This window comes from Citrobacter sp. S39 (assembly GCF_009495675.1).
Taxonomy (GTDB): Bacteria; Pseudomonadota; Gammaproteobacteria; order Enterobacterales; family Enterobacteriaceae; genus Citrobacter; species Citrobacter freundii.
In genome coordinates this window covers 288358-346028 of the sequence record NZ_CP045555.1, presented here as the reverse complement: position 1 = coordinate 346028, position 57671 = coordinate 288358, and the positions used below count along the sequence as shown (strand labels likewise).

At 49.2% G+C, this 57671-nt stretch carries 54 protein-coding genes (2 of these 54 only partly in view); 27 read left to right on the top strand and 27 right to left on the bottom strand.

The features are described from left to right. The 7 genes from GFB57_RS01565 to GFB57_RS01535 form a co-directional block, all read right to left on the bottom strand. Window positions 1–2502: the 5' portion of a DNA methyltransferase gene (locus GFB57_RS01565; protein WP_165458946.1), read on the bottom strand. It extends 315 nt beyond the left edge of the window; the window shows 2502 of its 2817 coding nt (coding positions 1–2502); its start codon is at window positions 2500–2502; its stop codon lies off the left edge, out of view. A gap of 48 nt (window positions 2503–2550) precedes the next feature. Beyond that, the gene (locus GFB57_RS01560; RefSeq protein WP_047715704.1) at window positions 2551–6276 is read right to left on the bottom strand and encodes a DUF6079 family protein; all 3726 of its coding nucleotides are present in this window, start codon (window positions 6274–6276) and stop codon (window positions 2551–2553) included. After that, entirely contained in the window at window positions 6273–6791 is a 519-nt protein-coding gene (brxF, locus tag GFB57_RS01555) for a BREX-3 system P-loop-containing protein BrxF (protein ID WP_265094940.1), read from the bottom strand. Before brxF ends, GFB57_RS01560 begins: the two co-directional genes overlap by 4 nt. 158 nt (window positions 6792–6949) lie before the next feature. Further along, window positions 6950–7597, bottom strand: coding sequence for a hypothetical protein (locus tag GFB57_RS01550; protein WP_028016402.1), 648 nt, complete (start codon window positions 7595–7597; stop codon window positions 6950–6952). Beyond that, on the bottom strand, window positions 7598–8320 hold the full coding sequence (locus tag GFB57_RS01545) for a hypothetical protein (protein ID WP_028016401.1): 723 nt from the start codon (window positions 8318–8320) through the stop codon (window positions 7598–7600). It lies immediately after the preceding gene. Window positions 8321–8624: 304 nt separating this feature from the next. Next, the gene (locus GFB57_RS01540) at window positions 8625–9182 is read right to left on the bottom strand and encodes an inovirus-type Gp2 protein (protein ID WP_165459071.1); all 558 of its coding nucleotides are present in this window, start codon (window positions 9180–9182) and stop codon (window positions 8625–8627) included. Between the two features lie 615 nt (window positions 9183–9797). Beyond that, window positions 9798–10634 (bottom strand): hypothetical protein, encoded by an 837-nt coding sequence (locus tag GFB57_RS01535; protein WP_028016397.1) that lies wholly within the window; start codon window positions 10632–10634, stop codon window positions 9798–9800. Between the two features lie 461 nt (window positions 10635–11095). On the opposite strand from GFB57_RS01535, the gene GFB57_RS25840 reads away from it, so the two are divergent. Both GFB57_RS25840 and GFB57_RS01525 read left to right on the top strand, forming a co-directional pair. After that, window positions 11096–11494, top strand: coding sequence for an AlpA family phage regulatory protein (locus tag GFB57_RS25840; RefSeq protein ID WP_049016523.1), 399 nt, complete (start codon window positions 11096–11098; stop codon window positions 11492–11494). A gap of 101 nt (window positions 11495–11595) precedes the next feature. Next, the gene (locus GFB57_RS01525) at window positions 11596–13227 is read left to right on the top strand and encodes a YfjI family protein (RefSeq protein WP_165459072.1); all 1632 of its coding nucleotides are present in this window, start codon (window positions 11596–11598) and stop codon (window positions 13225–13227) included. A 441-nt stretch (window positions 13228–13668) separates the two neighbouring features. Here GFB57_RS01525 and GFB57_RS01520 read toward each other — a convergent pair whose 3' ends face one another. After that, window positions 13669–14319, bottom strand: coding sequence for an inovirus Gp2 family protein (locus GFB57_RS01520; protein ID WP_233449016.1), 651 nt, complete (start codon window positions 14317–14319; stop codon window positions 13669–13671). A gap of 472 nt (window positions 14320–14791) precedes the next feature. Between GFB57_RS01520 and GFB57_RS01515 the strand changes: the two genes are divergently transcribed. The 10 genes from GFB57_RS01515 to GFB57_RS01470 all read left to right on the top strand — a co-directional run bounded on the left by GFB57_RS01515 (window position 14792) and on the right by GFB57_RS01470 (window position 20858). Further along, window positions 14792–15685, top strand: coding sequence for a GTPase (locus GFB57_RS01515; RefSeq protein WP_165459073.1), 894 nt, complete (start codon window positions 14792–14794; stop codon window positions 15683–15685). 289 nt (window positions 15686–15974) lie between these two features. Beyond that, the gene (locus tag GFB57_RS01510) at window positions 15975–16652 is read left to right on the top strand and encodes a hypothetical protein (RefSeq protein WP_137376005.1); all 678 of its coding nucleotides are present in this window, start codon (window positions 15975–15977) and stop codon (window positions 16650–16652) included. Between the two features lie 101 nt (window positions 16653–16753). Continuing rightward, window positions 16754–17575 (top strand): DUF932 domain-containing protein, encoded by an 822-nt coding sequence (locus GFB57_RS01505; RefSeq protein WP_165459074.1) that lies wholly within the window; start codon window positions 16754–16756, stop codon window positions 17573–17575. Between the two features lie 7 nt (window positions 17576–17582). Then, entirely contained in the window at window positions 17583–17837 is a 255-nt protein-coding gene (locus tag GFB57_RS01500; protein WP_050482906.1) for a DUF905 domain-containing protein, read from the top strand. A gap of 73 nt (window positions 17838–17910) precedes the next feature. Continuing rightward, a complete protein-coding gene (locus GFB57_RS01495; protein ID WP_165459075.1) occupies window positions 17911–18384 on the top strand; it encodes an antirestriction protein in 474 nt (157 codons plus the stop codon). Window positions 18385–18435: 51 nt separating this feature from the next. Next, a complete protein-coding gene (radC, locus tag GFB57_RS01490) occupies window positions 18436–18921 on the top strand; it encodes a DNA repair protein RadC (RefSeq protein ID WP_165459080.1) in 486 nt (161 codons plus the stop codon). 15 nt (window positions 18922–18936) lie between these two features. Beyond that, complete coding sequence (locus tag GFB57_RS01485; RefSeq protein ID WP_165459076.1) at window positions 18937–19158, top strand: DUF987 domain-containing protein; 222 nt, start codon at window positions 18937–18939, stop codon at window positions 19156–19158. A 31-nt stretch (window positions 19159–19189) separates the two neighbouring features. Continuing rightward, a complete protein-coding gene (locus tag GFB57_RS01480; RefSeq protein ID WP_165459077.1) occupies window positions 19190–19555 on the top strand; it encodes a type IV toxin-antitoxin system YeeU family antitoxin in 366 nt (121 codons plus the stop codon). A gap of 32 nt (window positions 19556–19587) precedes the next feature. After that, on the top strand, window positions 19588–19908 hold the full coding sequence (locus tag GFB57_RS01475; protein WP_137376000.1) for a TA system toxin CbtA family protein: 321 nt from the start codon (window positions 19588–19590) through the stop codon (window positions 19906–19908). A gap of 113 nt (window positions 19909–20021) precedes the next feature. Then, on the top strand, window positions 20022–20858 hold the full coding sequence (locus GFB57_RS01470; protein WP_165459078.1) for a DUF4942 domain-containing protein: 837 nt from the start codon (window positions 20022–20024) through the stop codon (window positions 20856–20858). Window positions 20859–21209: 351 nt separating this feature from the next. Here the strand turns inward: GFB57_RS01470 and GFB57_RS01465 are convergent, their stop codons facing one another. From GFB57_RS01465 to GFB57_RS01445, 5 genes are all read right to left on the bottom strand, one after another. Next, on the bottom strand, window positions 21210–22136 hold the full coding sequence (locus tag GFB57_RS01465) for a site-specific integrase (RefSeq protein ID WP_290366926.1): 927 nt from the start codon (window positions 22134–22136) through the stop codon (window positions 21210–21212). Further along, a complete protein-coding gene (mobH, locus tag GFB57_RS01460) occupies window positions 22126–23745 on the bottom strand; it encodes a MobH family relaxase (protein ID WP_200042928.1) in 1620 nt (539 codons plus the stop codon). Before mobH ends, GFB57_RS01465 begins: the two co-directional genes overlap by 11 nt. Window positions 23746–23924: 179 nt before the next feature. Then, window positions 23925–24836 (bottom strand): zincin-like metallopeptidase domain-containing protein, encoded by a 912-nt coding sequence (locus GFB57_RS01455; RefSeq protein WP_200042929.1) that lies wholly within the window; start codon window positions 24834–24836, stop codon window positions 23925–23927. A gap of 85 nt (window positions 24837–24921) precedes the next feature. Next, entirely contained in the window at window positions 24922–25215 is a 294-nt protein-coding gene (locus tag GFB57_RS01450; protein WP_088760283.1) for a hypothetical protein, read from the bottom strand. A 45-nt stretch (window positions 25216–25260) separates the two neighbouring features. Continuing rightward, a protein-coding gene (locus tag GFB57_RS01445) for an IS3 family transposase (RefSeq protein WP_100216202.1) occupies window positions 25261–26429 on the bottom strand; the annotation gives its coding sequence in 2 pieces (ribosomal slippage) (window positions 25261–26180 and window positions 26180–26429; 1170 coding nt in all). 75 nt (window positions 26430–26504) lie between these two features. On the opposite strand from GFB57_RS01445, the gene GFB57_RS01440 reads away from it, so the two are divergent. Beyond that, window positions 26505–26573, top strand: a complete 69-nt coding sequence (locus GFB57_RS01440; protein WP_286506375.1) for a DUF1493 family protein — start codon at window positions 26505–26507, stop codon at window positions 26571–26573. 218 nt (window positions 26574–26791) lie between these two features. On the opposite strand, the gene tssD is transcribed toward GFB57_RS01440, so the two are convergent. From tssD to symE, 4 genes are all read right to left on the bottom strand, one after another. Next, complete coding sequence (gene tssD / locus GFB57_RS01435; RefSeq protein ID WP_003031579.1) at window positions 26792–27271, bottom strand: type VI secretion system tube protein TssD; 480 nt, start codon at window positions 27269–27271, stop codon at window positions 26792–26794. A gap of 2 nt (window positions 27272–27273) precedes the next feature. Continuing rightward, window positions 27274–27621, bottom strand: a complete 348-nt coding sequence (locus tag GFB57_RS01430) for a hypothetical protein (RefSeq protein WP_003031578.1) — start codon at window positions 27619–27621, stop codon at window positions 27274–27276. Window position 27622: 1 nt separating this feature from the next. After that, the gene (locus GFB57_RS01425) at window positions 27623–28297 is read right to left on the bottom strand and encodes a hypothetical protein (protein ID WP_003031576.1); all 675 of its coding nucleotides are present in this window, start codon (window positions 28295–28297) and stop codon (window positions 27623–27625) included. 243 nt (window positions 28298–28540) lie between these two features. Then, window positions 28541–28903 (bottom strand): endoribonuclease SymE, encoded by a 363-nt coding sequence (symE, locus tag GFB57_RS01420; protein ID WP_003031575.1) that lies wholly within the window; start codon window positions 28901–28903, stop codon window positions 28541–28543. 778 nt (window positions 28904–29681) lie between these two features. Here symE and GFB57_RS01415 point away from each other — a divergent pair. The 3 genes from GFB57_RS01415 (at window position 29682) to pdxY (ending at window position 33376) form a co-directional block, all read left to right on the top strand. Further along, window positions 29682–31052, top strand: a complete 1371-nt coding sequence (locus GFB57_RS01415; RefSeq protein ID WP_003031573.1) for a tyrosine phenol-lyase — start codon at window positions 29682–29684, stop codon at window positions 31050–31052. A 189-nt stretch (window positions 31053–31241) separates the two neighbouring features. Further along, window positions 31242–32507, top strand: a complete 1266-nt coding sequence (locus GFB57_RS01410; protein ID WP_003031571.1) for an aromatic amino acid transporter — start codon at window positions 31242–31244, stop codon at window positions 32505–32507. Window positions 32508–32518: 11 nt separating this feature from the next. Continuing rightward, window positions 32519–33376, top strand: a complete 858-nt coding sequence (pdxY, locus tag GFB57_RS01405) for a pyridoxal kinase PdxY (RefSeq protein WP_003031569.1) — start codon at window positions 32519–32521, stop codon at window positions 33374–33376. A 481-nt stretch (window positions 33377–33857) separates the two neighbouring features. On the opposite strand, the gene GFB57_RS01400 is transcribed toward pdxY, so the two are convergent. Further along, window positions 33858–35411 carry an L-lactate permease gene (locus GFB57_RS01400; RefSeq protein WP_003029921.1) on the bottom strand — a complete coding sequence of 518 codons (1554 nt, stop codon included), beginning with the start codon at window positions 35409–35411 and terminating at the stop codon, window positions 33858–33860. 581 nt (window positions 35412–35992) lie between these two features. Here GFB57_RS01400 and GFB57_RS01395 point away from each other — a divergent pair. The 3 genes from GFB57_RS01395 to GFB57_RS01385 are packed head-to-tail and all read left to right on the top strand — an operon-like array spanning window position 35993 to window position 38838. Next, complete coding sequence (locus GFB57_RS01395) at window positions 35993–36712, top strand: (Fe-S)-binding protein (protein ID WP_003033252.1); 720 nt, start codon at window positions 35993–35995, stop codon at window positions 36710–36712. A gap of 10 nt (window positions 36713–36722) precedes the next feature. Next, on the top strand, window positions 36723–38150 hold the full coding sequence (locus GFB57_RS01390; RefSeq protein ID WP_003033254.1) for a LutB/LldF family L-lactate oxidation iron-sulfur protein: 1428 nt from the start codon (window positions 36723–36725) through the stop codon (window positions 38148–38150). Continuing rightward, window positions 38143–38838, top strand: a complete 696-nt coding sequence (locus tag GFB57_RS01385; RefSeq protein ID WP_003033257.1) for a lactate utilization protein C — start codon at window positions 38143–38145, stop codon at window positions 38836–38838. Before GFB57_RS01390 ends, GFB57_RS01385 begins: the two co-directional genes overlap by 8 nt. A 49-nt stretch (window positions 38839–38887) precedes the next feature. Here the strand turns inward: GFB57_RS01385 and gntP are convergent, their stop codons facing one another. Further along, a complete protein-coding gene (gntP, locus tag GFB57_RS01380; protein WP_003033260.1) occupies window positions 38888–40231 on the bottom strand; it encodes a gluconate permease GntP in 1344 nt (447 codons plus the stop codon). Window positions 40232–40490: 259 nt separating this feature from the next. Between gntP and uxuA the strand changes: the two genes are divergently transcribed. The 5 genes from uxuA to GFB57_RS01355 all read left to right on the top strand — a co-directional run bounded on the left by uxuA (window position 40491) and on the right by GFB57_RS01355 (window position 46186). Next, window positions 40491–41675, top strand: a complete 1185-nt coding sequence (gene uxuA, locus GFB57_RS01375; protein WP_003033263.1) for a mannonate dehydratase — start codon at window positions 40491–40493, stop codon at window positions 41673–41675. Between the two features lie 78 nt (window positions 41676–41753). Beyond that, window positions 41754–43229, top strand: a complete 1476-nt coding sequence (locus GFB57_RS01370) for a fructuronate reductase (RefSeq protein WP_003033266.1) — start codon at window positions 41754–41756, stop codon at window positions 43227–43229. A gap of 132 nt (window positions 43230–43361) precedes the next feature. Next, window positions 43362–44135 carry a Uxu operon transcriptional regulator gene (gene uxuR / locus GFB57_RS01365; RefSeq protein WP_003033268.1) on the top strand — a complete coding sequence of 258 codons (774 nt, stop codon included), beginning with the start codon at window positions 43362–43364 and terminating at the stop codon, window positions 44133–44135. Between the two features lie 648 nt (window positions 44136–44783). After that, window positions 44784–44987: a hypothetical protein gene (locus tag GFB57_RS01360; protein ID WP_008322159.1), complete on the top strand. Its 204-nt coding sequence runs from the start codon at window positions 44784–44786 to the stop codon at window positions 44985–44987. Between the two features lie 191 nt (window positions 44988–45178). Then, a complete protein-coding gene (locus GFB57_RS01355) occupies window positions 45179–46186 on the top strand; it encodes a porin (protein WP_008322158.1) in 1008 nt (335 codons plus the stop codon). A 63-nt stretch (window positions 46187–46249) separates the two neighbouring features. Here GFB57_RS01355 and GFB57_RS01350 read toward each other — a convergent pair whose 3' ends face one another. The 5 genes from GFB57_RS01350 to GFB57_RS01330 form a co-directional block, all read right to left on the bottom strand. Then, window positions 46250–46651, bottom strand: a complete 402-nt coding sequence (locus GFB57_RS01350; protein WP_003019205.1) for a hypothetical protein — start codon at window positions 46649–46651, stop codon at window positions 46250–46252. Window positions 46652–46841: 190 nt separating this feature from the next. Beyond that, window positions 46842–48029 (bottom strand): MFS transporter, encoded by a 1188-nt coding sequence (locus GFB57_RS01345; RefSeq protein ID WP_003019203.1) that lies wholly within the window; start codon window positions 48027–48029, stop codon window positions 46842–46844. 97 nt (window positions 48030–48126) lie between these two features. Beyond that, on the bottom strand, window positions 48127–48591 hold the full coding sequence (locus GFB57_RS01340) for a GNAT family N-acetyltransferase (protein ID WP_003019202.1): 465 nt from the start codon (window positions 48589–48591) through the stop codon (window positions 48127–48129). 13 nt (window positions 48592–48604) lie between these two features. Next, window positions 48605–49885, bottom strand: a complete 1281-nt coding sequence (locus GFB57_RS01335) for a DUF445 domain-containing protein (protein WP_003019200.1) — start codon at window positions 49883–49885, stop codon at window positions 48605–48607. 75 nt (window positions 49886–49960) lie between these two features. Then, window positions 49961–50887, bottom strand: coding sequence for a LysR family transcriptional regulator (locus GFB57_RS01330; protein ID WP_003019198.1), 927 nt, complete (start codon window positions 50885–50887; stop codon window positions 49961–49963). Window positions 50888–51106: 219 nt separating this feature from the next. On the opposite strand from GFB57_RS01330, the gene GFB57_RS01325 reads away from it, so the two are divergent. Then, window positions 51107–52339: a dicarboxylate/amino acid:cation symporter gene (locus tag GFB57_RS01325; protein WP_003019196.1), complete on the top strand. Its 1233-nt coding sequence runs from the start codon at window positions 51107–51109 to the stop codon at window positions 52337–52339. Window positions 52340–52369: 30 nt separating this feature from the next. Continuing rightward, window positions 52370–53560: a cystathionine beta-lyase gene (gene metC / locus GFB57_RS01320; RefSeq protein WP_003019195.1), complete on the top strand. Its 1191-nt coding sequence runs from the start codon at window positions 52370–52372 to the stop codon at window positions 53558–53560. A gap of 80 nt (window positions 53561–53640) precedes the next feature. On the opposite strand, the gene mdtM is transcribed toward metC, so the two are convergent. The 3 genes from mdtM to GFB57_RS01305 form a co-directional block, all read right to left on the bottom strand. Next, window positions 53641–54882, bottom strand: coding sequence for a multidrug efflux MFS transporter MdtM (gene mdtM, locus GFB57_RS01315; RefSeq protein WP_003019192.1), 1242 nt, complete (start codon window positions 54880–54882; stop codon window positions 53641–53643). A 325-nt stretch (window positions 54883–55207) separates the two neighbouring features. Next, a complete protein-coding gene (locus GFB57_RS01310) occupies window positions 55208–55858 on the bottom strand; it encodes a LysE family translocator (protein WP_003019190.1) in 651 nt (216 codons plus the stop codon). Window positions 55859–55906: 48 nt separating this feature from the next. Next, window positions 55907–56722, bottom strand: a complete 816-nt coding sequence (locus GFB57_RS01305; RefSeq protein WP_003019187.1) for an AraC family transcriptional regulator — start codon at window positions 56720–56722, stop codon at window positions 55907–55909. 230 nt (window positions 56723–56952) lie between these two features. Here GFB57_RS01305 and GFB57_RS01300 point away from each other — a divergent pair, with 230 nt between their 5' ends. Beyond that, a protein-coding gene (locus GFB57_RS01300; RefSeq protein ID WP_290366925.1) for an Rpn family recombination-promoting nuclease/putative transposase crosses the window boundary here: on the top strand, window positions 56953–57671 show its 5' portion. Its footprint extends 244 nt past the window's final position; the window shows 719 of its 963 coding nt (coding positions 1–719); the start codon lies at window positions 56953–56955; its stop codon lies off the right edge, out of view.

Sequence of the window (57671 nt, the reverse complement as noted above, 5' to 3'; positions counted from 1 at the left end):
GGGATCATCTTTCTCTAGATTGCGCAGCTCTTTCCAGTTGCTGGACAGATAACTATGGATCTGATCTGGAACCTTATCATGGCCGTCATAGCATAAGAAGTTTTGGTTTAACAATTCACGAAGATCTAATACGACCTCATTTTTACTCCAGCTACTTAGCTGTTGCATAAATTGTGGGTTTATATCTGAAAAAATAAGCGGTTTATCTTTTAACTGTTGCCGTAACCAATCAATGGCTGATGCTTCATCTTTAACAAATAAGGAAGCTTGAGTTAATTTCCCAATAGATGATTTTTTTCTATCATATTCAGCTGCTTGCTCGGGTAGAAAATACATACCATCTCGTTCAATGAATTTTGAATTCAAATATAAATGAAACTCTTGTGACGACATAGGTATCGACATATTTTTTTGAACAAACAACGCAACCATTCTATCAAAAAGAATTCTTGGATCTCTCTCTGTGATAAACTCAAGACTATTTCCATTGACTCTTGTTACAGGAATATGATTAAGATGCATTGAAATGAATTTCCATACAGAGTTAGTGTCGCCAGAGTCGGAAATGATGGTATTCTCAAAATCGCCGCTTGGTTTATATGCTGTAATGACAAGATCTTGTTTCACAGCTGTAACACCAATCATGGAATGCATACCTCCCCTTGATTTGTCAAGGGCCGTTACGGTTGCAATAACAAAGCCTGCTTCAGTTAGTGCAGTTTGAAGGCTGTTCCATATACCCGCTTTAGTATTTGAAAACTCGACAGTAATCCATCGACCAGGTTTTAATACCCGATAATATTCTGTGAAAGCATGGCGTATACCATTCTTATAAAAATGAACATCTTTATTCAAAACCTCATTTACGACTATGTCGTCGACGGATTTAGAGAATAATCCAACAATTGATTCTAGAGGTTGATTTAACTCTGAATACTGTATATTACTTCCAAAAGGAGGATCAGTGAAAATATAGTCTACGCTGTTATCAGGGACGGTGATCTTTCTTGCACTTGAGGTTCCAATATAACTAACCTTATCTTTTACGATCACATCACATGCCGATAGTATGTCTTTGAGCTTCTCTCTGAAGAGCTCAAATATATTCATTTCGCAAAAAAGATTCGGGAGATAAAATGTATTTGCCATAGGCCCATTTACACGCCCATTTGGGTTGTGGTCATTAATTACAAATCTATTTCTTTTCGTACCATTTCTATCAGCAAAAGATGTGACGACAAAAAGAAGAGCTTTTTTTATTCTATCATTAAAATGAGAGTTTTCTATATTGAAAATAAGCGAGTATATTGCCTTAAGATTCCGCCATGTATAAAAATGATGAACATGAGTAACATTCCTTCCCTCAAATGCATCTCTTTTATATCTGTCTCCTTTAGGTAGCTCTACTGTATTAATAAATTTTATGACATCATCAAATGATAGTGATGAGCTAGCTAAATGAATATCATTTACTGTTGGTGTTGTTTTTTTCTTTTTCCCATTATTATCATAATAGTTTATTAATACTGGCGTTTGCTTTGGCATTTTTATGGTTTTCTTAAGAATGTAGTCAAAGCTGCTTTCAAATGATCTAGTCAAATTTCGTGTGTTCTGTTGCGCGCCGCAGTTGGGGCAAGGGAAAATTTTCTTTGCCTCTCCAGAACCTAACTCTACCGCTTGTGACCAATAACTGTATTCAAAGCTACAATCACCACAAATGTATACATCACTCCAAACAGAATAATTTATTAACCCTCTGAAAATCCCACTGTCATCAAATGAGGAGTATAGTTCTTTCTCGATATTAGCTACTTTATTTAAAAGTATATTTGCTGCATCACTTAGTTCTGATGCGGCTGGCATGTTATTCAAGTTGTAAGATATAAAAGTTGCAATTGGAGATAGGTCAAATAAAATTGCATTTCGTGATCCTAAAATGTATTCATTCCCATTAGAATCGATAGCTTTATTATTATTAATCTTAAGATTTAACGATTGTATTTCATTTGCGTCACCGCAAGCAGCAGCGGCTACACCAGTCATACCCGTACCACAAAAAGCGTCGAGAACTACATCTCCCGGCTTGGTATAGTGCAACAAATATTTCATGATCGCACGATGTGGAACTTTTGTATGATAAGTATGCGCATTGTAAATAGCATGGCTCTTTACATCTTTCACATCTAATGACAGAGGTTTTATATCATAAGGAGCATCAACGTCAGATCCTGAGCCACAGTGAGAAATTAATTCCTCCAAAAATGGATTTGGACAGGCAGTATAATAAGGAGGATCTGATAGCTCCATTATCCGATTATCACTACCTAGTGGAAAACCATCTATTTTGTGGAACTCAGGGTCTTTGAGTTTTTCAGCTAATAATGCTAAAAAATATTCTCGGCGAGCCTGATCATTCGCGAAAGTTTTTCCTAAACAAGTTACTGGACATGATGTTTGTGTCTGCTGTGAGTTATTGTTCGAAAATAAGCTGTCTTGTTGCATGGTGCTTCCTATTGGGGGTACGACATAAATCGTACCCGCCCGTGTAAATTAATCGATAATGATACGAACTTTATTGATATCTTTACCCTGACAAAGCTTGTCGAGTAGCCGATTAAAGCGCTCAACTATTTCGTCACGACTCTGAGGGAGACCTTGGCCGAGGGCACTAATAAGTTCGTCTGAGTTAATTCGTAGCTCTTCCAACCCTGCGAGCACTAGATTTACCGCTTGCACAAAGGTGGAGTCCAATAATTCGGGCAACTGGCCTTGTTGGATAAAGTCATGAATTAACTGTGCCTGATTGGGTTTGAGCAGGCCGAGGTTAATAAACGGATCATCGAGTAGACTATTCAGGTTACTAAGCCAATCGCTTTGTAAACTGTCTAGCCGTTGTTCTAGGTTATTTAATTGTTCACTGGCCGGAGCCTTGCTGCTCTCTTGACGAGCATTGAATTCTACCGGATTGGCATTCATTGCCAGCTGTTTGGGATCTATGGGCTTAGCCGGTTGTAATTGTGCCGCATCTTTACGCCAATCAGCCAGCTGTTGGGCAGGGAGTAAGGTGATGCCACTCAATATATCCAGTTCTGCAAGACGTTCGTCGCTTAGCAGTTTGGATTTAGTTTTCTCTTCTCTACTGTCAAGACGCGCCCGAATATAGAGTTCAATATAGTACTTCGCATAATCCGTTTTTAGCCCAGACAGAATAGCGATCTGCGTTGCTTTGAAGTTCTCATCACATCGTAATGATGGATCCGCAAAACCTTGTCTTAGCCCATCTCGAGCCAATTTCACTTGTTCTTGCCATATGTGCTGCTCTGGCAGTACCAACTGAGCCTCTTTGAGGTAAGTGCATAATGGGGTCAGATCGTTAACTGCCGCCTTGAGTTGCAAATAATTTCGCCATGCGTGAAGCATTTGCTGGAAACAGGCAATTTCTGAAGCCGTCACCTTGAGGTTTTTCAGCTTACCTGGTTTGTCATAGCGCTGGATTGTTTCCAGAAAGTTTTTCAGCTCGGTCAATTGTGATGACAGCGTTTGCTCTTCACTTTCTTCCAGTACCGATTGTCCCCATAACGGCAAGCGTTCCTTGACACTCTGTTGTCCCTTGACGAGTTCGTTAATCAGCAAGTCTGTGCGCTTTAACATTTCGCGCACTATGCTCTCATCTCCTTGCTGGATCGAGGTGGCTAAACCGTCATTCATGTCCAATAGGGTGAGCAGGGATTTTAATGCGGTGACATTAAAATCTTTGGGCGCTTGGATATGTTTGAAGTCTTTCAGAACATCAAATGCAATGGATTTGAATTTTACGGCATCGCTGGCTGTAAGGGTGTGGCCGACGACTACTAATTCAAGCTCGCCGCTATAAACCAAACATGCGATCAGAACTAGCAGCCATTCCGGTTCTAGTCGGAAGCTTTCTGGTTTAAAATAGAGTCGGGAATTGATGGCCTCCAGCAGTTCTGCCTGATTGACCACTTGGCCTTGTGGCTTGCTTTGCAAAACAGCTAAAACGGCTTGGGCATAGCGTGATTGTAGCGGGGAAATTTTATCGCCATCCAGTAATTCAAGTGCGTCAAGGACGGCATTAGCTCGCTTGGTCGCAGCACCACCGGAGACAACACTTAACGCATCTTTGGCTGCGCTTTCTATGTTTTCATAGGTGATCCACTGACTAAAAGTAGGATACTCGGGTGCTAATGAAACAAAGTGATTAGCCAAGATATGACTGGCAACGGATTCAAAAATATCCTTGAGGCTGCCAATTTGGCTATCGCCCAGCCCAGAAATGTTGCGGACAGAGGTACCTTTAAGCCAGTCCATCATCGGCTTGCTTTGCCCATTGTATTGGGCAATGTAAGCATCTTTGAACTGGCTTTTTAGCCAAGTCTGCATCTCTCTCAGATAACCATCCGCCTTAAGTTTGTAGACATTCTTGGCGTTACCTGTAGCAGAAGCATGCAAATCGATAGCGGCTGCATAGTAGTTCAGGCTGCGATCAAATTCACCATCAGCATTTTGCAGTATAAATAGCACTTCATCGCTGCGGATGTGCTCTTTTTTTTGTTTTGGCGGGTTGTATGGCTGTATAAAGTACATGTAATAATCGAGCGGCGGCTTGGCTGTTTCTCGCTCATTAGGTGAGCCTAAGAACATCCATCCTGGACGATTAACATTGCGATCCAACCATTTTAGTTCGTGCCGCCACATCTGAATATTGGGTTGCTGCATATCAGTTTCTTCCAGGATCTGCAGCATAGCTTCACGATAGGCACCGTTACGACTATCATCCGTAAGCAAGGGAATCTTGTTTTCGATGTAAGCATCAAAATCTTCAGTCTTTTTCAAATCCAAAAAGAACTGATCGTTTGCCTTGTTCTTTGAAAAGAACTGGCCATTGACGGTTTTTCGAATCTTAGTCAATACAGCAACAATCTGAGTTTCCAGATTTTTACTCTTTTCTCCAGGCAGTTGCTCGATACCAGGCAGATAGAGACAGAGTGAATCACGCAGTTCGGCGGCAGTTGCTCCCATCTCGTTATAAACATCTCCAACAGTCAAACGATGAATTGCCAAACCGGCTACCAGGCGTTTGGCAAAGTCTATTTCAGTTGCGGTTGGATAGGCTTGGTCAATACGAGTAAACAGGGTTTCACCGACATCAATGACCTGACCTACATCTGGATTGGTCTTGGCGCTGGGATCGCTTCTGAGTTCATCCCAGTAGGTGTCATAAGAAAATACACCTGGCTTATCAAGGGGAACTTGTTGCTCCATTAAAGCTTGCATCTGCCGCGAGAGGCTACGCAATACCTGTCGTTGTTCGATGCCTGCACCATGAACTCGCTCGAAAGTATTGATGTAGTCAGGATGAACAGGGAACATCCGAACAAATTCGTCGAGTCGTTCATTCATGCGATCAAAACAAGACGTGAATTGTTGCAGATACTCACGGATCCAGTGCAATTGCTGGGCATCTTTTTTGAGCAAACGTTCAGCGACCACATATTTGATATCGTCACGTGTGATCAATACCTGCTCTGCACGGTCACGAATGCGTTTGACTTCCTGCGTAGCAAAAGCTAATTGAGTGCTGTCGAAAATGGCTTCCTGAACGCCACAAATAAACCGGAAGCGTGTGCCATCAATTACTTCTCCCATGACGCGCATCATCGCCATATCCAATGGTAGTTGTTGCTGGTTCCGTGAGCGCAGGTAGTCGAGGATTTCATCACAAATCAAAAGCAAACCTTGATCTGGATAGCGTTGATGAAATAGCGCCATCATCTCTTCAAAGTAGGGTTTGTGATTGGATGAGATTTCATCCATAGAGGGGAATTGATAATCAATCCCCATTTCCGCCAAGCTGGAGGTCAGGTTGTCTGTGACGATATCAGCAAAGGCTTTTTTGCTAGCCCCGACCTCAAAGCGAATGACTTTAAATTTTCCGGCAATTTTGCCTGCAGCGTGGCGAACCTTGTCGTTAGTAATATATTTTGCAAGTTCTGGAAACTCAGCAACTGCCGAGATCACTGACATCAGGTGTGATTTACCTGAGCCGTAGTTACCGACGACCCAGAGAGATTTGTTATCAACTGATTCTTCAAACTGCAACTGGGGAATGATGATGTCCGCCAGTTTTAGTGCCATCTTGTCCGAGATAACATAAGACGCCACCAACTGCTGAGCTTTGTGCTGTTCAGCAGACTCCTTAAGTTTGATGATAGTTGTGACGGGCTCAAATTGAATGAGCTCTCCGTACTTTTTCATTTATATTCCCTCTGCTCAACAAAATGAATGATCGGCAGATTTGCCAGCTCATTCGCTGTGTAAGATTGATAATCGGCCCTTCCCGGAACTGAAAAGGTTAAAAATTGTTCTGTAAGCTGCCCTGGCCAAACAGCGATGATAGGCTTGATACGCGCTAGCTCTTGTAGCTGGCGTAAAGGATCTAGTTCTAGAGATGGCTCAAATAGAACTTGAATCCTGTCAATCCATACCACTTCAGACGCTATGCAATTTAGCACTTTAGCGAGGATATCTGGTGCCTTACGGGATCGATCACCACGTGATAGCGGAAGCAAGTGTTCACATAGCTCTTCAGATAGCTCGAGCAACGTTATCTCTTCTGGCAGATGAAAAGGCAATATGCCTTGTTCAGTTGAGTTTACGATTAGCACCAGCGAGCTAGCCTGGTCACACAATCTCAAAAGGGCTGAGTCGGTTTCCTTAAGCAGATCGTAAGTCGAGGATACGATTGTAGTATGGATGTTTTGACCAATCATTTATCTGAAGTTTTAACGTGAATTGATGGGCATATTCTAGCGAGTTAGTAACTGCTTGTCTCAATAGAAACAGAGCACACTGATGGTCATACGTACTACTGTTTCCATTGGTTTTAAGGACTGGATAGGGGCTGGCCGCCATGAGGGCAAACAAAAATCTACTCTTTTGAGGCCAGTCTAGGTACCAGGAGGCATTCTCTGTGCTCCGAAATTTTTCTCACCAACTTATCAGTGGCATCATCATGAGCAATGTCCAGAAGCGGCACTGAAAACCCGATACCTTGGATTTGGTTATTATCAGAAAACTGTATCTTTGAATTCGCATCAGGGTAGCCATCATAGCTGGTCCACATTTCCTCTGGCGATGAGTATGTTGCATCATCGTTCACAGCAGAAAAGAGATAAATATTCAGATAGCTTTTGGCTTCTTCAACTGATGTTTTTAGCTTAGTTGCCAATGGTTCTTCGTCTTTAGGGTACATCAACACGCGCTGCTCATACTCCAATTCACTGTCTGTGACCAGTTTAAAATCCAGCACATAGTCGCTTATCGCCATCGGTGAATTGGGTTGTTCCTGTTTACTAAATACAAACGAAACATCCATCATCGGCAAGTAGTCCCATGTCCAACTCTCCAGCGGATTAGCTCCGCGACGAGGAGGTTTACTGAAACTCCATGTATCCCATAGCAAAAATGATGTTCCCATTTTCTGCGCAACTTCATTGATCATCGGCAGTATTTGTTGGTAATACGCTCCGCAAATGCGATGGGCCTGGCGGACTTGAGCAAATGGGTCGTGAGTCATTTATTGTTCCTTCAAAAATGAGTATTCAGAGGGCAGCGGTGTTTCTGCCAGATATTGATGAAATCGCTGCCAGGGAAGCAAGGGGGCCCGGATGCCGTAGAGCGTGAGCGCTTTCAGGCAATCCGCAACGATGCGCTTATCTTGCGGAGCTTCCCATTCCGAGTGCTGAAAGATCTCTCTTAGTCTACGCCATTCCATGCCATGAAAATCCACTTGAGGAAACTCTGTTTTTAATTCGCTAAACCAGTCTTGTGCTGCTGTGGGTAAATTACCCAGAGCCAGAAAATGGACAGCAGTTTTGGCGTCATCATCATGTAAATAGGTATAAAGCTCTTTTCGCCATTGCTGCTGATATTGCATCCCACCAGCCGGTGGTTTGACTTCAACGATCAACGCTGTATGTTCAAAAGTGATCACGAGATCGGGCTCGGCGAATCTTTCTTGGCCAGAAAGGTTAAGCTTCATCTCATCTTCTACTTTCTTGGGAAAAGCATATTTTGGCCAGAAAGTGATGGATTCAAATTCTCCCCAACTGCCCCTATTTATCCCCAGTAATGCTGAAAAGAAATGATCCATTGCGCTAGGTGATAAATAGTTAATGCGGCTCCAAATTGCTGCTGTCAGTAAATCTTCATAGGACTGAAAAACTGTTCGCCAGCTTTGCGGTATCCCTTCATTGAGCGTTATTCTGCCCGCTTTCCCTTCCAGAATGGCATTTAACATCTGGTCTTCCTTAGTATTCAGTAATTCAATAAAATCGGTTCGTTAGTGTTTTCTCAGATGTTTACTCTTACCCGCTCCAGCTTCACCGTCAACTTCTTTATCATCTATCCAGATGATCGTCCCACAGTCCCTGCATCACGTTGTAGTGATGACATCAAAATTCGGTCATACGGACGCGATAGCAAGGTGAATATAACCGGAAGTCAGATTGCGAAGGTGGGGCAGAGAAATTGTCTGGTTTTCAAGCTGAATCAGAGAAGGCTAATACGACTAGGACTACGCGCTATGGATGAAGGCATAATTATCAGGCTATTGGGCAACTCCGTGCAAAACAGACAGGGAAGGTCATTCGCAACGCCGCTTCCTGAAGAGATGCATAGTGCTTTCCGAAAGTTGCTGGCTCCGTTCTCTCAGCCCGGTATTCCGCCATTTCTATTAGCATCCCGTCTGGCTCCACTTCACTCCATGCCGCAGTCAGCAACGCTGTCATTGCCTGCATCCCCTCGGCTGGGGAAGCATCATATCGGGGGTAATAGCACACAGCGAGATTGAACAGCAGTATCATCCGACATGCAGATGTATTTCTCTCCTCCCAAAGCCAGCGCAGAAGCGTGGGTTGTGACGGTTTTCCTGTACTGAGCCGCGCTTGTATATATTTCCCAATACGACAATAGGTTTCAGCATGAAAGCGCAGCAACTGAGCACGATTTTGTTGTGAATGCGGATTGGCATGCTGAAGTGTAAAACCTAGCGCTGCGAGTCGTGGATAATGATCCGTGGCCTGCTGCAGCGTAGCCCGGATAAGCGAGACGTTGGCATTGTCAGCCTCACGGGATGTTTCTGGTTCACCGTAATAATTCATCGATTTCTCTTTCTTCGGAAAATGGGGAGGGGGCAATGGAAAAGCGGTGCGGATGGCCGGATTGCGAAAGGTGCTGCTTTTGTGTGGGTTTGCATGTTGGCAACCAAGTGAGGTGGCTTTATTCAGTTGGTCAAGCGCCCTTGTTCGCCAACCCTGCCGATCAGCGCTATTTCAGCCTTCATGGAAAGTGCCCAGGTACACTCTCAGCAGGGTTGAAAAGGATCGTATTTAGCCACGTTTACATATTGCGTATTCTCCGTGAGTTTCATTTCCGACAGGCATGGGAAATACCCGGCAGGGGAAACGTTGTCGAGTATAGATGGAATGGAAGAACATAGGATTAAAATGTCAGCCCATCCTGCAGATGGGTAAAGGATGCCACAGAGGCGTATCAGGCCCGCAACAGGTTGCTCGGAAGATTAAAAAGATGATGACTTTTTCATAATCCCGCGAGTGTGCAAGTGAAACACCTGTTCACTCGAAAAATACGGCAATTAATACATGATAGCCGCTTCATATTCGTAGCCAGTAAGTACATATCCTGAATCACTGAAAAAATTCCCCGGATAGTATTATTATTTACCGACGATGTTTTGGAGGTGAGTATGCTCAGCGTTATTTGCGCACCAGTCTTTTTATCAGGGTTTTAAAGTCCGGATTCTTTGCATCATACCAATTTTTAATTGAAGAGGAAAAATCTTCACGCCCGGACATGATTTCATTATTAAGCTTAAGCAATTCCTCATTTAACCGGCTTTGAACCTCGGTATCTGATTTGAACATTCCCCCGCCAGAGTTAATGTACCACTCTTCAAGCAACCACATTGCTTTTAATTTGAATATCCCTAAGTCTTTATCCCTTTTTTCAAACTTTTCATAAAGCTCATTTTTATACAGCATTGCCGCAGCCCAGCCCCGGAACTCGCCCTGATGCTCAAGTGCCTCAGATAAAGCATTCTGGTATTCCAAACGTGTGCTTTCGTTTTTTAGGCAGTGATAAGCGATAAGAAAAAAATAGCAGGATGCTTCAAAAGCGTCAGCTGGCTGGTATTTTTCAAAGCTTTTAATACGATCCAGCCCTTCAGATATTTGCTCTAACGTTGTCAGCTTCTCAAGCAGGTAAGAAAAAAAATCATTCGCGTCCCACTGATTTTCAAATGCCGCCTGTTGCAACGGAGTAATACAGGTTGATTTATTATCTCGCTTTCTGATGTTTAACAAAAAATAACGCCAGACATAATACTGTTCATACATATGAGCAATAAATCGCTTTTCTGCTAGGGTAAAATCGCCCCATACCTCCTTCAAAAAGGCACCATTGAGAAGAAGCGTGGATAAACCGGGATGAAGGCCGAACTCCCGAATATAAAAGTCGGTGGGGGATGCCTCCCCTCGCTTGCTCAGTTCATCCCTGTACTTTCGAGCCGATTTGAGACCTTTTTTGTCAAACATAGTCACATTCTCCCTGTCTTCTTTGGTGTTACCACAATTCTATCCAGGCGAAGAAAAAATTACATGCTGTGTTAAGCGACGATTCCAGATAGCAGCTCACCAGAAGGGAATACAGCCCAATTTGAATACTCTGAATCCATCGCTGGATATCTCTCAATCTTCAACCGGACTGAGTCATGCCAGCCATTGTATCGAGACCCGATGCCGGAAGGTACCTGATGCTTCACGGGCTGAGGAAGAGCTCAAAATTGATGGATGCTTACCATTCAGCCTGTACGCCATCGGAGAGCATGTTAAATGATTGTTCCAGTCCATTACATGTCACAACAACCAGAAATGCGGCAGGCGGTAAAAACGATAAAATAAACTGAATTCTGGCCAGTAGACCGCAACCGGTCGAGTTTTGTAGATTTCCTCTCATCCGGAGCAGAGTGCTCCTGATAGTCACCTGGAGGAAGAAAATGCATCAACATCACAGTAGCAAAACACGGATGAGTGAACTGGCCAGCTCCATTTCCCGCCATCTGCATTCTGTCGACTCTGTCTCTCAGCATAAGGAAAGTCAGACTGAGGAAAAAAGCGTCTTAACTGACCTGGAAGGGGAAAAATGCTCTGCTCATAAAGCAAAAGGCCCGAACACTGAAGGTGATAAACAATCCCAAAATCGTGTTATCTCGCCGGAAGAAGATCAGCTTATTGACATGAAATACATCACAGCACATAGCGGGCTTAGTGATAAGTATTTTTATTCCATTATCAGGCGCGGCACGTTTCCCCGGCCAATAAAACTGGGGCGTTCATCACGATGGAAGAAAAGTGAGTTTGACAAATGGATCGAAGAGCGTGTCGCTGCCAGATAATAACCTGGTAAGTATACACACACACTAAATATTAAATACAAACAAAATAGAGCCAGTGTTATATGGCTGGCCCGATTACGTCCTTTGCACAGGAGCCATAAATGAATAATCAGACCAACTATTCTCGTGTAAAAAGCCAACCTAATATGCAGGTAAATAATGCAGTAAAAGAACACGGGGAGGCTTTCCCTGTTCATTGTTTAGATGAACGATTAAATAACACGGTTGAGCGTGTACGCCTGCTCACAGGCATGCCAGGAGAGTTGATTGCAAGTGCACTGCTGACAACCCTGTCGATTATCTGCCAATACCTTGCGCGCGTTGAATCGCCTTATACAGGGGCATCAGGCCCCTGCTCTTTATATCTTCTGACGCTGGCTGAGTCAGGTGAAGGCAAAACATTTTTGTCCCGGTTGTTTATGAAACCAGTTCACCAGCAGCTTGAAAAAATGAAACAGGAGTACAACAGGCAGCTTGCCAGATATAAAAATGAGCACCGAATCTGGAAAACAGGACTGCAGGGACTTAATGCAAATCTCAGGCAGGCTATAAAAAAAGAGTGTGGCGCGGAAGATGCTCATATCCAACTGGATAAACACTATAAAAGTGAACCCGGACGACCGGTAGAACCCAAATTTATTTATCAGGATGTCACATTCAAAGCGCTTATTCAGGGCCTGAGTCAGCATGCTGAAGCCGGCATTATCATGGATGAAGCGATACCTTTTTTTAAAAGTGGGTTAAAAAATCATTTGGGGCTGTTGAACACGGGATGGGACGGCGGAACCTACTCTTTCAACAGAGCGGATGGTGAGAGCCATGAGCTCCCGCTAAGTTTGATGTTTTCATTGTTGATACAGAATGATGTTTTTATGGCTTATTTAGAAAAAAATGGGGAGGTTGCAAGAGGCAGTGGATTTCTCGCCCGCTTCCTTGTTACGCGGGTAAAGAGCTCAATAGGCCAGCGTAATCATCGTATTGATGAAGAAGGGCTGAATGCCGTATTAACGCCTTTTTATGACAGATTGTGGGAGTTGCTGGAACTACTGGAAACGCGTTTTTATGATAATACGATCCCTAAAGACCTGCTAAAATTATCTGATAGCGCGAAAAAAGTCCTTCAGGAAAAACAATGTGAAATCGAACGAGCGATCGCACCTGGCGGGCGGTATGCACATATCCGTGATTTCGCGTCGAAAGCAACAGAGCAGGCATTAAGGCTTGCAGCAATAATGGAAGTGGTTTCTGCCAAACCGGCAAAGAACGATTTAACCGCCGATTTGGTCTATACACAGATTATCAACGCATCACAAATAAGGAATGCACTGATAATAGTAGAATGGCATCTGCAACAGGCTAGTTCGCTGTTTTATCCAATGTCAGAGGAATTCCGGTTTGAATCCGATGTCAGGGCACTCTGGTGCTTTATTAATAAAAAAATTAATCAGGGAAAGGGTGTTCCATTTCCTAAACATGAACTACTCCAGTTTGGCCCGGGACGCCTCAGATATATCGATAAATTAACCCCCGTGCTGAATCAACTTATCAATCAGGGACTGTGCTGCATTATAAATATCAACCATTCCAGTGCGCAGTATATTGCCGGAATATTTCCAAATGGTTCCGTAAGTCTGGGTGGGTATATTTTATCTTATTCGATAGTGCAATCACGCGATTATTCTTGTGACAACGTCAGGTGGGTTGATTTATCCGATTTGCCGGGAGGTGTCTGAGTCGATTAAGTGGGGCTAACGTTCAAATCGACATGCAAAGGGACACATCCGGAAGCCATGCTGTCACAGGAATCATGCTTGACCGCTGGTTGGTAAACAATCAAAGATAATTGTATCTATTTTTTTAGTGCTGCTGAAATTGCTATTTTAGCAGCTATAGCAGTCATTTTTGATTGGGTGATGGTCCCTTGTTCTCTTTCGGTTATCCATCCCGGCAGGTTTGATGATCATACTGGTGATGGATTCCCTCCCCTCAATCCCTGCCCAACGTTGCCAATATAACGTTGAGTTTCGAATGAGAAATATGTCAATGGACTTATCCGGAGTTCATCACGATAATACAACTGGCCATTGCTCATAACATAATGCAGGGGAAACGTTAATGACCTGTACCGGGATATATTTAAATGGTGAGGGTCATATTATCACCAGATAATAAATTCAACACTGACTGCAGCCAAAATTACGTAAACCATCATCGTTGTTTTTGCTGTACTCTTTCGCCAGATAATCGACCCTGGCTATCGCCTCACCGTATTGCCGGTTAAAATCAGGGTGATGTGTATCCAGATGGTAATAACCGTTTTCCGGGAACTCGACCAGTGGATAGAACGGACGATAATCGCCTCCGGCATGAAGATTCAGTACTCTTCCCCAGGCTTCCATTATCATCACCGCGAGGCAGTGGATATATTCACCATTGGTGGGCTTGTAGCACCCCGGATAAGCATAAGCGTCTTTGTTGAGCAACAGGGCCACATGGTAATGCGGTTGAAGCTGTTGTCTGTCAAACTCCCTGCACCAGATATAACGGACGTTGGTGGGGTGGACCCGTTTCCCCGCTCGTGATTTGCTTCTCAGGTCGGCCACTATCTGTGCCTGTAAAGACCCCATGAAGCGTTTAATCAAACCGGGATCATCCCTGTAAACCAGATTGTCTTTGGTGGGCAAACGAAGATCGAAGCGAAGAAGCAACGTTCTTGGATGTTGGTTTAGGGCTTTGTCCAGCGTTTCCCGAATACGACGCAGATATCGGGGATTAGAATGCCCATAGCTGGCAATGTTGACACTCACTGAATCTGTAGCTGACATGGGGCTCTCCCTGTTAAGAGTTGCAAAGAGGTGTATATTACATGACGATGCAAATAAGTCGTATAAGGCCTGAATGAAGTTTACAGTAATTAAACCTAACAAGATTACTATTATGAGTGGCGATGATACGTTAATAGCCTTCAAGAGAAATACTAATAACTAATAGCAGTATTAACAATGATAATAACTATATAGTTATATTACCAATCCGACATCAATATTAGGTAAATAGTGTAACAAAACAATTAAAGAAGAAAATGAGTAAAGCAAGATAAAATTGGTAAATTAACTTATTTATTTCACTCGGAAGTTAGTTATTTTATGGCATAACATAATTATCTGAATCTCTCTTTCAGAGAAAAGATTTATCACTTATCTGGAAATCACGTATCCCAAGTAATTTCACGCCCATATTACTCATGTGAATAGCCGGTTAGCCATCTTCCGGTGTGACTTTTCACAGGAGTAATCTATGTCTCAAATCCCCGAATTGCAGGATTCCAATGATGTTCTGCGCAATTGTCTGAATCTCCTACCGCAACAGGCTACCGAACGTATTCTGTCCCGCCTGCAACAAGCCATTCACTATGAGCCCGTGATTGGCATTATGGGCAAAAGTGGCGCGGGCAAGAGTTCATTATGTAATGCGCTTTTCCAGCAACCCGTCTGCCTCACCAGTGATTTAACGGCCTGTACGCGCGAACCTCAGCGGCTGGTTCTGACCGTGGGAGATCGTTGTATGACACTCGTTGATTTGCCTGGCGTGGGCGAGACACCGGAGCACGACGAAGAATACCTCGCGCTATATCAGAATTTGCTGGCTGAGCTGGATTTGATTATCTGGGCGTTGCGTGCCGACGATCGTGCTCGTGCAACAGATATCGTGGCTCACAGAGCGCTGCTGGCTTGTGGTGCCGATCCTTCCCGCTTCCTGTTTGTGGTAACCCAAGCCGATTGTGTTCCACCGCTTCCGGAGGGAGAGGTGAGGCAGGCATTGCCCTCTGCTGAACAGTGCCTTTCTCTTGCTGTAGTCAGCGCACTGGTTGCAGGTCAGCTGCCGTCTTCCTTCCCGGTAATGGTTGTTTCCGCACACACTGGTTACAACCTGCCCGGTCTGGTGGAGCTGATGGTGCATGCCTTACCGCTCCAAGCCAGCAGTGCCGTTTATCGTCAGCTGAAACCTGAACATCAAAGCGCTGAAAGTGACTCCGCTGTACGCCAGCGGTTTGGTGAAATGGCAGGGGCTGCCTTTGATTCTGTGATAGACCCGAACTCGCTACCCTCGGGCTGGCGTGTGTTACTGGGGCAATTACGGGAAAAACTGGTGCAACTGGCTACGGGTCTGTGGGACAGATTGTTTGGCTGAAACCGTCGGCACATGGCCAGATATCGGGTGCTTAAAAACCAGTATATTGATCTGTAAAAACGATCAATAATTAAATATCGATCGTTTTTATCTATTAAAATATCGATGCATTCCCCCTCAATTGATCGCTTTTACCTATCAAAAACAGGGGTATTTCTTTCACAGAAGACTTCAGAAATCTGGATAACAGGGAAGTGTATGAAGGCAGGGATGCAAGCCAGGCCGCTGCGCTTTTGCCCGTTGCTTTCTCTTTCCCGTTGCCACTTCTGATTTATCCATAAGGTGATATATGAAAATTCAGGCAGCAATAGCACTCATTTTGTCAGCCGCGTCATTATCGGCTGAGGCGGGTAACTGGGCCGTGAAAAACGGCTGGTGCCAGACCATGACCAATAACGGCCAGGCGCTGGTGATGCTGAAAAATAATACCCTCAGCGTCTTCGGTCAGTTGCAGGGATGCCCAAACGGTCCGCAGGAGCTGATGGGCAGTCGTATCAGTGTGAACGGTAATCTGGTCCCCACTTCCCAGTTGTGTAATCAGCAAACAGGCTTTAAAGCCGTAGAAGTTGAAGGTGGACAGGCCACTGCTGCAGCCCTGAAAGCGATTGCTTCGATGGCGGGCCAGGAAACGTCAACCGTTCAGGTGTTTGGCGCACAACTGACTTTCACCCGGGGTGACATGATGAAGGTCTGCCCGAAGTATGTTCCTGCGCTTGCGACCATGGCAGAAAGCAGCGTTCCGCAGATTAACAAAGGCTCCGTCATGAAGGCGGCGAAACAGGCCTACACGAAGGAATATGACAGCGAGACCGCGGAAGCCGCTGACTTCGGCAGCTATGAAGTGAAAGGCAATACCGTGGTGTTTGAAGTCTACAATGCGGGATACCGCACTTACGATAAAGTGGTTGTCAGCGTTGGTGCTGACGGTAAGGCGACCGGTGCAAAAGTGGAGTCGATGGGGCAGTAACCATGTTCGTTTAACACCCATTCTCAATGCCATAGGCCATATTCTTTCGGGAGCATGGCCTTTTCTTTTTTATGCCGATGAATTCAAAAAAGGAGTTAATCATGCGACTCGCCAGCCGCTTTGGCCGCATTAACCAGATACGCCGCGACCGTCCGCTCACCCGCGAGGAACTGATGCACCATGTGCCCAGCGTCTTTGGTGAGGAGAAACACGACTCGAGAAGCGACAGATACGCTTATATCCCCACGATCACCCTGCTGGAGAATCTTCAGCGCGAAGGTTTTCAGCCGTTCTTTGCCTGTCAGTCACGTGTACGCGACCAGGACCGGCGTGAACACACAAAGCACATGCTGCGCCTGCGTCGTACCGGACAAATATCGCTTCCGCAGGTTCCGGAAATCATCCTCATCAACTCCCACGACGGCTCAAGTTCCTACCAGATGTTGCCGGGTATTTTTCGCGCCATCTGCACCAATGGTATGGTCTGCGGTCAGTCGTTTGGCGAAATCCGTGTACCTCATCGCGGTGATGTGGTGGAGAAAGTCATTGAAGGGGCGTACGAGGTACTGGGAGTGTTTGACCAGGTGGAAGAGAAGCGTGACGCCATGCAGTCGCTGGTATTACCCCAACCGGCACAACAGGCGCTGGCGAATGCCGCGCTGAAGTATCGCTTCGGTGAAGACCACCAGCCGGTCACCGCATCTCAGGTGCTCACCCCGCGGCGCTATGAAGACCGGCGTGATGACCTGTGGACCGTTTATAACCGCGTCCAGGAGTCGCTGATAAAAGGCGGACTCAGCGGGCGCACCGTGCAGGGTAAAAACAACCGCACCCGGGCTGTCACCAGTATCGACGGGGATGTGAAACTCAATCGCGCGTTATGGGTGATGGCCGAGAATATGCTGGAATTTTTCGGCAAATAGCACTCGCATGACAACAGAGAGCATTTCCCCTGTGAATACCACATCTTTTACGCCACTTCCTTCCGGCCCTTTTACCCGAAACCAGGCTCAAGCCATTGCCAGGCAGTATCTGAATGTTGCCATTGAGGATGACCAGCGCACCCATTTTCGCCTAGTCGTTCGCCATGAAGGCGAGATGGTCTGGCGGGCATGGAATTTTGAGCCAGAAGCCGGGCAGATGCTTAACCGCTATATCGCCCGCTACGGCATCCGTAAGCCATAACCGGTTCACTCAGACACGTCCCTTTCCCGTCAGCCCTTACTGGCTGGCTTTTTTATATCCGGAGATAATCATCATGAATACCCCAACTGCCTGTACATCTGACGTTTTCACCTTGGCTGCTGATAACAGCCCTGCATGCATTACCGCCACTGCGGTACCCGATGAACAGCGCATTAATTTCTGGCTGCAATACTTCGGCACCATTCCACAATGGATATTGCTGGAGCCCCGCATCTTTGCCTGGATGGAACGCTTTTGCGATAGCTACCACGGACGTATCTGGCAGTTCCACGCTCTCAGCAACGGCGGCGCCTTTATGGCACCGGACACGGAGAGCGATGATGAAAAATGGAGCCTGTTTAACCCCATGAACGGCAACGGTGCTGAAATGAGCGCTGAAGCCGCCGGGATTGCTATCTGCCTGATTGAGTACAGCCACCATGCCTGTCGCACGGAATGCGATGCCATGACGGAGCATTATTACCGTCTGCGGGATTACGCGCTCACGTATCCGGAATGCCACGCGATTATGCGCATCATTGATTAACAGGAATGACAGATGAGAACACAACCTTTATCTGCAGTAACACAACCCGATATGTTTCCGTCTTCTGTCATTCCTCACCAGGAAGCGGTCCTGTCCCCGTATGCCCGGCGAACGCTGCGCAGTGCGATGAATATCCTGGAGCGCCAGTTACGCGAACCCGGCGTGGCATTCACCTCCGCCAGCGCCACCCGGGACTGGCTGCGTCTGCAACTGGCCGGGGAAGAGCGCGAGGTGTTTATGGTGCTGTTTCTCGACAACCAGAACCGCCTTATTGCCCACGAAACCTTGTTTATCGGCACCATTAACCATACGCAGGTGCACCCCCGTGAAGTGCTGAAAGCGGTACTAAAGCATAACGCTGCCGCCGTCATCCTTGCCCACAATCACCCTTCAGGACTTGCAGAGCCCAGTAAAGCTGACCGTTGTATCACAACACGGCTGCAGCAGGGACTGGCGCTGATAGATGTATGCATTCTGGATCACCTGGTTATTGGTGGGATGGATATCGTCTCCTTTGCGGAGCGAGGCTGGCTTTAAAAAGGAAATCGTTGAATGAAAATCATCAGTAAACGTCAGGCGATGACCATTTATCGTCAGCATCCTGAATCCAGGCTGTCAGCCTTCTGTACAGGTCACTACCAGTGGCATGGTAGTGTCTGCCACTACTACGGACGTGAAGTTCAGGATGTCAGCGGTGTACTCGCTGTTTTTGTTGAACGTCGTCAGGACCGGGCAGGCCCATATGCCATTCTTCGCAGCGTGACGATTAATTAATCACTTCTCTCAGTCATTAAGGAATATGTTAATGCAATCGACCACCTTATCCGGCACATCAGCAGAGAGTTCATCCTGCCTTCAGTGGGGATTAAAACGTGATATCACGCAGTGCTTCGGCGCTCGTCTGGTCCAGGAAGGCAACCGCCTATACTTTCTGGCTGACCGGGCTGGGTTTAATGGCTCATTCAGTGATGATGAAGCATTATGTCTGGACCAGGCGTTTCCACTAATAATGAAACAGCTAGAGCGGATGCTCACCACTGGAGAGCTTGATCCCCGCAGTCAGCACTGCGTCACTCTGCATCACTACGGGCTCACCTGCGAAGCTGACACTCTCGGCTCTCATGGCTACGTTTACATCGCTATTTATCCCCAGTCAGCCGTAACCAGGTAACACTTTCCTCTTCTTTTCTCAGGACTCAATTCATGCATATTTCAACTATACCGGCCACGGTGCTGGTTGCGTCACGCCTGTCGCCCGTGCAGGTCTGGCAACAACTGTTAACCTATCTGCTTGAGCATCATTACGGCCTTACGCTCAACGACACACCATTCCATGATGATTCAGCCATCCAAGAACATATCGAAGCAGGAATAACACTGGCTGATGCGGTGAACTTTCTGGTGGAACGCTATGAACTGATACGCACTGACCGCAAAGGGTTTACATGGCAAGATCAGACACCATTTCTGACCGCTATCGATATTCTCAGAGCCAGGCGAGCTACCGGATTAATGAATATATAAATTCTTCGAGCATCATTCCTGATTTTTACTTCTGAACTTCCCACCTTATTTATTCATCGCATAATGCGCCTGCCATTTCCGGCAGGCGTGTTTGCTTTTATGGATGATTGACGATGCAAACAGAACCCGTTGTATTAACGGAACACAATGAACTCATCTGTTCGACCAGTATCGAACGAGTAGTTTCTGGCCGCGATGCTGCACTGCTGCAAATTGAACAGCTCATCCAGCAGCTTGATGCCATTTCACGGTTAACCTCTGAAGTTGGCGGTGGTACGGCGCAAGACTGGGCGATGAAAGCCGGGCACCGCTACGATAGTTGGCTGACTGAAACTGTGGATAAAGCGATCCCTGCTGTCACCCGCAATATTGACCGTAGTATCTGGCGTGATTTGATGTTGAAGTCTGGCATGATGGCATTGATGGATGCTCAGGCGCGCGAACAATGGCATAAGAACCTGGAGGAGGGCGATCTACCTGCTATCAGCGAGGCAAATATACTCAGTACTTTTGAGCAGTTACATCTGAATAAAATGGATGTATTTGAGCGTGGGATCATCAATGTGTTCAAAGGTCTGTCATGGGATTATAAGACCAATAGCCCTTGTAGCTTTGGTAAGAAGATCATCATTAACAATCTGGTGACGCATAACCGCTGGGGATTTAGTCTGAACTGGGGCTGGAGGCGGGATCAACTGGCGGATCTGGAGCGGATGCTGTTTTTACTCGATGGCAAACCGATTCCCGACAACCGTGGTGATATCTCTACCCGGTTGATGGAACATATTCGAGATAACCCTGCTAAGGATATGTACGAGGATGAGTTCTTCAGTATTCGTTACTTTCAAAAGGGAACTGCCCATCTGACGTTCAAGCGTTTGGAGTTGATAGAAAGGATGAATGACATTATTGCGAAACACTATCCGGGGATGTTAGCTCAGCCTCGTTGAAGCGGAGTGTTTCAGTTGCTTCCTGCTGGTAAAAATGGCTCAAAACTGAGACTATACACATTGCTCTAACTCATTGATTTATAATGATAGCAAACTAAAACCAATTGAGTATACAAGTGAGTATATAACGAATATTTAAATGATTTAATATTTATCTAATTCAGTTGGTTATATTGATTTTGCGAGTCCGGCCTTCGCACCAAAAACGATGATGGTAATCGGAAAAACTACAACAATCAGTACGTTGTACAATGAAGCTGGATGTTGACGGCAACTACAAAATAGCCGCATCTCCGGCTTTTTTTGTTTATAAAGCCTCGGGCCGGATCTTTTCACTCACTCCCTGTTTTGTCAATCTCTCTCCACGCAACTTCTGAGCATCTCGACATTGTGTTCAATATAGCTGAGCGTCACCTTAATATCGCGGTGGCCGAGTAGTTTCTGCGTGACATACAAATTTTGCTCCGGTTTCTGCATCAATTCTGTGGCAACGGTATGACGGTAGCGATGTGATGAAAAACGGCTGTGGCAGGCATCGCTGAGTTTGGCAAAGAAATAACTCACCTGATTTTCTGTCATCGGTTTACCCTGGCGCAGCGTCCTTCGACTGAAACGATTGATGTTGAACAACTGATCGTCAGCCCGCATTCCCTTTGTTTTCGCCTCTTCAAGCATCTGCTCCAGATAGGGCCGTAACCGGGAGGCGATAGGAACAATGTGTTCATCATGGCTTTTGCTGCCTTCGCTCTGAATAAACAGCGTGTCATGGACCAGATCGATATCCCTGATCCGCAGGTGAATAAGCTGATTCAGCCGGATAGCGGTGTAGTTGAAGGTTTCAACCACGGTCAGCCAAAACCATGCCGGATATAAAGGCGAACGATAGCCATGCTGCATTTTCTCCCGTTCGATATATTGGTTCAGCACTTTACGGGATGCGAGGATTTGCTCGCGGGTCAGGGTTTTCTTTTTCTTACGAGATTCCCTCAGCGATGTTTTCTGAAATGGATTGGTGAACTGCTCCAATAATCCCTGTTCAATGGCGAAGTTATATAAAGCCCGCATATGGCGCATATAGTGGTTCCAGCTCACTGGCTTGATACAGCGCACATTTAGCAGGTAATGACGCCACTCCAGCACCATATGCGACGTCACTTCGGCGGGTAACACGTTGCGCCAGTGAGTGAACTGGTTTACTGCCGTGCGATAACAGCTCTGGGTGTCAGGTCGCAACAAGCGGGCAAAAAAATACTCTTCCAGGATCTGTTCAAAGGTCATTTGAGTGACTTCCTTCATTGAGCAAGAGATGAGGGTTATTAAAGGGAACGTCATCTCCAAAAAGCGGCGTGGGATCGTCAAGCAGATATCCCTTCAGACGTGAACAACGGCGTGGGCCGACAACGGCGCAGTGCCAGATGTTGAGGCCGTTTTTTTGTTTTCGGTGAAGACTCAGGTTCTGGAACTTCTTCTGTACCTCCCGCCAGTATTCTTCAGGGACATTCTGACCGCAGGCGCTAAGCCAGAGTTTGAAAATACCGGGCGTCACCAGAAACACCGACCCGGCGACGGTATGGATCCGGGCGTTAGGTTCATTGACTTCCAGATGTTGAGCCTGAACATTACGAACCAGCCACTGCCAGAAGGCTTCGCCTGAAAGTGGGGTATCGTCCTGTTCGGGTAGGGGGGATGGTTGTTCTACTTCGGTGTTTGTTTCAATCACTGCTTCTGTCTCATTTCGGATTCCCGCTATTGGCGTGACGGTTCCACTGAAGATTGCGGGCCGCTGTTGTGGATCTTCCCAAATCAGCGAAGGGGAAAAGCGCAGTAGCGTAAGCTCACTGCTCCAGCCGCCGCTGGCCTCAATCCGGCAATGCCAGATGGCTTTATCCTCACAGGGGATAAGTAACTGGTGCGCCTGCATCTCATCGAACAGCCGCACGTTATGTTGCGGTACGGCGTCAATCCCTTGGTGCAGCAGCCAGCCGCGCACGGCATCGGCAGCGTTCTTACTGACCAGCCACAGCGCCTCTTCCGTTAGCCAGCCGTCAGAGCCACCGTTCGGGTTGTTGAGTCGGAACTCATTTGCCAGCAGGTCACGCAGAGCGGCGATGATTTGCTGCGGCAGCGAGGTTTGCGGGCGATGGATAGCCTTGACCGGATCGCCGCCGAGATTAAATGCTACCGACGCCCGGTCGGCTTTTTGCACCAGTTCACCTGCCAGCCCGGCATACTGATACTGCCCGTTCAGGCAGTGAAGCAGGGTGGATAAGGCAACTGAATCAGCGGCGAGCCAGTCTAGGCTTTCCGGTGGGAGAAGTTGGGTAAGCAGAAGGGCTGCCGCAGCCGGATGGCGCAGATAATCACGTTGCGGCAGATAACGGAATCGGTAAGGCTGGGTCAGCGGGCCATGCCATGGAAACCAGCGTTGCCCGCTGGCGTCCTCCACCTCAATATCAGTGATGAGTTTGCCCAGATCGTGCAGCAGTGCAGCGTAGATGATGACTGTCGTCCAGCGTTCGGACTGAGCGGCCTGATCTTCCGGCGCTGCATCAGGCGGAAAAATATAACTCTGCCGCAGCCGTGCGGCATAGCAGGCGGCTTCGAGACTATGATCGAGCAGGCCACCTGCGTGGGAATGGTGGTGGTTTTCCGAGGCGGGAAACGACTGCGCCAGTTCTGCGAAGCGGTGGATTGGTATCAGCCAGAAGCGTTCAAACAGTGAGGCAGGGAGTGCGGTGCTCTGGCGAATAAATTGGATCAGCTGTTGGCGGGTAGTTCCAGCCAGTAGCGTTTGCGCGGATTCAGGATGCAGCCATCCCTCCGTGACGTCTGGTTCGCCAGTGGATGGTGTGGTGTTTTGCTTTTTGCGCGTCAGCCATATCCGCATAATGGCCCTTTCCCCTTTTTCGGGTAAGCCCGTTACCCCTTCACTCTCTTCCCCTTCACCCTTTGGATTTTGCCTTTTGGTGCCGTCAGATTTGGGGCGAAATTGTTTATTGGGGCTCGCAAATTTATTGGAGTGGAGAAAAACGGCAGAGCAGGGATGCTCCGCCGTTGATATGAAGGTCATGCGCTCAGCGCTAACGGCTGCTGCGCCCGTTCAAGCAGATATTCACAGGCATTACGCGCTAATCCACTGGCGCGGAAAATCGCTTTTTTGTCCTGCTGTAACACCTTCAGCCACGATGCGATGTAACTGTCATGCTGTAGCTTCGACTGGATGCCAACATGAGCACAGAGGAAAGCTGCACCCATTTCGGCGACGAGCTCTTCGAAACTATACGTCGGATCGCCGAAGGTATGTTTTCCGGCAGTGATGCTGTCCCGGTTCAGCCGTGAAGCGTGTCCGGTAGCATGCGTCAGTTCATGCAGCAGCGTGCCGTAATAATCCTCACGCGAAGTGAACTGCTCAGGATGCGGCATGATGATGCAGTCGCGCCCTGGCGAGTAATACGCCCGGTTCTGGCGTCGGTGAGTGATCTCCACCGCACTTTGCCGGGCAACCTGCTCAGCGGCGGCGATAGGATCATCGACTATCACGACAGGCTGTGAAAACGCCTCCGGCAGTCCTTCGCATTGCTGAATGTTGAACAGCCGGAACTCGCGTACTACGGCGTAGGACGTCAATTTAGGGTTGCCGTCAGCACCAAGAACCTTGTTCCCATTGCTGTCCACTACCTCGCGCTGCTGGGGCAGATAGAACACGGCCAGTGTAGATTTTTCGCCTTTGCGGATGTTACCGCCTGCATTGCGAATTTGTGTGAAGGTCAGCCAGCGATCGCTCTCATATCCCTGTCGTTCTGCGCGGTTCCAGAGCAGAGGAATATTGATGCCGTGATAAAACCGCCTGGACAGGGCATTCATCGGCACCACCGGTTCCCCTTCCCGCCACGGGCGAACCCAGGGGATCACGCCTTTTTCCAGCGCGGCGATAATTTCATCGGTGACTTTCTGGTAAAGATCGTTGCTTCTGTTCATAAGCGTAACCTCATGATAAAGAAGCCGGGTACAGCGCTCCCGGTCGGGAGTCGCCCGGCACGGGGAGTAAAGGATGCTGAGGAAATCAGCTGGTGTGAAGGGCAGTAACCAACAGGTGGTTATCTTCAAGCGTTAAGCGCAGCGGCGTCATCAGCGGTACATTGCTGCTGCCGTCAGAGGGCAAACAGTACAGACCGAAATTGATGCTCTTACGGTCCGGCCCTGCGCTTTTGAATGTCAACATGGTCGCGACAATCAGGTTTTCGAGGCGGTCATCTTCCTGAGAGGGATCGGGTGGAAAACTGACTACCTTTTCCCAAGCCTCAGATGAGATAGACAATGATAAGGATGTTGCTTCAGTGATGGATGAAGTTGGCATAGTATTTCTCCAGTGATGAAAGCAGAGAAACACCGCCTGTAGTGGTCAACTAAAACTGGCCACGGCTTTAGAGTTTTTCCAGTATCGGTTTTCCGATTCGTTTGGGGGCAACCCACCGTTATAGTCATGCGGCCTTAGCGAGCTGTAATACCCGACGATATAGTCTGTGATCGCATGAGCAGCATCGCTAAAGTTTATATAACCTGTCACTGGCACCCACTCGTTTTTCAGACTACGGAAGAAGCGTTCCATCGGGCTGTTGTCCCAACAGTTTCCACGTCGGCTCATACTCTGCCTGATCTGGCAACGCCACAGTAACTGCCGGAACTGCCTGCTTGTATAGTGGCTACCCTGGTCACTGTGGAACATCACTCCGGCTGGTTTACCGCGAGCTTCCCACGCCATTTCCAGCGCTCTGATGGTCAGCTTGCTATCCGGCGAGAATGACATTGCCCAGCCCACTGGTTTCCTTGCGAACAGATCGAGAACAACTGCAAGGTAAGCCCAACGCTTGCCTGTCCAGATGTACGTCACATCGCCGCACCACACCTGGTTAGGTTCTGTCACTGCGAACTGTCGCTCAAGGCGATTCGGGATAGCGATGTGTTCATGACCAACACGTTTATACCGGTGGGTAGGCTGCTGACAACTCACCAGCCCCAGTTCTTTCATGAGCCTGCCAGCAAGCCAGCGTCCCATTCTGAAGCCTCTCAGGGTTGCCATAATGGCGATACTTCTTGCGCCAGCAGAGCCATGGCTGATGTTATGCAGCTCCCGAACCTGGCTGCGTAACACAGCTCGCCAGCCGTCTGGCTTTTCGGCGCTTTTCTCCCAGTATTTGTAGCTACTGCGATGAACCCCGAACACGTGGCAGAGTGTGACCACAGGATACTGCGCTCTGAGTTTCCCGATTAACGAGAATTGTTCAGGGAGTCTGACATCAAGAGCGCGGTAGCCTTTTTTAATATGTCGTTTTCCATTTCAATGCGTTGTAGCTTTTTCTTCAGCTCACGTATTTCAATCTGTTCCGGGGTTATAGGGGAGGCTTTAGGTATTTTGCCCTGTCGTTCATCCCGCAACTGCTTTACCCATCGCGTCATGGTAGAAAGACCCACATCCATAGCACTGGCCGCAGCTGCAACGGTGTAGTTCTGATCAAGGACCAGTTGAGCGGATTCACGTTTAAACTCTGCGCTGAAATTTCTTTTTTTCATTAGGGCACCTGTAATGTTCTGAGGTGAGCATATCACCTCTGTTCAGGTGGCCAAATTCAGTAAACCACTACACAAGTGTCAAAACCGCTTACTGTGCGTATGTTCGTAGAATCAGCCAGAGCAGGTCACTGGTTATATGATTGACTGTATGCTTACAGAGGATACTGACGCAATTAGATGTTGATTGCATTGACAAAATCTGGGAAATAATTATACGAAGAATAATGGCAGTATCAGTTTACTCAAAAGTTTTGGTGGTGTATCTCGCTGTTTATTAGAGAGGAATGACCTCGTTTGTTCATAAAACGTATGCTTTCACCACCAGCACATTCTTTCTGTGCTGGTGAAATACTCAATGGCAGTTACGAAATTACTCTGTGATTCCAGGCATCCTTATAAATGATATTTCCATCGCAGTGCTTCCATGTAATAGCCTCATATCTTAGCTGAATAGTTTCATTGTGGGTTCCTGTTCCCGAACCGGGGAATAAATTTGGTGTGATTCCTGTCACTTTTACATTTTCTAAAATGATATTGAAATATTCACTTTCAATACCAACCTCTAGAGTTTGATACATTTTTATTGTGGCTGATTTTAATGTCTGGCTTTCACTTAACGCTTTATACAAAAGAGGCGTTGTTTTATCAAACTCCTTCTGTATTGTAATCGGCGCGTGCACACGCGTTCCTGTCAGTCTACCTGTATTTCCATCTACAGGGACAGACAGGTGATGAGTGACTGCTTTCAGTTCAATAGCACCAATGCGTCCAGCGACTTGTGAGCTTCCCATTACGGGGGAGCCATTTGCATCGGTTAACCACAGATAGGCTGGGTTTGACATGATTAGTCCTTATCTATATTTATACGGGAAGGGAAATAAAGCATGATGAGAATCCAAACGAATGTTCCAATAATTTTTATGGGCCAGGGTTCAAGAAAAGCGAAACAGGCGAGGCCTCCTGCGATTAGCAATGGACCGGATAATAGATCAAGAACTCCCCCCATCATGTGTATCTTTGTTGGTAAGAACCTATTGGCTATAAAGGCGATAATATAAGCGCTTACAACGATGATAATAATGGCAAGGATTTTATCCTGCCATGAATCGAATTCGATGAGAGAAATTAAACAAAGGGTGGCAATATACCCACAAAACAATGAATTTATTATTAGGGTGATAATTTTTTTCATGTTACCAGTCCTTAGACTTACCGTTTAAATGTTCTCCCACTAACTCAATTATTTTTATAAAAGTAGGTTTGCCTTCTGTATATCCAACATGTATAGCATCAACGAAAGGTTGTACTGCATCAATGAAAAGGAAATAAAGAAGATCGTAGTCATGAGGCCTTAATAACTCGTATATCTCGGGTGCATCTGTACTGAGGCCATCCGATGTCCTGATAGAACGTTCGGTCATACCTCCCAATAAAAGGAAGGTGCTTAACAGTGTTATGGGATTACCTTTACCCTTAAAGACAACATAAGTGAAAGATGTTTTTTCGATAACGGCTTTCGCAATGTTTGAGGCGATTGTATTTGCAATAATCCTTCCTGCTATAGATGTAATAACGGTTCTGTATATTTTATCTTGTGCCTGTTCGGATAAGAAATTGTTAAAAAGATGAAAGATGCGAGAAACAGCATTGACGATATTCTCATAATTTAGAATGTCATTTTTTATGGCTGTCATGATGCGAATACGTTCTGTTTCTCGTTTAAATCTGCTGTCTGTATCAAAGACACCGTAAATCATATATCCATAATCTAAAGGAACAGACAGGCCACCATTGATAAGTCCTGTGACTGTATCAGGTGAAATGATAATGTTATAGATCCTTCTTGCAATGCCTTCTATATCGGCCATGGCAATCCTTTAATAAAATAAGATGGCTAGAAATGAAAGCATGTAAATAACAAAAATAGATGGTGAAATAGTTGACCTGAGTAACAGTTTCTCAAATAACATTAAGAATATCGACATTGGTTATTAATTAGAGATATTAATTCTTGAGCTAAATATTCTAGTGCTGATATAAAAAATCATATGAAAATGCTTCCTCAAAAAAGGCGCCCCGCAGGCGCCTCAATGACAATCACAATTACAATCTCACCCCTTCAACGCTTTCCCCGCAATCACCCCGATAAACTCCAGTACCTGCTTTTGCTTACGCACGGAGAGCTTTTCCACGGCGCGCAGGGATTTCATCAGTTCTGACTCTTCGGGGTCGGCGGTGCGGGCGGTTAATACGATGCAGCCTTGCATTACGCGAACATCAACGTCGGTGCCGGTATCGAACCCGGCGGCTTTCAGCCACTGGCCCTTCATCACAATGGACGGAAACCGAACGTACTTCACCGGAATACGGCTGTAATCAGGATAACGGCTCGCATAACCCACCTTCAGGCGACGGTTATCTGCGGCGTGGACTTCTGGATCAAATGAAACTGCAATACAATGCGTATCAGTCATGGCTGCTATTCTCTATTAATAGTTGCTGTGATTAGCGATGCGGAGGTGTTGGCGCACCTTCGCATCGCGCTAATAAAACCCCTGTAAATTACGCCAGTATCCAGGGGGAAGTCCAGATGTAAATAAGATGAAATAAGCGCGAATAGCACGCTTTCGGAATAAATAGAAATCCTCTCTATCCCAATAAATCCGGTATTATTCATCGTATTTATTCATTACCTTTCACACGCCTGAATATCCCCACGTTCCAGAAAACAACGCCTGTCGGCATCTGGCCAAAAATGCGATCTGACTCACTGAAGCAAATAGTAAACTCTGAAACAACATCGTTTTGTACACTTTGCTTTACACTTTTGGTGATGTAAATCACAAATATCACTCCGTGAAGTGATCCGACTCTCACAAAATGGCGTGTACTCATTCACCAATACATTATGAGAACAGCCTGGAAAGTTATGTTTTCAGTATTTCCACTCTCCGCAGACACACTACGACGAATGGCAAATCGAAACGCAAAAAAAAACTTGTTGAATATTAACGGGTAAAAAAATGACGTGTGATTTGCATCACTCACATTTACAGCTTTTTAAATTATTGCCAGTGATTAATGTTGACCGGGCTATTTCCATAATCAATCAAATCTTGCATAGTGCCTCCACATTATTTCTCCCCCTGACTCAGGAGGCGAATAGTTATATTTCATCAGGATTTGTTGATGAACCAGGTATGATTTACTTCACATTAATACGTACATGACCACTGTTACTGGAGAAACAAAATGAATTATCCGGCAGAACCCTTCCGTATTAAAAGCGTTGAAACTGTATCTATGATCCCGCGTGCTGAACGCCTCAAGAAAATGCAGGAGGCGGGTTACAATACTTTCCTGTTAAATTCGAAAGATATTTATATTGACCTGCTGACAGACAGTGGCACTAACGCAATGAGCGACAAGCAGTGGGCCGGAATGATGATGGGTGATGAAGCGTACGCGGGCAGTGAAAACTTCTATCATCTGGAAAGAACAGTGCAGGAACTGTTTGGCTTTAAACATATTGTTCCGACTCACCAGGGGCGTGGCGCAGAAAACTTGTTATCGCAGCTGGCTATTAAGCCCGGGCAATATGTTGCCGGAAATATGTATTTCACCACCACCCGTTATCACCAGGAAAAAAATGGTGCGGTGTTTGTCGATATCGTTCGTGACGAAGCGCACGATGCCGGTCTGAATATTGCGTTTAAAGGTGATATCGATCTTAAAAAATTACAAAAGCTGATTGATGAAAAAGGCGCAGAGAATATTGCGTATATCTGCCTGGCGGTGACGGTTAACCTCGCGGGTGGGCAGCCGGTCTCGATGGCTAACATGCGTGCGGTGCGTGAACTGACAGAAGCGCATGGCATTAAAGTGTTCTACGACGCTACCCGCTGCGTAGAAAACGCCTACTTTATCAAAGAGCAAGAACAGGGTTTTGAGAACAAGAGCATCGCCGAGATCGTGCATCAGATGTTCAGCTACGCCGACGGTTGTACCATGAGTGGTAAAAAAGACTGTCTGGTGAACATCGGCGGTTTCTTGTGCATGAACGATGACGAAATGTTCTCTTCTGCCAAAGAGTTAGTCGTGGTCTACGAAGGGATGCCATCTTACGGCGGCCTGGCCGGACGTGATATGGAAGCCATGGCGATTGGCCTGCGCGAAGCCATGCAGTACGAATATATTGAGCACCGCGTGAAGCAGGTTCGCTACCTGGGCGATAAGCTGAAAGCCGCTGGCGTACCGATTGTTGAACCGGTAGGCGGTCACGCGGTATTCCTCGATGCGCGTCGCTTCTGCGAGCATCTGACGCAAGATGAGTTCCCGGCACAAAGTCTGGCTGCCAGCATCTATGTGGAAACCGGCGTGCGCAGTATGGAGCGCGGAATTATCTCTGCGGGCCGTAATAACGTGACCGGTGAACACCACAGACCGAAACTGGAAACCGTGCGTCTGACTATTCCACGTCGTGTTTATACCTACGCACATATGGATGTCGTGGCTGACGGCATTATTAAACTTTACCAGCATAAAGAAGATATTCGCGGGCTGAAGTTTATTTACGAGCCGAAGCAGTTGCGTTTCTTTACTGCACGCTTTGATTACATCTAAAAAATAGTTATGGCCCCATCACGTGATGGGGCTTTTTTGTATTCCTTTTCCATGAACAGGAAGCCTTTGCGGTGCCCGTTACCGTGACATAACTAAAAAAAGTAAACCCTGACTCCGACATTTTTATTATCCGCATGATGTACAAATGACAGCTGTAATTATAACGAATAGTCTACAGGAACATTTATCATGGATATTAATGCCATTGAGCGACAGAGTAGTACCCCCGGACTGATTAGCGGAACCATGTTGGTTATCGCGACCGTAGTGGGTGGCGGGATGTTCTCCCTGCCGATTGCGATGGCCGGCGTATGGTTCCCCGGTGCGTCTGTTATTCTTCTATTTATCGCCATCATGATGTTATTAACCGGTCTGATGCTGGTCGAAGTTAACCTGCATTATGGCGCCGGTGCCAGTTTTAATACTTTTACTCAGGATTTATTAGGCCGGAAGTGGAATATCGTGGTGGGTATCGCTTTCGGCTTTGTGCTGTATATTCTGACCTATGCCTATATCTCCGGTTCGTCGGCGGTGATGGCGCAAACCGTGTTCAAATACAGCGGTGTGCGCTTTCCGGCGAATATCTCGGTGGTGATCGTCAGTATGCTGGTCGGCGCGATTGCCTGGTATAGTTCCTTGCTGGTCGGACGCATCACTACCGTGCTGATTATCGGTAAGTTTGTGGCGTTCTTTGCCACGTTCTCCGGGCTGATTGGCCATATCGAAGTGGCAAAACTCATCGACAGCGCGGCGGTGGCGTTGCCCAATTCGCAGTATCTGCCGTACATCCTGATGACGCTGCCGTTCTGCATCATCTCGTTTGGTTTTCACGGTAACGTGCCAAGCCTGGTTAAACTGTATGGCACAAGCGGAGTCTCGAATATTACGCGTTCGATTATCATCGGTACGCTGTTTGCTCTGCTGCTGTATATTTTCTGGCTGGGCGTGACGATGGGTAACATCAGCCGTTCCTCATTCCCGCCGATTATCGCCAAAGGCGGCAATATCGATGTGTTTGTCGAGGCCATCAGCGGGCTGTTCACCAGCCGATATATGGATCTGATCCTCACCTTTTTCGGCAACTTCGCGGTAGCCAGTTCCCTGCTGGCGGCGACGCTTGGCCTGTTCGATTACATCGCCGACCTGTTTCACTTCCCGGACGACGGCATGGGTCGCCTGAAAACCGCGCTGGTGACCTACTTCCCGCCAGCCGCCGTGTGCTTCTTCTTCCCGAACGGTTTTGTGCACGCGATTGGTTACGCTGGTTTGGCCTTTACCATCTGGAGCGTGATCCTGCCGCCGTTCCTGGTGAAAGCCGCGCGGAAACGTTTCCCGACCGCCAGCTATACCGCGCCCTGTAATAACACCGTGCTTAACCTGGTGATTGTCTGCGGAGCGGTTGTCTATCTGACGGTTGTTCTGGACGTATTTGGTCTGCTGCCAACGTTTCGTTAGACGGAGTCAAAATGAAAAACGTGTTGTCTGTTCAGTCGTCGGTTGTTTATGGCTATGCCGGAAATAAAGCCGCTGTGTTGCCGATGCAGCTCTCGGGGATCGATGTCTGGCCGTTTTACACCGTACAGTTTTCCAACCACACCCAATATGGGATGTGGCAGGGCATGGCGATGCCGCACGGCGAGCTGAGCGCGATCATCAGCGGGTTGGATGACCTGCAAAAGCTGGCGCAATGCGATGCCGTATTGTCCGGGTATCTTGGAGATAAACGCCATTGTGAAGAGGTGAAGTACGCCGTCTCCACCATTCGTCAGCGTAATCCGCAGGCGCTCTATTTTTGCGATCCGGTAATGGGCGACCCGCAAAAAGGCTGCATTGTCGCGCAGGGCGTGGAGTCATTTTTTGTCGATGACGCCATTCAACTGGCCGACATGATGGGACCGAATCTCTATGAGCTGGGCGTGCTGACGGGCAGACAACTGCGTAGTTTTGACGAGGTGGTGGAAGCGGCGCGGCAGCTGGTGTCGTGGGGCGTAAAGAAGGTGCTGGTGAAGCATCTCGGCGACTGTTCGCGGAACAAACAGGCGTTTGAAATGCTGCTGGTGACGCCGGAACAGACGTTACACATTGCCCGGCCGCTGTATACCTTTGCCAAAATGCCGGTCGGCGTTGGGGATCTGATTTGCAGCGTGATGCTGGCCTCACTGCTCAATGGTTATGAGGACAAGCAGGCACTGGAGCGGACCACCAGTGTTGTTGACGCGGTAATGCGGCTGACGAAAGAGCATGATTCGTATGAACTGCGGCTGATAGACGCGCGCCACCAGATTATGGACCCACAGGTTCGCTATCAGGCAACGGTGATCTGACGCCGCAAGGGGGCTCTGTGTTTCTGACATTGCTGAGGTTTCAGCATCCGCTGGTCTACCGTTTTGCATGGCTTCGTATTTGGGTTGTGATGTTAAGAGCGTGCGGACTGCGTAAGAGAAAGGGGTGAACATTTTACGCTGCTGCCGGATGCGGCTAGCGCTTTATCCGGCCTACAAATGAGCGTGAAACGCAGGCCTACAAATGAATGCGAAACGTAGGCCTGATAAGCGAAGCGCCATCTGGCGTTACACGCGGAAGTAGCGTGGTGGAATCAACGCGGAAAAGGCGTCGAACTTCTTCACCATCTTTTTCCAGAACAACATAACAACAATCCTCGATTTGAAACATCGGCGCTATTTTAGTCAGCGCCGACAAATCGTAAAGTCTGTCGCCTCGTTCCGTTCCCGGGGAAGTGTAAACCTTTTTGGTCACCGCGTCGTCAAATACGGTTGCCGCAAATTTGACGGGGTTGACAATGGTTTACGCCATAAACCAGTAGTAAAAGAGGCCAACCTTTAAGCCGAGGATCACGATATAGGCGCAGCAGTATTTCATGGTGCCAGACATGATCTGGTTGGCCTGACCGTCCATTTTTGTGGCGGATACCGCGATGGCGATGCTTTGCGGCGAAATCATTTTCCCGCCCGTTGCGCCAGAGGTGTTGGCCGCCGCCAGCCAGTTGGGATCGATATGCAGTTTGCTGGCGGCAATGGTTTGCAGTTTTCCGAACAAAATGTTCGAGTTGGTATCGCTGCCGGTAACGAACGTGCCCAGCGCGCCAATCACCGGGGCGAGGAAGACGTACGAGCTGCCGGTCAGATCGACAATTGACTGTGCCAGCGTGGAGATAATCCCGCTGAGATCCATCACCGTGGCCAGCGCGACGATCGCCATAATTGCGACGATAGAGTTTTTAAGCTGGAAAATCGTTTTGATAAATACTTCCAGCATCCCGCGTGCGGACGCTCCCTGAATAAAACCACCGATAATGGTCGCGAAGATGATCAGCATTCCTGGCGTGGTCACCCATTCAACTTTCAACGCCATCGTTTTGCCGTCAGCTAACGTGAAATGCAGCACCGAGGCCAGTTGTGAGGCTGCGCCTTTTATCGTCGGGAACAGCGGCGAACACATCAGGATAAACACAAAAATAAACAGATAAATAGAGCCAACTCGGAACAACACTTTTGCCGAGCGCGGCGTGGTTTCGCGGGTATGGCTGACTTCAATTCGCCACTCGGGATCGGTTTTCCCTTTGCGCAGGCGACTAACCATTGCCACGGCAAACAGGCTGACCAGGCTACCGGCAAAGGCGGGTAATTCAGCACCGAGATGAATAGCGACAAAATACTGCGGAACCAGTGTGGTAATACCGCAAATCAACGTGATCAGAAATACGCCGCGAATGGCTTTCAGGCCGCCGCCAATAATGCAGACAATCACAAATGGCAGCAGGATATTAAACAGCGCGAGCTGCAGAATAATGGTTCCGCCTAAGGTATAAACCGACAGGTTAACTTGTTCCGCCAGAATAGAAACCGGGATCCCGACCGCGCCGAATGCAGTGGGAACGGTATTTGCCACCAGAGAGGCAATTGCCGCCTTCAGCGGATTGAAACCCAATGCGATAAGAATACCGATCGGAATGGCGACCGCTGTACCATAACCCGCCGCGGCTTCAAGAAATCCACCAAAGCACCATGAAATCAGCAGCACCTGAATACGCTTATCTTCGCTAATACTGGCGAGAATATCGCGCAGAATATCCAGCGCTTTGGTCGCCTGCATGACGTTATAACTGAAGATAGCGCCGAGGATCACAATCACAATCGGCCATAATCCCTTCAGCGCGCCATAGCCTATCGCGGCTTTCAGATTTTGTACGGGCATTTCCCAGAATATTGCCGATAGTGCAGCGGTGAATACCAAAGAGATCAGTACTGAATAATGGATGGGCATTTTCAATTTCAATATTAAAAATACCATCAGTAGTAACGGAGAGAGTGCCAGGGCAAACATAAAATATTCGTTCATTGCTATTCCCAATTGGTTCATTAAACCTGATTTATATTTATGGTTGGGAGGCTACATTGCTGTTCTAATAAAGTATGCAAACTGAATCGCTTCAGTGAATAAAGTAATTATGATTTGTAGTTTTGTAACTATTGTAATCTTTTAATTAAAATCCAATGCCGGGTAAATATACTTAAGTGCCGATTGAATACCTATAAGTAGTTATTTAATAAACTTTTTAATAATGGTAGCGACAACAGTGGTAATCACCTGAAACTGTTTTCTAAGGTGTTAATAACGCTGTGGTTTCCAATATAAAAATGTGAGCGAGGCCGAAATAAATAAACCAGGGTATTGCATGTGCGAGTCGATTAGGGGATTATTTGGTTTTGTCATACAAATGAAAATACAGACATTTGCGATTGTCCTGATATAAGAAGAGGAGAGTTGCCATCAAAGGAAAACGATCAGAGCATCACCATGAACCCAGGTATTGGTAAAACCAGCAAACAGAAAAACTGGGCATGAAATACGAATGAACATTTGTTTGATATCGCGATATCAAGCGCAATAAACAGAAATGAAGCAATGGAGTAGTTATTGTGAATGTAAATTTCTTTGTTACCTGTATTGGTGACGCACTGAAATCACGGATGGCACGAGACTCCGTATTGCTGCTGGAAAAACTGGGTTGTCGCGTTAATTTCCCCGAAAAGCAAGGGTGTTGCGGTCAGCCAGCCATCAACAGCGGTTACATCAAAGAGGCGATCCCCGGGATGAAAAACCTGATCGCCGCGCTGGAAGACAACGACGATCCGATTATCTCCCCGGCAGGCTCCTGCACCTACGCGGTAAAAAGCTACCCGACGTATCTGGTGGATGAGCCTGAATGGGCGCTGCGCGCCGAGAAGGTTGCCGGACGTATGCAGGATCTCACCTCTTTTATCGTCAACAAACTGGGCGTGGTGGACGTGGGTGCCAGCCTGCAGGGCCGCGCTGTGTATCACCCTTCCTGTAGCCTGACCCGCAAACTGGGGGTGAAGGAAGAGCCGCTCACGCTGCTGAAAAACGTGCGCGGACTGGAGTTGTTGACGTTTGCCGATCAGGACACCTGCTGCGGCTTTGGCGGGACGTTCTCGGTCAAGATGGCCGAGATCTCCGGCGAGATGGTGAAAGAGAAAGTTTTACATCTGATGGATGCGAAGCCGGAGTTTTTGATTGGCGCTGACGTCAGCTGCCTGCTGAACATTGGTGGCCGACTGCAACGCGAAGGCCAGCCGGTCAAAGTGATGCATATTGCTGAAGTGCTGATGAGCCGCTGAGGGGAAAGAGATGTCGATAAAAACCAGCGATGTAGAATTTAAACTGCGCATTCGTCAGCAGATCGAAGATCCGATCATGCGCAAAGCCGTGGCCAACGCGCAGGAGCGTATTGGTGCGAATCGGCAGAAAATGGTTGATGAGCTAGGCCACTGGGAAGACTGGCGCGATCGTGCCAGCCAGATCCGCGACCACGTTCTGAGCAACCTCGATGCTTACCTGTATCAACTTTCCGAGAAAGTGACGGAAAACGGCGGCCACGTCTATTTCGCCAAAACCAAAGAAGACGCCACCCGCTATATTCTGCAGGTTGCGCAGAGTAAAAATGCGAAGAAGGTGGTGAAGTCCAAGTCGATGGTGACCGAAGAGATCGGTGTCAACCATGTGCTGCAGGATGCCGGAATTCAGGTGATCGAAACCGATCTCGGCGAATATATCCTGCAGTTGGATCAGGATCCGCCTTCGCACGTTGTGGTCCCGGCTATTCATAAAGATCGCTATCAGATCCGCCGCGTGCTGAACGAACGTCTGGGCTACGACGGCCCGGAAACCCCGGAAGCCATGACCTTGTTTATTCGCCAGAAGATCCGCGAGGATTTCCTCAGTGCCGAAATCGGTATTACCGGCTGTAACTTTGCCGTGGCGGAAACCGGCTCTGTTTGCCTGGTGACCAACGAAGGCAACGCGCGCATGTGCACCACGCTGCCGAAAACGCACATTGCGGTGATGGGCATGGAGCGTATCGCGCCGACCTTTGCCGAGGTGGATGTGTTGATCACCATGCTGGCGCGCAGCGCCGTGGGCGCACGTCTGACGGGCTACAACACCTGGCTGACCGGCCCACGCGAGGCGGATAACGTCGACGGCCCGGAAGAGTTCCATCTGGTGATTGTCGATAACGGCCGCTCGCAGGTGCTGGGCTCAGAGTTTCGCGATGTGCTGCGCTGCATCCGCTGCGGGGCTTGTATGAACACCTGCCCGGCGTACCGCCATATTGGCGGACACGGCTATGGTTCTATCTATCCCGGCCCTATCGGCGCGGTGATCTCTCCGCTGCTCGGCGGCTATAAAGATTTTAAAGATCTGCCATACGCCTGTTCATTATGCACGGCCTGTGACAGCGTTTGTCCGGTTAAGATTCCGCTGTCAAAACTGATCCTGCGTCATCGCCGGGTGATGGCCGAGGAGGGCATTACGCCGAAAGCCGAGCGACGGGCGATCAAAATGTTCGCCTACGCCAATAGTCATCCTGGGCTGTGGAAAGTCGGGATGATGGCGGGCGCACATGCGGCGAGCTGGTTTATCAATGGCGGCAAAACGCCGCTCAAGGTTGGCGCGATTGGTGACTGGATGGAGGCGCGCGATCTGCCTGATGCCGACGGCGAGAGCTTCCGTAGCTGGTTTAAGAAACATCAGGCGCAGGAGAAAAAGAATGGATAACCGTACCGCGTTTTTAAATACCATCGCCCAGGCGCTGGGTCGCCCGCTGCGCTTCGAACCGCAAGCGGATGTCGCACCAGTTAACAACTATGCTAACGAGCGCCTGACCGAACTTAGCCCGCAGCAGCGCTGCGATGCGTTTGTCCAGTTTGCCAGTGAAGTGATGCTGGCTCGCTGTGAGCTGACTCGCGAAGACCAGGCCGCAGATGCGGCGCTCCGTCTGTGCGAAGAATTGGGTCAGCAGCCGGTGGTGCTGAGCGGCGACAGCCGGCTGGCGGCGCTGGGCATTACCGAACGCTTGCAACAGGAATGCAACGCCGTGGTCTGGAATCCGGCGCGTGGCAGCGAAAATATTACCCAGGCCGAAAAGGCGAAAGTGGGCGTGGTGTATGCCGAGTATGGCCTGACCGAGTCCGGCGGCGTGGTGCTGTTTTCCGCGCCGGAGCGCGGGCGTTCCCTGAGCCTGTTGCCGGAATCCTCAATTTTCGTGCTGCGTAAAAGCACTATCCTGCCGCGCGTGGCGCAACTGGCAGAAAAACTGCATCAGAAGGCGCAGGCCGGTGAGCGTATGCCATCGTGCATTAACATCATTAGTGGGCCCAGCTCGACGGCGGATATTGAGCTTATCAAGGTGGTTGGAGTGCATGGCCCGGTGAAGGCGGTGTATCTGATTATTGAGGATTGTTGAGGCAGGATGGATAACCGCTCTGGCGCTGCGGGCCAGAGCGGTATCGACGTTATGCAATCATGCTGATGATCAATACGATAATCAGGCCAACCACGGAGTTCACCAGCTCCAGCAGACCCCAGGTTTTCAGCGTATCCTTCACCGACAGGTCAAAGTAGCCTTTGAACAGCCAGAACGAGGCATCGTTGATATGGGTCAGGGTGTTGGAGCCCGCCGCCGTTGCCAGTACCAGTAGCGCCGGATCGACGCCCACCAGTTGACCGGTTGCCGGGTCGAGAATGGCGGCGCTAATAATCCCTGCAGCCGTCATGGCTGAGACTACGCCCTGACCCGTTGCCAGACGAATCAGCACGGTTATCAACCACGCCATGATGTACGGAGAAATATTGCCGTGCGACATCAGCATGCCGATGGTATCGCCAATGCCGGTATCAATAATGGTCTGCTTCAGTACACCGCCCGCGCCGATGATCAGGATCACCATGGCGATGCTTTTCACCGCGTTTTCAAAGGCATTCATCACCCATTGCATGTCGTGACCACGCGCGGTACCAAACAGCACGAAGGCGACAACCATAGCGATAAACATTGCAATCGGTGAAGAGCCTAAGAAGTTGACCACTTCCCACGCCTGCGTCCCTTTCACCAACCAGATGTTGGCGATGGTGGTGGAGATCATGATGATCGCCGGGATCAGCGGCACCAGGATAGAAACACCAAAGGATGGCAGGTTATTCTGGTCAACCGGTACATCGGCCTTCATGAATGACGGCGTTGGGCGATCGAGGTTGCCGAGGAACTTCGGCAGGATAAGCCCGGCGCAGATCACGCTCGGAATGGTCACCAGAATACCGTAGATGTAAACCATGCCCATGTCCGCACCGTAGGCGTTAACCAGCGCCACCGGACCCGGCTGTGGTGGGAACAGCGAGTGGGCAGTGGTGGCGGCGGCAACGGCAGGAATCGCCAGCTTGAGGAACGGGATCTTCGCTTCTGCAGCAATGACGATCACCAGCGGCGCCAGCATAATAAATGCCACTTCATAGAACATCGCCAGGCCGAAGATCAGACCAATAATGATTACCGACAGCTGCACATAGCGCAGGCCGAGGCGCGCCAGCAGCGTATGGGCAATCTGATGCGCCGCCCCGGAATCAACCATCAGCTTACCGATGACCGCCCCGAATACCACGATAATCGCCAGTTCACCCAGCGTGCTGCCAAAGCCGGATTTCATGGTGTGCAGCAGCTCCATTAAATCCATACCCGCCAGCATACCGACCGAGAGCGCCGCCAGCAGCAGGGCGACCATCGAGTTTATTTTGAATCTTAGATTGAGCACCAGCATCAGACCGATGCCGAATACGACCCACAGAATATTGAGAACGTGCATATAACGTCTACCTTTATTGGTTGAACTATTATGATTTTGGTTGAGATGTTACATATATTGGTTAACCATTGATGCGATGAATGTCACATTGCGTTACATGTTTATATTCTTACTGAGCAACATGGCCGTAAAATGGCGATCTCAATAGAATAAATCGTGATTTGGTTAACCAATTTTAAGCTTCAGGTTGACATGTCATACCAAAAGGAGGAATTTATGTGCCATATCGTCGAGTCCATAACGTAACGAGGAATAAAACATGGAACAGACATGGCGCTGGTATGGTCCTAACGATCCGGTCACCTTAGCGGATGTACGTCAGGCGGGTGCCACAGGCGTTGTCACCGCCTTGCACCATATCCCGAACGGGGAAGTGTGGACGGTTGATGAGATCCTAAAACGCAAAGCCATTATTGAGCAGGCGGGCCTGGTCTGGTCGGTCGTCGAAAGCGTGCCGATCCACGAAGACATTAAAACCCGTTCCGGCAACTATCTGCAGTGGATCGCCAACTACCAGCAAAGCCTGCGTAACCTGGCTCAGTGCGGTATTCGTACAGTGTGCTACAACTTCATGCCGGTTCTCGACTGGACCCGTACCGACCTGGAATACGTTCTACCGGACGGCTCCAAAGCGCTGCGTTTTGACCAGATTGAGTTTGCCGCCTTTGAGCTGCATATCCTCCAGCGTCCGGGCGCGGAAGCGGACTACACCGCCGAAGAGATTGCTCAGGCAAATGAACGCTTCGCCAACATGAGCGATGAAGACAAAGCGCGTCTGACCCGCAACATCATTGCCGGTTTGCCGGGCGCGGAAGAGGGCTACACCCTCGACCAGTTCCGCCAGCATCTTGCGCGCTACAAAGATATCGACAAAGCCGCGCTGCGTGAGAATTTCGCCGTCTTCCTGAAGGCGATTATTCCGGTGGCGGAAGAAGCTGGCGTACGCATGGCGGTACACCCGGACGATCCGCCGCGCCCGATCCTTGGCCTGCCGCGCATTGTTTCCACGGTGGAAGACATGCAGTGGATGGTCGATACGGTCAACAGCATGGCGAACGGTTTCACCATGTGCACCGGCTCCTATGGCGTGCGGGCGGACAACGATCTGGTCGACATGATCAAACAGTTTGGCCCACGCATTTACTTCACCCATCTGCGCTCCACGCTGCGTGAAGATAACCCGAAAACCTTCCATGAGGCGGCGCATCTTAATGGCGATGTCGACATGTACGAGGTGGTGAAAGCGATCGTTGAAGAAGAACAACGCCGTAAAGCCGAGGGTAAAGAGGATCTGATCCCGATGCGTCCGGACCATGGCCACCAGATGCTGGACGATCTGAAAAAGAAAACCAACCCAGGCTACTCCGCGATTGGTCGACTGAAAGGGCTGGCGGAAGTGCGCGGCGTTGAGATGGCTATCCAGCGCGCTTTCTTTAGCCGCTAAAGCGAGTTGCCGGCCACCTGTCTGGCCGGCTTTTTCTTTTCTCATCCGTTGGCCTTTCAACGGGTTCTGGAGTTCACGATGACAACGACAATTGCCAATAGCGACCTGCCGGTTGCGCGCCCTGCATGGGACCGCTCGCGCCTGCAATCCCGCATTGTTCACCTGGGATGTGGCGCTTTTCACCGCGCGCATCAGGCGCTGTACACCCATCATTTGCTGGAAACCACTGACAGCGACTGGGGGATCTGTGAAGTTAACCTGATGCCGGGTAACGACTGCGTACTGATTGAAAATCTGCGCAAGCAGCAACTGCTGTATACCGTGGCGGAAAAAGGCGCGGACAACACCGTGCTGAAAGTGATCGGGTCAATGAAAGAAGCGCTGCACCCGGATCTTGACGGCTGTGACGGTATTTTACAGGCTATGGCGCGCCCGCAGACGGCAATTGTTTCGCTGACGGTCACCGAAAAAGGCTACTGCACCGATGCGGCCAGCGGTCAGTTAGATCTCAATAACCCGCTGATTAAACACGATCTGGCGAATCCGACCGCGCCGAAATCGGCGATTGGTTACATCGTACAAGCGCTGTACCTGCGCCGTGAGCAGGAGCTGGCGGCTTTTACCGTGATGTCCTGCGATAACGTGCGTGAAAATGGGCATGTGGCGAAAGTCGCAGTTCTGGGGCTGGCGCAGGCGCGCGACCCGCAGCTGGCGCAGTGGATTGAAGCTAATGCGACTTTCCCGTGCACTATGGTCGACCGCATTGTTCCGGCGGCGACGCCGGAAACGTTGCAGGAGATTGCCGACCAGTTGGGTGTTTACGATCCGTGTGCTATCGCCTGTGAACCGTTCCGTCAGTGGGTAATTGAAGACAATTTTGTCAACGGTCGTCCTGACTGGGACAAGGTTGGCGCACAGTTCGTGGCCGACGTGGTGCCGTTTGAAATGATGAAACTGCGCATGCTCAACGGCAGCCACTCTTTCCTTGCGTATCTGGGCTATCTCGGCGGTTATGAAACCATCGCCGATACCATGACCAATCCGGCGTACCGCAAAGCGGCGTTTGCGCTGATGATGCAGGAGCAGGCGCCGACGCTCTCGATGCCGGAAGGCACCGATCTCAACGCCTACGCGACACTGCTGATCGAGCGTTTCAGCAACCCGTCTCTGCGCCACCGTACCTGGCAGATTGCGATGGACGGCAGCCAGAAACTGCCGCAGCGCCTGCTGGATCCGGTGCGTCTGCACCTGCAAAATGCCAGCAGTTGGCGTCACCTGGCGCTGGGCGTGGCGGGCTGGATGCGCTACACCCACGGTGTGGATGAGCAAGGGCAGGCCATTGATGTTGTCGACCCTATGCTGGCTGAATTTCAACACATTAACCAACAGTACCAGGGCGCCGAGCGCGTGACGGCGCTGCTGGGGCTGTCTGGCATTTTTGGTCATGACCTGGCGGAAAACGCTGGCTTTGTGGAGACCATTATCGCGACGTATCAACAGCTATGTGAACACGGCGCACGTGAGTGCGTTGCGGCATTAAGCGCTGACGCATAACCTCCGAACTATGACGGGTCAATCAAAATATTGGTTTGGTTGACCCGTTTTCTGTTTTTGCCCTCCCGCAAATGCTATAGTTCGATACCTATTCCCCGTATCTGATTACACGCATCTGACGGACATAACACGATGAAATCGAACACTTCTCAGCAAAGACCCTACCAGGAAGTGGGTGCCATGATCCGCGATCTGATTGTCCAGACGCCGTACCAGCCCGGTGAACGCTTGCCGCCAGAGCGTGAAATTGCCGAGATGCTCAATGTCACTCGCACGGTAGTTCGCGAAGCGTTAATCATGCTGGAAATTAAAGGCCTGGTGGACGTGCGCCGCGGAGCCGGGATCTACGTGCTCGACAATGCGGATGCGCAGACTATCGACAGTACGGATGCAAATCATTGCAATGATGCGGGCCCGTTTGAACTGTTGCAGGCGCGACAGCTGCTGGAAAGCAACATTGCCGAATTTGCCGCGCTGCAGGCTACCCGCGAAGATATCGTCAAAATGCGCCAGGCGTTGCAACTGGAAGAGCGGGAGCTGGCTTCCAGCGAGCCAAACGGTTCTGAAAGCGGCGACATGCAGTTCCATCTCGCCATAGCTGAAGCCACGCATAACAGCATGCTGGTGGAGCTGTTTCGCCAGTCATGGCAGTGGCGTGAGAACAACCCGATGTGGATCCAGCTCCATAGCCACCTCGACGATACCCACTACCGGAAAGAGTGGATGGGCGACCATAAACAGATCCTGGCTGCATTAATCAAAAAAGATGCCCGCGCGGCCAAGCTGGCCATGTGGCAGCATCTGGAAAATGTCAAACAGCGTCTGCTGGAGTTTTCAAATGTCGATGACATTGATTTTGATGGTTATCTGTTTGATTCCTGGCCGCTGGATAAAGTTAACGCCTGATTTTCCTTCCTCTCATACGCGGGCTATTGCGGCCCGCACCGCGTTTTCCGCATCCTCATTCATTGCCCGGCAGGGCCGCTTTTCACGTTCTGAAAGTCACGTAAAAAATTGTTTCCATCGCCTCGGATGAACATTTTTTCGTCCCCTTTGTGCGGTGCAAATTGATTTAAATCAATTAAAAACAACTTATTTTCGCATGCGAAAAAATGTGTCATTTACCTTATTTTTACCTTTCCGTGCTTATTTTTAGACAAAATGGGTCTGGGTTAAGTGAGAATCAACGCGATCTCTGCAGTAATCAGGATAAGGTTTACCGGCATAACTACACATAGAAACAAGCGGTTCGCGTAAATGTAGACATTAATAACGGTGCGTAACTTATTGGTCGTAATGATGTTTTGATTGGTGATATAGTTGATGTAAATGTTTCATGCTTTTTTAATCAAATGAATAAAATCCAGTATTCGTAAAGCTAGCATTACACATTATTCCATAAACAAGTTATCTTTCATTTGAAATATCGTTCCATTCTTCATTGGTTTATTAACACTTTCATTACTATTATGACTGTATTTTACCGTTGACATGTTTTTACACTAACTGCATATTTCATCGCCATAAGCGTGTTATTACGTTCAGGAGTTGAAAATGCCATCTCGAGACTATCCCGATATTCGAAAACCCAGAGGGACCCGATCAAAAGATATGGTTCTTTTAAGTGCCCGTGTCGATACCTCTTTGTGGGAATATGTGCGAACGCTGGCATTTGAAACCCGTAAAAGTAAACAAGATATTATTGCTGAAGCATTAATGTTGCATCGCTCAGTTAATGAGAGTGAAAGTCTCGAGTAATTATCGCTGTCCGGTTTTGATTGAAAATCCAAAAATTAATTATGTCTTGCCACTTCATTATTACCTTCATTGGTATTTTTTTGGTGTGTTATTGGTATTGCCCCTTAATCCATAGGGGACTTTTTTATGCAGGTATTCTGCCTGCATAACAAAGTTGATAGCCAAATTCACAATTAAAAGTGAGTAATAACATGAAAAAGTCAGTAGTGGCATTAGCTGTAATGGCATTAGGGGTAACCTCCGTTCATGCAGCGGAAATTTATAATAAAGATGGCAACAAGCTGGATCTCTACGGCAAAGTAAAAGCAGCCCATTCCTGGACTGATGGTACTAATGCTGATGAAACCTACGCACGTCTGGGTTTTCGCGGTGAGACGCAAATCAACGATCAACTGACCGGTTACGGGCAATTTGAAAGTCAGTTTGATGCCGCTAAAGCAGAAGGTTCGCAGAATGGCGTTAATACACGTCTGGCGTTTGCTGGCCTGGATTATGGTCATGACGTCAGTTTTGACTATGGTCGTAACTATGGTATCGCTTACGATGTGGGAGCTTATACTGATACTCTCTCAGAGTTCGGCGGTGACTCCTTTGAAAATACTGACCGCTTCCTTACTACACGCACTTCTGGCGTTGCAACACTTCGCACCAAAAATCTGTTCGGTGCCGTTGATGGTCTAAATGTTGGCGCGCAATATCAGGGTCAGGACGATACCAATAAGGATCCGACGAAACAACACGGCAATGGCTACGGCTTCTCCCTGGGTTATGACAACATTGCGGATTCTGGCATATCTGCAATTGCGGCCTATACCAACAGTTCTGTGACTGCTCAGCAGAAACAAAAAGGTTGGAATGGCGAAAACGCAGAGTTCTGGGGCGCGGGTCTGAAATATGATGCTAATGCTATCTATGTAGCGACTATGTACGGAGAGTCCCACAACCTGATTCAGGATGCGGACAAAGCTGAGCACTTTGAAGCGATGGCGGCGTATGTGTTTGATTTTGGTCTGCGTCCGAACGTGGCTTACGTCCACGCGCGTGATAACAACAATAATGACCTGACCGAATACGTCGCGCTGGGTACAGACTACTACTTCAACAAAAACATCGTGGCTGATGTAGGTTACAAAATTAACCTGCTCGATGGTAAAGACAGCGATAACCAGGTTGCTGCGGGTCTGACCTATCAGTTCTAACTTTTTGTTCTGGTATGAAAAAGGCGTCCTGGTAAAGACGCCTTTTTTTATATCTGCCGGCGTTTAAACCGGCTGGCTCTCTTCCTGCTGTACACCGCTAAACAGCCATTGCCAGATGCCCACTTTTACCCATGCAACCACGCAGAGAATCAGATAAAAAAGTGGATTATGCGTAATGGTAACGCGCATGACCTCCATTAAATCCACATGCAAATTTCCGGCAATGGCCATATTGATAACAAAAATAGAGGCTATCGCGCTGGCCAGTAAAATAAGTATGGCATGTAACTTTGTTATCTCCGGTAACCTGCCAGAGGCCCATTGCCATAAAAATGTTGTTGATAACAGGAAGATAATAAACAATCCCAGTGCGCCAAACAGGCCAAAGTCTTTATAATCCTTTGGCGTGCCAATTAAAACCGCCAAAATAATCAACCCCAGTAATATTTTTTTAAACCACGACATGTATTTTCCCGAAGATAGTGTTGATGTTAGATTAATATGTCCATTTTTACGCATTTTAAATTGAGTTTATAAATGAACGGACGGGAATTATAAATTGTCTGGCAGGTAATTACCGATTATTTTAGGTTTATTAAATGTTGACATTTAATTGCGGACTAATCCGAATATACCTTCTTTAGAAGGTTGCCGGTTATACCCTTTTTGGCGAGGCGAAACGCTGTTTGTATAATTGCGTAAGGCTGATAAGTGCCGCAATAAACAACGCGACGGCGCCGCACACCGTGGCGTTAACGATCGCCAGTGCGCCGCTTCCCAGCAGGCTGGTTAATAGCGGACCAAGTATTTGCCCAATGCCGTAAGTCAGAGTGACCAGGCCCAGCAGATTAATATTGCGCGGTACGCTAAGTTGTCGGGCAAGCGGCATCACCAGTGAAGTGGTTCCCATAAACGTTGCGCCAAAACCCATGCTGCTTATCACCAGCAGCGGCAAAGAGCCGCTGGCGAGCGTCATGAGCACGCAGGCGCTTTGAATCAGCAAATTCGCCGTCAGGCATTGCAATACTCCCCAGCGTCGGGCGGCCCACAGCCAGGCGAAACACCCCGGAATTATCGATATGCCGACCAGCGACCAGAGATGGGCAGTCAACAGCGGCGAACCGGCGCTTTTCGCCATTAGCGGCAGGTAGGTGGCGACAATGATGTAGCCAAATCCGGCCAGCCCGTACAGCAGCGCCAGCAGCCACCAGGACATAGGCTGATGCTCTGTTTTTACCGGGGCCGCGGCGGGGAGCACGTGGTCGCGAGATGGCAGGAGTATAACCAGTAGCACAAAGAACAGAGCCGAGGCTGCCGCCGCGCCCAGCCAGAGCGTGTGCGAGGACAGCGCAAAATGCAGACCGCTAATGACATATTCATTGCCCAGCAAAATGCCTGCGCCAACGCCGGAGAACAACGCCGCGATCACAAAGGGATGCCGGGTATGATGCAGAACGATCATCGAGCCAAAGATCATCATACCGGCACTGGCGACGCCCGCCAGAAAGCGGATCAGCATCACCAGCGCGGGCTGCGTTAAGCTGGCCATCGCCAGAATCAGCCCTGCGGTAGCGAGCGCGGACGTTAGCAACATTGGACGTAAGCGTGAGGGAAGATGAAAGAGCCCAAAGGAGAAGAGCAGGCTTCCCGCCAGATACCCGGCGTAGTTGGCGCTGGCAATCCACGAGAGTTGGTCAAACGTAAATTGACCTTCTGACAGCAGTACCGGTAGCATTGGCGTATACAAAAAGCGCCCAATCCCCATGCCCAGCGTTAAGACCAGCATGCCAAAGAGTGCGACACTGATGGCATGGCGATTTGAATCTGGGCTTCCCTGGGACATACGGACTCTCATTTCGCGCTGTTAGCTGATAATTGTTATATTACATACGTAAATGATAATGAAAAGTAAAAATAAAACCGCGTAACGCTGAATGCCATCAAAGGTTACGGCTGTAGACCCGCGAGGCTTCTCCCCACGGATGATAGCCCGGCCCGTTAAAGTAAAACCCTGCTTTCTCGTATAAACCTGCCAGGTCAGTACACAGATGGAGTTGCGTAAAACCCAGCTGTCTGGCCTGCTGTGCAATATGTTCGATCAGGCGAAACGCCAAACCGTGACCACGATAGCGAGGATCGATATAGAGCGCGCATAGCCACGGCCACAATTCGCCGCGACTAATAAAATCATTGGTGATCAATCCAGCGCAGCCAACAATGCTGTCACCATCCTGCAGCCAGTACCACTGTGGTAGTGGGTTCTTTGCGCCAATACAACGGCGCAATGCATCCTCGTATACCGCCATGGAGTCTTCTGAGGCCCATTGCTGCTGAAAGTAAGCGGTGATCTCGTGCAGTTTTTCTGGCGTCTCGCGCAGGGAAAAAATGCGGATGCTCATCGTCATTGAATCTTTCTCCTTAAAAATTCGCCAGCGTCAGCAGGGACGGAATTTGCGACAACAGATATAACACCAGCCCGATTGAACCGCCAACCAACGTGCCGTTGACGCGAATAAACTGCAAATCTTTACCGATGTTTAACTCAATTTGCTGCGACATATCGCGTGCATCCCAACTTTTCACCGTGTCGCTAATATGGCGCGTCAGGAAGGTGGCGAACTCCGGGGCAACTTTATGCGCAGCCTGCTCCAGATGCCCATTTAGTGAGGCACGCAGGGCGCTGTCGGCTACCAGCGTTTCGCCGAACCACTGCCCGGCGCTGGCGATGCGCTGCTTCACGCGGGAATCATCTGCGTTAATGTCGGTTTTCACCCACTGACGCAGGTCTGCCCACAGCTCGCCAAGATAACGGTTGAAGGCTTCATCTTCCTTCAGATAGCTTTTCATGCTTTCGGCCCGCGCGGTCATCTCCGGATCGTGTTTGAGCTTATCGATGAGCTTAAATGTAGCGCGATCGAAGGCATGGCGGATCTGATGCGCGCGATCGTGGCTGATGTCATCCAGCAAGGAGTTAACGGCATCAGACACCAGCTCGGCGCTGTGCTCGCCCAGCCATTCGGTTGGCAGGATCTTCGCTTTCAGCGGATGTTCGGTTTCCAGCCAGTGTACTACCTGTCTGGCGATAAACGCTCGCGAGCTGTCGCGCTGGAGCAGGGCGATCAGTTGGGCGATCAGCGTATCGAGCAGCACCTGATGGCGATTGTTTTTGGTCATGCTTTCCAGCATCAGCGCGCTGGTTCCGGAGAGATCGACCTTGTCGATGGCCTTGTGCACCGCCCGCTTGATCAGCCGCTGAATGCGCGAGTCGTCGGTCAGTTCGAGAAAACCGCTCATGATCTGCAACAGATGCTGGCCGATGCGCTGGGCGTTTTCCGGCTGGCTGAACCAGTTGCCGATCAACAGCGCCGGTTCATGGCGGCGGATCAGGGCTATCAGCGACTGGGTATCGAGGAATTTCTCTTGTACAAACTGACCAAGATTTTCGCCGATCCGATCCTTATTGCGCGGGATAATAGCCGTGTGTTGCGAGATAAACGGGATTGGCACCCGGCGAAAAAGCGCCACCACGGCAAACCAGTCCGCCAGCGCGCCCACCATCGCCGCTTCGGCAATCGCTTTGATCCCGAGTACCCAGAAGTTAGGCGGCAAAAACAGCGTGATGACGAAGGTCGCGGCAGCGATCAGCAGCAGAGAGAGCGCCAGTCGCTTGGCGCGTTTGAGTTCAGCAATTTTATTCATAGGCTTAAGGATAGAGCCAGACGGGGGGATCGCGCAAAAATTGTGGCGCGTCTCCCATTTTCAGGTGGGCCGGGTTTACTCCGGGATCCAATTGTCCCAGGCGGGTAAGGGGCCGAGTTCCGCCACCAGAAAATCGATAAATGATCGCACCTTCGGATTGCTGTACTTGCTGGGAAAGTACAGCGCATACAGGGCATGAGTTTCACAGGTAATGGTGCCGTCGAGCATCAGCGGCGTGATCTCCTCTTTTTGAATATGATCGCCAATCAAATAAGTGGGCAAATATGCCACCCCCTGATCTTCTAACACCGACTTCAACAGCACCAGACTGCTGTTGGCCTGGATCGGCATATGCAGTTTCAACTGATGCAGTCGATCCTGTTCATTTGCCACCTTCAGTACCGGCGTGAGGCCCGGATAAACCAGGCAATCATGATCCACCAGATCGCTGCGACGCTGGGGCATACCTTTTTTGGCAAGGTAGCCGGGTGAGGCACAGTACGCCCAGCGAACAGGCACCAGCTTGCGCATCGCATAGTTTTGCGGCGGCGCGGTGGAAATTCGCAGGGCAATGTCGAAATCCGTTTCGTTCAGATTGACGAAGTTATCGTTGAGATCGATATACAGATTCACATCCGGGAACTGGGAGCGGTATTTATCCACCAGGTTCACCAGCCGGGAATAACCAAACGCAATTGAGCAGGTTATGCGTAATTCACCCTGCGGGCTGTGGTAATAACCGGAGGTGGTATTCAGCGTTTCATCGAATTCTTTCAACAGCTTATTAGCGCGGTTGAAGAGATATTGCCCGGCGTCGGTCAGGGTAATACTGCGGGTGGTGCGTTTAATTAATGTCGTGCCTAACGTATCTTCCATCGCTGCCAGGCTTTTGCTGACCGCAGACGGCGAGACGTTGAGCTGCGCCGCGGCTTCTGACAATCCTCCGCAGTCGACGATTTTAGTAAAAAACTCCAGATGCTTGAGTGAAATCGGCGTACTCATAATTTCCTTAAATTCACAAGTGATTTGCAAAAACGGTACGAATAGGCCGTTACATTCGCCTTTTAAACATGCAACTATTGAATCACAGGAAACAACTTGCTGGCAAAATGAAAAAATAACAACTTAGGTGAGTTACGTCACAAATTAAAAGGAGGCGAAACGGAAACTCATCACATTGTGAATTTAATCTCATTAATTATTATTCTAAAGGTACCGATTATGTGGTCACGACTCGAACCCTACAGATCGTCGATTATTTTATTAGTTGCTCTGGTGATTGGCGGCTTATTAGGTATTTATGCCCCATCGTTTGCAAGTAAACTCCAGCCAATAGGTCAGATATTCTTAAACCTGTTATTTATGATTATTGTGCCGCTGGTGGGGATCAGCGTCATGTCTTCGATCGCCAGTATGACCGACCTGAAAAGGCTGGGGCGTATTATGGCGATTATCTTTATTGTTTCGATCGCGATGGCCTTTATTCCGGCGGCCGGGATCGTCGCGCTGGCGCTCTGGTATAACCCGGCGCAGGGCGTCACTATCGATCTCTCGCAGTCGGTGCAGGCGGGCAGCGGCAAGATGGATTTTGTCAGCATGATCACCACCAGCGACTTTATTGGGCTGTTCTCTAAGTCCAATATTCTGGCTCTGATCGTGATGGCGATCATCGCCGGTGTGGCGATTGGCCAGTCGGATCAGGCCGGTAAACGTATTGCGTCGCTGCTGGAAGACGCCAATACCGTGATCATGAAGATCGTTTCGATCATTATGAAGGTCGCGCCGATTGGTCTGGGCTGCTACTTCGCCGCCACCATGGCCAGTCAGGACTCTGCACTATTGTTAACCTTTGCCCGCGCCATCGGCCTGTTTATGGTTGCCACGCTGGTCTATTTTGTTTTTGGCTCGATTCTCTATTCGTATATTGGCGGCGGTATTCCGGCGGTCAAAGCCTTCTGGCGTAACGCGATTGAACCGTCTGCGACTGCGCTGGGGACCTGCTCTTCGCTGGGGACGCTCCCGGTGACGCTGCGTGCCGGTAAGGCGATGGGGATTAACCCGGAAATCGTTGATGTTTCCATTCCACTGCTGGTTAACCTGAACAAAGGCGGTGTGGCGATGATTGCCGCGCTGAAAATCGTCTTTATCTATTCCGTGCTGGGTATGGAATTCACCACCGAAACCTTCTTCCTGACGATGCTGATTGCGGTGCTCTCCGCCATTATCGTTGGTGGCGTGCCGGGCGGGGCGTTCCTCGGTGAAATCTTTATCGTTACCACGCTGGGCCTGCCGATGGAAGCAATCCCGATGCTGGTGGTGCTGGGCACCATTACCGATGCGCCGGCCACACTGATTAACGTTATCCATGATTTGAATGCGGCGCAGATTGTTGAACGGTTCGCTGGAAAAAAGCAGACCAACACTGAAATAAACTCTACTGCTGCGGTGGTATAGGTTTCACACGGATTAAGAACAGGAGATGTTATGAAAGACGCAATGAAGCTTGAGACGCAACTGGTTGTTGCTGGTCGTGACAAACGCTACACCCAGGGAGCGGTGAATCCGGTTATCCAACGTGCCTCTTCACTGGTATTTGATACCGTGAAGGACAAGAAATTTGCCACCGCCAATCGCGCAAACGGTGAGCTGTTTTACGGTCGTCGCGGAACCTATACCCACTTTGCCTTCCAGAAGGCAATGAGCGAACTGGAAGGTGGCGTTGGCTGCGCGCTGTACCCATGTGGTGCTGCGGCGGTGACCAACGCGATTCTGGCGTTTGTTCAGGGTGGCGATCATATCCTGATGACCGGCGCGGCCTACGAGCCAACCCAGGATTTTTGCAATAAGATCCTGAGTAAATTCAATGTGGAAACAACGTATTACGATCCGCTGATTGGTGCAGGTATCGTCGATCTTCTGCGTCCGGAAACGAAGGTTGTATTCCTTGAGTCACCAAGTTCTATCACCATGGAAGTCCAGGATGTGCCGGGGATGGTGAAGGCTATCCGCGCGGTGAATCCGGAGATTGTCATTATGATCGACAACACCTGGGCGGCGGGCGTGCTGTTCAAAGCGCTGGATTATGGCGTGGATATTTCCATTCAGGCGGGAACGAAGTACACCATCGGTCATTCGGACGGCATGCTGGGCACGGCGGTGTCTAACGCCCGTTGTTGGGATCGTCTGCGCGAGAACTCCTATCTGATGGGGCAAACGCTGGATGCCGATACCGCCTACAACGGCAGCCGCGGATTGCGTACCCTGGCGGTACGCCTTAAGCAGCATCAGGAGAGCAGTATCCATATTGCTCGCTGGCTGTCGGCAAGACCGGAAGTGGCGCGGGTGAATCATCCGGCGTTACCGGAATGTCCGGGCCATGAGTATTTTCAGCGTGATTTTACCGGAAGCTCAGGCCTGTTCTCATTTGTGCTGAAAAAGAGACTGACCGACGAACAGATGGCGAATTTCCTCGATAATTTCTCGCTGTTCCATATGGCCTATTCGTGGGGTGGATTTGAGTCGCTCATTCTGGCGAACCAGCCGGAAGAGCTGAACAGCATCCGCCCGGCTGGAGAGGTGGATTTCAGCGGCACGCTGGTCAGGGTGCATATTGGCCTGGAGGATATTGGCGACCTGATTGCCGATCTCGAAGCGGGATTTGCACGCATTGCGTAAGGTGATGTGAGCGTAGCCGGATGCGGCGCAAGCGCCTTATCCGGCCTACATAGTTGTCGTAGGCCGGATAAGCGGGCAGGTTAGTTTTCAGTGGCTAACGTCGTTGCCTCATGCTGGCGTACCCGTTTGAGTAAGCCTGCCAGCGTGAACACGACAGCGAGCCCCGCCGCAACCGCCAGCAGATGAAACGAAATCCTGCCACCGTTAAACCATAGCCAGCGTCCAATTTCGACAGAAACCGCCATCACCGTCAGGATCACCATATTCAGCGATGCCGAGACCGTTCCTTTAGGTAAGTTGTTGGAAAACAGCGTAAAGCGGAACAGCGTCGGGAAGATCATCCCAATGCCAAACGCATACAGGCTGGTCCCCAGCACCGACCACAGCCAGACGTGTGGCCACAGTAAATTGCCGACAATCAGCACCGCCAGCCCGCTCAGCTGTATAGGTGCGGCCCGCCAGATAAAGCGTGGTCGGGTCGGATCTTTCACGAAACGAACCACCACCATATTGGCGACGATCACTGCGCCAAACACCGGGGCCTGTGCCCAGGCAAACTGCGATGTAGTCATGCCGCCCGCATCAATCAGTATCACCGGTGAGACCGCCACCCAGCTCATCATCGGGATATAGCTTAGCGATAGCGTGGCTGCGCCAAACAGGAATACCCGGTTGCGGAAAACGTCGCGGAAATCACGCAGTACGCCGCGTGCACTGAACGGTACCGCGCCGCGCTGGACGGTTTCCGGCATGGCTAGCATTAACCCAATCAGGGCGATAAGCCCCATGACGGCAATGATGGCAAACAGGATCTTCCAGTGTACAAAGTGCATTAGCGCCGCTCCGGAGAGCGGGCCGATAACCGGTGCAACCAACACAATGGAAGTGATTATCGCCATTAACTTAATGGCCTTCGTTTGCCCAAACGCCTCCTGCACCGTGACATAGCCAACGGTCGCGATAAAGCAAATGCTGGTGCCCTGCACAAATCGGGCGATCAGAAATTGCGTCATTGAAGTAGTAAACAGTGTGGCAGCGCAGGCGAGGGTAAAGATTAACGCCCCCGCAATCAGCACCGGTCGACGGCCAATCCGGTCGGAAAGTGGCCCCAACAGCCATTGCAGCGCCATGCCGCCTGCCAGATAGAGGCTCACCGCAGCGGGCGCCAGGCTGACGTCGGCGTTGAAATCGCGTACGACATTAATGATGCCGGGCTGAATCAAGTCCGTCGACAGATAGGCTGCGAAATCATACAAAATCAACGCAATAGGAAAAAATAACGTTGTGGCGCGTTGGGAGAAAAACGCGAGAATCCGTTGCATAAAACAGCTCCTTGTCGGGAGAAAACCCTCAACGGGAATAGCGAAATTCAATACCGTCTTTGAGACGTCAGGCCGATGACAGAATAAAAGCAGACTGCAAATGTACTGAATTTCATGTAATCAAAAACGCTGCCTGCGTGAAGCGCAAACAGGAGAAACGCTCACTAACGTGGGGTCAGAAAACGTAACGATTACAGGTAACAATCAGCACATCGCACCTCAGGAAGAGTAAGTTGAACGGGTAATAACCATCCGCAGTGTAATGCGGATTGGATATTAATTAAACGAGTTTATCCTGTTTATGTGTAGAAAATCGCACCGCAAATCAGACTACGATGCTCTGCAAAAACCGCAGCGCGATAGCACAGCCGAAGATAATCAATACACCGCCAGCGATACGCTCTATCCACAAAATCCCTCTGGTTAACCGCCGCTGGATCTGCGGTAAGCCGATGAACATCACGATCAGCAGATCCCAGCACAGCACCACGCTGGTCATCCAGATCCCGCTCATGGTTTGTTGTAGCAGCGTCACTGACGGGCCGAGCAGGGCGGTCATTAGCGCCAGATAGAACAGTGCATTTTTTGGGTTAAGCAGTGACGAACCCAATCCCAGCAGCAGCTGTTTACCAAATCCTGGACAGGTAGACCGGGCATCAGCTCCGGTCAGAGTTTGCGGGCGGCTGCGTATCAGCAGGCTGCCTATCCACAATAAATAGAGCGCGCCCAGCAGCTCAATAATGGTAAACAGCAGGGGAAGCTGGCGCAGGATCCCCCAACCGATAATTGCCAGCAGGATATACAGCCCGTTGCCGATAGCGATCCCCACGCACAGCCCGGTGCTGTCGCGCATCCGGTATCGTACGGCATAACCGACCAGTAAAAAGAAGTCCGGACCGGGGCTGAGTAGTGCGACAAAATGTGCCAGCGCCAGCGCGGGAAAAGCAGACGGAAAAAGTACAGAAAGCAGCGACATAGCGACCTCAGACAATGAATCTGAGATCACCGTACGCCTGACGCAGCGCTAATTATTGTCTGATATTGATCGCCCCAACGCGTACTGGCGCGGTGTGGCGGCGGTGTAGCGAACAAAGGTGCGATGGAAATGACTCTGGTCGGCAAACCCGCTCTGATAGCCGACATCGGCAATTTCGTCCCCGGCCCGCAGCCGCTGGCGGGCATAGTCAATCCGTATGATGTTCAGATAACTTCCTGGCGTCAGCCCGGTGTCCTGCTTAAAGGTACGGATCAGCGTTTCTTTACGCATGTGACACTCATGTGCCAGCTCATCGAGTGAGGGCGGAGCCTGCAGGTTGGACTGCAACCGTTCGCGCAGATACTGGCTGGCGGCGCTTAGGTTTTCCGGTGCTACCGATTGCAATGGCAGCGAACGTAGCAATGCTTGTGCGGCATCCGTTACCCGCGTCGTTTGCCGTTGCTGCATAAGTGCCACGAGGTTTACATAGCGCTGGAACAATTGCCGATCGCGGATAACACGATCGCGCGTGCAAAGCCGCTGATTGTTGTTCTGTGCAGGCAGATGGGCAAGGCACCACCGGGCATCAAGATAAAGCATGTGATAGCTGCGAAACTGTCCGTTAACAGGATTACAGCTGTGGGGTGCCAGCGGCGGGATCACAATCAGATCGCCCACCTGCAGATGGTATTCCTTGCCATCGCACAGGCAACACGTTTCCCCCTCGAGAATTGCCCCAATCGAGAGCTGAGAGTGGTGATGCCGCTTATAGGCCTGCAGGCTTTGCCAGGTGCTGCGCAGTTCCAGCCACGGGAGCTGTTCATCACGCCAGAACGATTGTGGAATATCCCGGGTGTGCGTCACATCGCGTCCTCCCTGAAAGTAATGATTCGTTATAGCACAGGCCGAGTGGTGAAAAAGTGGGTATGTGCATTGAGATAGCGATTCTGCGTGACGGGTTCCAGACAAATGCAGACGTTACATAGGGACGTTTTTATCCCGGAAATCGTCTCGCAAACAGAGAAAGTTGCAGGTGAGGGTGTGGCTTTGCGGCGCTACAGTCATGGCATCTTATTTCCAGGTGACGGATCGCCATGAACAAAGCGCCGACTTCCACACCGCATGATGCGGTTTTTAAAACATTTTTACGTCACCCTGTGACTGCACGGGATTTTCTGCAAATACATCTTCCTGCCTCGCTACGCGAACTTTGCGATCTTCAGACGCTGAAACTCGAGTCAGACAGTTTTATCGAAGAGAATTTACGTGCGTACTATTCCGATGTGCTGTGGTCGGTGAATACGACAGAAGGGAATGGATATATTTATGTGGTGATTGAACACCAAAGCACGCCGGATGCGCATATGGCATTCAGACTGATGCGCTATGCAGTTGCGGCCATGCAGAAACATCTGGATGCCGGACATCAGCAGTTGCCGCTGGTGGTGCCGATGCTGTTCTATCACGGCGCTAAAAGTCCGTACCCTTATTCGCTATGTTGGCTGGACGAGTTTGCCAACCCGAAGCTGGCACGCCAGGTGTATGCTGCGGCGTTTCCGCTGGTGGATATTACGGTTATTTCAGATGACGAAATTGTGCAGCATCGACGCATGGCGCTGTTGGAGTTAATCCAAAAACATATCCGTCAGCGCGATCTTATGGGGCTTGTTGAGCAAATTGTTTCCTTGCTACTTACTGGAGTGACTAATGACAGCCAGATAAAGACGCTGTTTAATTATATTTTGCAAACTGGCGATGCACCTCGCTTCAGTGAGTTTATTCGTGGGGTTGCTGAACGTTCACCGCAGCATAA

Bases quoted from the DNA above. Each gene is read 5' to 3' on its own strand.
- GFB57_RS01510 (WP_137376005.1), top strand. From the start codon at position 15,975: ATGAAAATTCAGGCAGCAATAGCACTCATTTTGTCAGCCGCGTCATTA.
- GFB57_RS01350 (WP_003019205.1), bottom strand. From the start codon at position 46,651: ATGTCGTGGTTTAAAAAAATATTACTGGGGTTGATTATTTTGGCGGTT.
- GFB57_RS01345 (WP_003019203.1), bottom strand. From the start codon at position 48,029: ATGTCCCAGGGAAGCCCAGATTCAAATCGCCATGCCATCAGTGTCGCA.
- GFB57_RS01390 (WP_003033254.1), top strand. From the start codon at position 36,723: ATGTCGATAAAAACCAGCGATGTAGAATTTAAACTGCGCATTCGTCAG.
- GFB57_RS01465 (WP_290366926.1), bottom strand. From the start codon at position 22,136: ATGACCTTTGAACAGATCCTGGAAGAGTATTTTTTTGCCCGCTTGTTG.
- GFB57_RS01520 (WP_233449016.1), bottom strand. From the start codon at position 14,319: ATGTCAGCTACAGATTCAGTGAGTGTCAACATTGCCAGCTATGGGCAT.
- GFB57_RS01495 (WP_165459075.1), top strand. From the start codon at position 17,911: ATGAATACCCCAACTGCCTGTACATCTGACGTTTTCACCTTGGCTGCT.
- radC (WP_165459080.1), top strand. From the start codon at position 18,436: ATGTTTCCGTCTTCTGTCATTCCTCACCAGGAAGCGGTCCTGTCCCCG.
- GFB57_RS01360 (WP_008322159.1), top strand. From the start codon at position 44,784: ATGCCATCTCGAGACTATCCCGATATTCGAAAACCCAGAGGGACCCGA.
- GFB57_RS01455 (WP_200042929.1), bottom strand. From the start codon at position 24,836: ATGAACAGAAGCAACGATCTTTACCAGAAAGTCACCGATGAAATTATC.
- symE (WP_003031575.1), bottom strand. From the start codon at position 28,903: ATGACTGATACGCATTGTATTGCAGTTTCATTTGATCCAGAAGTCCAC.
- GFB57_RS01535 (WP_028016397.1), bottom strand. From the start codon at position 10,634: ATGTTTGACAAAAAAGGTCTCAAATCGGCTCGAAAGTACAGGGATGAA.
- mobH (WP_200042928.1), bottom strand. From the start codon at position 23,745: ATGCGGATATGGCTGACGCGCAAAAAGCAAAACACCACACCATCCACT.
- GFB57_RS01550 (WP_028016402.1), bottom strand. From the start codon at position 7,597: ATGACTCACGACCCATTTGCTCAAGTCCGCCAGGCCCATCGCATTTGC.
- GFB57_RS01470 (WP_165459078.1), top strand. From the start codon at position 20,022: ATGCAAACAGAACCCGTTGTATTAACGGAACACAATGAACTCATCTGT.
- GFB57_RS01540 (WP_165459071.1), bottom strand. From the start codon at position 9,182: ATGAATTATTACGGTGAACCAGAAACATCCCGTGAGGCTGACAATGCC.
- GFB57_RS01485 (WP_165459076.1), top strand. From the start codon at position 18,937: ATGAAAATCATCAGTAAACGTCAGGCGATGACCATTTATCGTCAGCAT.
- GFB57_RS01450 (WP_088760283.1), bottom strand. From the start codon at position 25,215: ATGCCAACTTCATCCATCACTGAAGCAACATCCTTATCATTGTCTATC.
- GFB57_RS01340 (WP_003019202.1), bottom strand. From the start codon at position 48,591: ATGACGATGAGCATCCGCATTTTTTCCCTGCGCGAGACGCCAGAAAAA.
- GFB57_RS01310 (WP_003019190.1), bottom strand. From the start codon at position 55,858: ATGTCGCTGCTTTCTGTACTTTTTCCGTCTGCTTTTCCCGCGCTGGCG.
- GFB57_RS01335 (WP_003019200.1), bottom strand. From the start codon at position 49,885: ATGAATAAAATTGCTGAACTCAAACGCGCCAAGCGACTGGCGCTCTCT.
- brxF (WP_265094940.1), bottom strand. From the start codon at position 6,791: ATGATTGGTCAAAACATCCATACTACAATCGTATCCTCGACTTACGAT.
- tssD (WP_003031579.1), bottom strand. From the start codon at position 27,271: ATGTCAAACCCAGCCTATCTGTGGTTAACCGATGCAAATGGCTCCCCC.
- GFB57_RS01385 (WP_003033257.1), top strand. From the start codon at position 38,143: ATGGATAACCGTACCGCGTTTTTAAATACCATCGCCCAGGCGCTGGGT.
- GFB57_RS01500 (WP_050482906.1), top strand. From the start codon at position 17,583: ATGACAACAGAGAGCATTTCCCCTGTGAATACCACATCTTTTACGCCA.
- GFB57_RS01355 (WP_008322158.1), top strand. From the start codon at position 45,179: ATGAAAAAGTCAGTAGTGGCATTAGCTGTAATGGCATTAGGGGTAACC.
- metC (WP_003019195.1), top strand. From the start codon at position 52,370: ATGAAAGACGCAATGAAGCTTGAGACGCAACTGGTTGTTGCTGGTCGT.
- GFB57_RS01425 (WP_003031576.1), bottom strand. From the start codon at position 28,297: ATGGCCGATATAGAAGGCATTGCAAGAAGGATCTATAACATTATCATT.
- GFB57_RS25840 (WP_049016523.1), top strand. From the start codon at position 11,096: ATGCATCAACATCACAGTAGCAAAACACGGATGAGTGAACTGGCCAGC.
- GFB57_RS01525 (WP_165459072.1), top strand. From the start codon at position 11,596: ATGAATAATCAGACCAACTATTCTCGTGTAAAAAGCCAACCTAATATG.
- GFB57_RS01545 (WP_028016401.1), bottom strand. From the start codon at position 8,320: ATGTTAAATGCCATTCTGGAAGGGAAAGCGGGCAGAATAACGCTCAAT.
- GFB57_RS01415 (WP_003031573.1), top strand. From the start codon at position 29,682: ATGAATTATCCGGCAGAACCCTTCCGTATTAAAAGCGTTGAAACTGTA.
- GFB57_RS01505 (WP_165459074.1), top strand. From the start codon at position 16,754: ATGCGACTCGCCAGCCGCTTTGGCCGCATTAACCAGATACGCCGCGAC.
- uxuA (WP_003033263.1), top strand. From the start codon at position 40,491: ATGGAACAGACATGGCGCTGGTATGGTCCTAACGATCCGGTCACCTTA.
- gntP (WP_003033260.1), bottom strand. From the start codon at position 40,231: ATGCACGTTCTCAATATTCTGTGGGTCGTATTCGGCATCGGTCTGATG.
- GFB57_RS01330 (WP_003019198.1), bottom strand. From the start codon at position 50,887: ATGAGTACGCCGATTTCACTCAAGCATCTGGAGTTTTTTACTAAAATC.
- mdtM (WP_003019192.1), bottom strand. From the start codon at position 54,882: ATGCAACGGATTCTCGCGTTTTTCTCCCAACGCGCCACAACGTTATTT.
- GFB57_RS01325 (WP_003019196.1), top strand. From the start codon at position 51,107: ATGTGGTCACGACTCGAACCCTACAGATCGTCGATTATTTTATTAGTT.
- GFB57_RS01400 (WP_003029921.1), bottom strand. From the start codon at position 35,411: ATGAACGAATATTTTATGTTTGCCCTGGCACTCTCTCCGTTACTACTG.
- GFB57_RS01370 (WP_003033266.1), top strand. From the start codon at position 41,754: ATGACAACGACAATTGCCAATAGCGACCTGCCGGTTGCGCGCCCTGCA.
- GFB57_RS01430 (WP_003031578.1), bottom strand. From the start codon at position 27,621: ATGAAAAAAATTATCACCCTAATAATAAATTCATTGTTTTGTGGGTAT.
- GFB57_RS01480 (WP_165459077.1), top strand. From the start codon at position 19,190: ATGCAATCGACCACCTTATCCGGCACATCAGCAGAGAGTTCATCCTGC.
- GFB57_RS01515 (WP_165459073.1), top strand. From the start codon at position 14,792: ATGTCTCAAATCCCCGAATTGCAGGATTCCAATGATGTTCTGCGCAAT.
- pdxY (WP_003031569.1), top strand. From the start codon at position 32,519: ATGAAAAACGTGTTGTCTGTTCAGTCGTCGGTTGTTTATGGCTATGCC.
- GFB57_RS01410 (WP_003031571.1), top strand. From the start codon at position 31,242: ATGGATATTAATGCCATTGAGCGACAGAGTAGTACCCCCGGACTGATT.
- GFB57_RS01560 (WP_047715704.1), bottom strand. From the start codon at position 6,276: ATGAAAAAGTACGGAGAGCTCATTCAATTTGAGCCCGTCACAACTATC.
- uxuR (WP_003033268.1), top strand. From the start codon at position 43,362: ATGAAATCGAACACTTCTCAGCAAAGACCCTACCAGGAAGTGGGTGCC.
- GFB57_RS01475 (WP_137376000.1), top strand. From the start codon at position 19,588: ATGCATATTTCAACTATACCGGCCACGGTGCTGGTTGCGTCACGCCTG.